This is a genomic window from Providencia sp. R33, assembly GCF_019343475.1.
Classification (GTDB): Bacteria; Pseudomonadota; Gammaproteobacteria; order Enterobacterales; family Enterobacteriaceae; genus Providencia.
This window is the reverse complement of record NZ_CP072453.1, coordinates 3,507,225-3,564,895: the sequence shown is the minus strand read 5'-3', so window position 1 is coordinate 3,564,895 and position 57,671 is coordinate 3,507,225. Positions and strand designations below refer to the sequence as shown.

Annotated in this window: 43 protein-coding genes, 2 tRNA genes and 1 rRNA gene (2 of these 46 cut by a window edge); 20 read left to right on the top strand and 26 right to left on the bottom strand. The window is 42.8% G+C overall.

Features of this window, described 5'->3' with window-relative positions; genetic code table 11:
- The 5 genes from J6836_RS16750 to J6836_RS16730 form a co-directional block, all read right to left on the bottom strand.
- Positions 1 to 208 carry the 5' end (the start) of an OmpG family monomeric porin gene (locus tag J6836_RS16750; protein ID WP_219245048.1) on the bottom strand. Its footprint begins 749 nt before the window's first position, so 208 of the gene's 957 nt are visible here — the first part of the coding sequence; the start codon lies at positions 206 to 208; the stop codon falls past the left edge of the window.
- Between the two features lie 114 nt (positions 209 to 322).
- A complete protein-coding gene (locus tag J6836_RS16745) occupies positions 323 to 2,203 on the bottom strand; it encodes a glycoside hydrolase family 3 protein (protein ID WP_219245047.1) in 1,881 nt (626 codons plus the stop codon).
- Between the two features lie 425 nt (positions 2,204 to 2,628).
- Positions 2,629 to 3,468, bottom strand: a complete 840-nt coding sequence (locus J6836_RS16740; RefSeq protein ID WP_255586246.1) for an autotransporter outer membrane beta-barrel domain-containing protein — start codon at positions 3,466 to 3,468, stop codon at positions 2,629 to 2,631.
- Positions 3,469 to 3,888: 420 nt separating this feature from the next.
- Positions 3,889 to 4,659 carry a triose-phosphate isomerase gene (gene tpiA / locus J6836_RS16735; protein ID WP_219245045.1) on the bottom strand — a complete coding sequence of 257 codons (771 nt, stop codon included), beginning with the start codon at positions 4,657 to 4,659 and terminating at the stop codon, positions 3,889 to 3,891.
- A gap of 178 nt (positions 4,660 to 4,837) precedes the next feature.
- Positions 4,838 to 5,452: a DUF1454 family protein gene (locus J6836_RS16730; protein ID WP_219245044.1), complete on the bottom strand. Its 615-nt coding sequence runs from the start codon at positions 5,450 to 5,452 to the stop codon at positions 4,838 to 4,840.
- Between the two features lie 51 nt (positions 5,453 to 5,503).
- Between J6836_RS16730 and J6836_RS16725 the strand changes: the two genes are divergently transcribed.
- Positions 5,504 to 5,923 carry a DUF805 domain-containing protein gene (locus J6836_RS16725; protein ID WP_219245043.1) on the top strand — a complete coding sequence of 140 codons (420 nt, stop codon included), beginning with the start codon at positions 5,504 to 5,506 and terminating at the stop codon, positions 5,921 to 5,923.
- Positions 5,924 to 5,968: 45 nt separating this feature from the next.
- Here the strand turns inward: J6836_RS16725 and fpr are convergent, their stop codons facing one another.
- Positions 5,969 to 6,715, bottom strand: coding sequence for a ferredoxin--NADP(+) reductase (fpr, locus tag J6836_RS16720; protein ID WP_219245042.1), 747 nt, complete (start codon positions 6,713 to 6,715; stop codon positions 5,969 to 5,971).
- Between the two features lie 438 nt (positions 6,716 to 7,153).
- Here fpr and emrD point away from each other — a divergent pair, with 438 nt between their 5' ends.
- On the top strand, positions 7,154 to 8,338 hold the full coding sequence (gene emrD / locus J6836_RS16715) for a multidrug efflux MFS transporter EmrD (RefSeq protein ID WP_219245041.1): 1,185 nt from the start codon (positions 7,154 to 7,156) through the stop codon (positions 8,336 to 8,338).
- A 36-nt stretch (positions 8,339 to 8,374) separates the two neighbouring features.
- On the opposite strand, the gene J6836_RS16710 is transcribed toward emrD, so the two are convergent.
- The 3 genes from J6836_RS16710 to J6836_RS16700 all read right to left on the bottom strand — a co-directional run bounded on the left by J6836_RS16710 (position 8,375) and on the right by J6836_RS16700 (position 14,676).
- The gene (locus tag J6836_RS16710) at positions 8,375 to 12,088 is read right to left on the bottom strand and encodes a hypothetical protein (protein WP_219245040.1); all 3,714 of its coding nucleotides are present in this window, start codon (positions 12,086 to 12,088) and stop codon (positions 8,375 to 8,377) included.
- A 197-nt stretch (positions 12,089 to 12,285) separates the two neighbouring features.
- Positions 12,286 to 13,812: a glycerol kinase GlpK gene (gene glpK / locus J6836_RS16705; protein ID WP_219245039.1), complete on the bottom strand. Its 1,527-nt coding sequence runs from the start codon at positions 13,810 to 13,812 to the stop codon at positions 12,286 to 12,288.
- A 3-nt stretch (positions 13,813 to 13,815) separates the two neighbouring features.
- Positions 13,816 to 14,676: an MIP/aquaporin family protein gene (locus tag J6836_RS16700; protein WP_206085966.1), complete on the bottom strand. Its 861-nt coding sequence runs from the start codon at positions 14,674 to 14,676 to the stop codon at positions 13,816 to 13,818.
- A 310-nt stretch (positions 14,677 to 14,986) separates the two neighbouring features.
- Here J6836_RS16700 and zapB point away from each other — a divergent pair, with 310 nt between their 5' ends.
- Positions 14,987 to 15,226, top strand: coding sequence for a cell division protein ZapB (gene zapB / locus J6836_RS16695; RefSeq protein ID WP_004265299.1), 240 nt, complete (start codon positions 14,987 to 14,989; stop codon positions 15,224 to 15,226).
- A gap of 432 nt (positions 15,227 to 15,658) precedes the next feature.
- Here the strand turns inward: zapB and rraA are convergent, their stop codons facing one another.
- The 7 genes from rraA to priA all read right to left on the bottom strand — a co-directional run bounded on the left by rraA (position 15,659) and on the right by priA (position 23,918).
- Positions 15,659 to 16,177, bottom strand: coding sequence for a ribonuclease E activity regulator RraA (gene rraA / locus J6836_RS16690; protein ID WP_219245038.1), 519 nt, complete (start codon positions 16,175 to 16,177; stop codon positions 15,659 to 15,661).
- Between the two features lie 120 nt (positions 16,178 to 16,297).
- Complete coding sequence (locus tag J6836_RS16685; RefSeq protein WP_219245037.1) at positions 16,298 to 17,221, bottom strand: 1,4-dihydroxy-2-naphthoate polyprenyltransferase; 924 nt, start codon at positions 17,219 to 17,221, stop codon at positions 16,298 to 16,300.
- Between the two features lie 186 nt (positions 17,222 to 17,407).
- Positions 17,408 to 18,742: an HslU--HslV peptidase ATPase subunit gene (gene hslU, locus J6836_RS16680; RefSeq protein ID WP_219245036.1), complete on the bottom strand. Its 1,335-nt coding sequence runs from the start codon at positions 18,740 to 18,742 to the stop codon at positions 17,408 to 17,410.
- Between the two features lie 11 nt (positions 18,743 to 18,753).
- The gene (gene hslV, locus J6836_RS16675) at positions 18,754 to 19,284 is read right to left on the bottom strand and encodes an ATP-dependent protease subunit HslV (protein ID WP_004265304.1); all 531 of its coding nucleotides are present in this window, start codon (positions 19,282 to 19,284) and stop codon (positions 18,754 to 18,756) included.
- Positions 19,285 to 19,450: 166 nt separating this feature from the next.
- Entirely contained in the window at positions 19,451 to 20,266 is an 816-nt protein-coding gene (ftsN, locus tag J6836_RS16670; RefSeq protein WP_219245035.1) for a cell division protein FtsN, read from the bottom strand.
- A gap of 73 nt (positions 20,267 to 20,339) precedes the next feature.
- Positions 20,340 to 21,368 (bottom strand): DNA-binding transcriptional regulator CytR, encoded by a 1,029-nt coding sequence (gene cytR, locus J6836_RS16665; protein ID WP_219245034.1) that lies wholly within the window; start codon positions 21,366 to 21,368, stop codon positions 20,340 to 20,342.
- 351 nt (positions 21,369 to 21,719) lie between these two features.
- Entirely contained in the window at positions 21,720 to 23,918 is a 2,199-nt protein-coding gene (priA, locus tag J6836_RS16660) for a primosomal protein N' (protein ID WP_219245033.1), read from the bottom strand.
- A 218-nt stretch (positions 23,919 to 24,136) separates the two neighbouring features.
- Between priA and rpmE the strand changes: the two genes are divergently transcribed.
- A complete protein-coding gene (gene rpmE, locus J6836_RS16655; RefSeq protein WP_004265313.1) occupies positions 24,137 to 24,352 on the top strand; it encodes a 50S ribosomal protein L31 in 216 nt (71 codons plus the stop codon).
- A gap of 88 nt (positions 24,353 to 24,440) precedes the next feature.
- On the opposite strand, the gene J6836_RS16650 is transcribed toward rpmE, so the two are convergent.
- The 3 genes from J6836_RS16650 to metJ all read right to left on the bottom strand — a co-directional run bounded on the left by J6836_RS16650 (position 24,441) and on the right by metJ (position 26,687).
- Positions 24,441 to 25,166 carry an outer membrane protein gene (locus J6836_RS16650; protein WP_219245032.1) on the bottom strand — a complete coding sequence of 242 codons (726 nt, stop codon included), beginning with the start codon at positions 25,164 to 25,166 and terminating at the stop codon, positions 24,441 to 24,443.
- Between the two features lie 249 nt (positions 25,167 to 25,415).
- On the bottom strand, positions 25,416 to 26,159 hold the full coding sequence (locus tag J6836_RS16645; protein WP_219245031.1) for a hypothetical protein: 744 nt from the start codon (positions 26,157 to 26,159) through the stop codon (positions 25,416 to 25,418).
- 210 nt (positions 26,160 to 26,369) lie between these two features.
- Positions 26,370 to 26,687 carry a met regulon transcriptional regulator MetJ gene (metJ, locus tag J6836_RS16640; protein ID WP_004265315.1) on the bottom strand — a complete coding sequence of 106 codons (318 nt, stop codon included), beginning with the start codon at positions 26,685 to 26,687 and terminating at the stop codon, positions 26,370 to 26,372.
- A 315-nt stretch (positions 26,688 to 27,002) separates the two neighbouring features.
- On the opposite strand from metJ, the gene metB reads away from it, so the two are divergent.
- The 3 genes from metB (at position 27,003) to ppc (ending at position 33,658) form a co-directional block, all read left to right on the top strand.
- A complete protein-coding gene (metB, locus tag J6836_RS16635; protein WP_219245030.1) occupies positions 27,003 to 28,163 on the top strand; it encodes a cystathionine gamma-synthase in 1,161 nt (386 codons plus the stop codon).
- An 11-nt stretch (positions 28,164 to 28,174) separates the two neighbouring features.
- Positions 28,175 to 30,616, top strand: coding sequence for a bifunctional aspartate kinase/homoserine dehydrogenase II (locus J6836_RS16630; RefSeq protein ID WP_219245029.1), 2,442 nt, complete (start codon positions 28,175 to 28,177; stop codon positions 30,614 to 30,616).
- Between the two features lie 402 nt (positions 30,617 to 31,018).
- Complete coding sequence (ppc, locus tag J6836_RS16625) at positions 31,019 to 33,658, top strand: phosphoenolpyruvate carboxylase (RefSeq protein ID WP_219245028.1); 2,640 nt, start codon at positions 31,019 to 31,021, stop codon at positions 33,656 to 33,658.
- A gap of 247 nt (positions 33,659 to 33,905) precedes the next feature.
- Here ppc and gadC read toward each other — a convergent pair whose 3' ends face one another.
- Together gadC and J6836_RS16615 are read right to left on the bottom strand one after the other, a co-directional pair.
- On the bottom strand, positions 33,906 to 35,453 hold the full coding sequence (gene gadC / locus J6836_RS16620; RefSeq protein WP_219245027.1) for a glutamate:gamma-aminobutyrate antiporter: 1,548 nt from the start codon (positions 35,451 to 35,453) through the stop codon (positions 33,906 to 33,908).
- A gap of 101 nt (positions 35,454 to 35,554) precedes the next feature.
- Positions 35,555 to 36,955: a glutamate decarboxylase gene (locus J6836_RS16615; RefSeq protein ID WP_219245026.1), complete on the bottom strand. Its 1,401-nt coding sequence runs from the start codon at positions 36,953 to 36,955 to the stop codon at positions 35,555 to 35,557.
- Positions 36,956 to 37,438: 483 nt separating this feature from the next.
- On the opposite strand from J6836_RS16615, the gene J6836_RS16610 reads away from it, so the two are divergent.
- A complete protein-coding gene (locus J6836_RS16610; RefSeq protein ID WP_219245025.1) occupies positions 37,439 to 38,503 on the top strand; it encodes a linear amide C-N hydrolase in 1,065 nt (354 codons plus the stop codon).
- A gap of 67 nt (positions 38,504 to 38,570) precedes the next feature.
- On the opposite strand, the gene metF is transcribed toward J6836_RS16610, so the two are convergent.
- Complete coding sequence (metF, locus tag J6836_RS16605) at positions 38,571 to 39,455, bottom strand: methylenetetrahydrofolate reductase (protein WP_219245024.1); 885 nt, start codon at positions 39,453 to 39,455, stop codon at positions 38,571 to 38,573.
- A gap of 232 nt (positions 39,456 to 39,687) precedes the next feature.
- Positions 39,688 to 40,842, bottom strand: coding sequence for an acetylornithine deacetylase (gene argE, locus J6836_RS16600; RefSeq protein ID WP_219245023.1), 1,155 nt, complete (start codon positions 40,840 to 40,842; stop codon positions 39,688 to 39,690).
- Positions 40,843 to 40,944: 102 nt separating this feature from the next.
- On the opposite strand from argE, the gene argC reads away from it, so the two are divergent.
- The 4 genes from argC to argH all read left to right on the top strand — a co-directional run bounded on the left by argC (position 40,945) and on the right by argH (position 45,457).
- Positions 40,945 to 41,949 (top strand): N-acetyl-gamma-glutamyl-phosphate reductase, encoded by a 1,005-nt coding sequence (gene argC / locus J6836_RS16595; protein WP_219245022.1) that lies wholly within the window; start codon positions 40,945 to 40,947, stop codon positions 41,947 to 41,949.
- Positions 41,950 to 41,961: 12 nt separating this feature from the next.
- Positions 41,962 to 42,738, top strand: a complete 777-nt coding sequence (argB, locus tag J6836_RS16590) for an acetylglutamate kinase (RefSeq protein WP_219245021.1) — start codon at positions 41,962 to 41,964, stop codon at positions 42,736 to 42,738.
- Between the two features lie 44 nt (positions 42,739 to 42,782).
- Positions 42,783 to 44,003, top strand: a complete 1,221-nt coding sequence (locus J6836_RS16585; RefSeq protein ID WP_219245020.1) for an argininosuccinate synthase — start codon at positions 42,783 to 42,785, stop codon at positions 44,001 to 44,003.
- A 77-nt stretch (positions 44,004 to 44,080) separates the two neighbouring features.
- The gene (gene argH / locus J6836_RS16580; RefSeq protein WP_219245019.1) at positions 44,081 to 45,457 is read left to right on the top strand and encodes an argininosuccinate lyase; all 1,377 of its coding nucleotides are present in this window, start codon (positions 44,081 to 44,083) and stop codon (positions 45,455 to 45,457) included.
- Positions 45,458 to 45,522: 65 nt separating this feature from the next.
- Here the strand turns inward: argH and J6836_RS16575 are convergent, their stop codons facing one another.
- Positions 45,523 to 45,870, bottom strand: coding sequence for a hypothetical protein (locus J6836_RS16575; RefSeq protein ID WP_219245018.1), 348 nt, complete (start codon positions 45,868 to 45,870; stop codon positions 45,523 to 45,525).
- A 1,265-nt stretch (positions 45,871 to 47,135) separates the two neighbouring features.
- Between J6836_RS16575 and oxyR the strand changes: the two genes are divergently transcribed.
- Positions 47,136 to 48,041 (top strand): DNA-binding transcriptional regulator OxyR, encoded by a 906-nt coding sequence (gene oxyR / locus J6836_RS16570; RefSeq protein WP_219245017.1) that lies wholly within the window; start codon positions 47,136 to 47,138, stop codon positions 48,039 to 48,041.
- Between the two features lie 77 nt (positions 48,042 to 48,118).
- Here the strand turns inward: oxyR and sthA are convergent, their stop codons facing one another.
- Positions 48,119 to 49,516, bottom strand: a complete 1,398-nt coding sequence (sthA, locus tag J6836_RS16565) for a Si-specific NAD(P)(+) transhydrogenase (protein ID WP_219245016.1) — start codon at positions 49,514 to 49,516, stop codon at positions 48,119 to 48,121.
- 421 nt (positions 49,517 to 49,937) lie between these two features.
- On the opposite strand from sthA, the gene fabR reads away from it, so the two are divergent.
- Both fabR and J6836_RS16555 read left to right on the top strand, forming a co-directional pair.
- Positions 49,938 to 50,594 (top strand): HTH-type transcriptional repressor FabR, encoded by a 657-nt coding sequence (gene fabR / locus J6836_RS16560; RefSeq protein ID WP_219245015.1) that lies wholly within the window; start codon positions 49,938 to 49,940, stop codon positions 50,592 to 50,594.
- A gap of 12 nt (positions 50,595 to 50,606) precedes the next feature.
- Positions 50,607 to 50,996, top strand: a complete 390-nt coding sequence (locus tag J6836_RS16555) for a YijD family membrane protein (RefSeq protein WP_219245014.1) — start codon at positions 50,607 to 50,609, stop codon at positions 50,994 to 50,996.
- A gap of 77 nt (positions 50,997 to 51,073) precedes the next feature.
- Here the strand turns inward: J6836_RS16555 and trmA are convergent, their stop codons facing one another.
- On the bottom strand, positions 51,074 to 52,171 hold the full coding sequence (trmA, locus tag J6836_RS16550; RefSeq protein ID WP_219245013.1) for a tRNA (uridine(54)-C5)-methyltransferase TrmA: 1,098 nt from the start codon (positions 52,169 to 52,171) through the stop codon (positions 51,074 to 51,076).
- Between the two features lie 468 nt (positions 52,172 to 52,639).
- Here trmA and btuB point away from each other — a divergent pair, with 468 nt between their 5' ends.
- From btuB to J6836_RS16525, 5 genes are all read left to right on the top strand, one after another.
- Positions 52,640 to 54,565, top strand: coding sequence for a TonB-dependent vitamin B12 receptor BtuB (btuB, locus tag J6836_RS16545; protein WP_219245012.1), 1,926 nt, complete (start codon positions 52,640 to 52,642; stop codon positions 54,563 to 54,565).
- Positions 54,510 to 55,373, top strand: coding sequence for a glutamate racemase (gene murI / locus J6836_RS16540; protein WP_219245011.1), 864 nt, complete (start codon positions 54,510 to 54,512; stop codon positions 55,371 to 55,373). The genes btuB and murI overlap by 56 nt, the downstream gene beginning before the upstream one ends.
- Positions 55,374 to 55,806: 433 nt before the next feature.
- Positions 55,807 to 57,347 (top strand): 16S ribosomal RNA (locus J6836_RS16535).
- Between the two features lie 66 nt (positions 57,348 to 57,413).
- A tRNA-Ile gene (locus J6836_RS16530) sits at positions 57,414 to 57,490 on the top strand.
- 133 nt (positions 57,491 to 57,623) lie between these two features.
- Positions 57,624 to 57,671 (top strand) — tRNA-Ala (locus J6836_RS16525); it runs 28 nt beyond the window's last position.

The window sequence follows — 57,671 nt, the reverse complement described above, 5'->3', positions numbered from 1 at the left end:
GATTAACTAAAAAGAGTTGCCCCACCATGGTTGTTTTGTCATAAACTTTGCGACCACTGGTGTTATGGTGCCCTTCAAATTTCTCTAATTCCATATAAACGTTAGATGATATGCGCCAGTAATCATTTGTGGCGGGTTCTGCGGCGAAAACGGTGACACTTAGTCCAGATAGCGTAACAAGAAGTAAACCATTCAGTGAAGTTTTCATTTTAACCCTTTAATTTTTATCTATTTTTGTTTTTTTAATGCCTTTATTAAGGCGTAAGTATCTCGCCTTTATTCCGTGGTGACATAAAGGCTAATTAATTGATTATTAAAGTCATTAATGTGCAGTGTGGTAAGTTTCACCGTAGCCATAAGGGAAGAGAATTTTGTTCCCTTGTGGATTTTTGATATTGACGGGTAACAAACCTTTAGGTGGATTTAGTGGCTGAGCGTGGCTATCGGCAAACAAGGTACGCAGTCCACTACGAATGTTGGTTTCCAATGAGTTACGGTTATTATTGGTAATATCAAACCCAGTGATCCCGTAAATCGCGATATTTGCTTTGACGCCGTTTAAATACGCGATGTCGTAAGGGTTACGAGAGGAAATCACGACCAACGGTGTCTTGGTTTTATTTGCAGCGTCAATGATGAGCTGGGCGTTTGTGGGGGTATCTTTTAGATTATAGGTTGTGAGTAAAATTAAATCTTGATTGGCAATGAGTTGCTCGGCATCACTTTTTGACAGTGTATTTTCATTCAGCTTCACAACGTGCTCATTACTTTTTATGCTAACGCCAGTTTCAACGGCGATATCATGTAAGTGTTTTTCGATAAGCGTATTACGCGGTTTTTCGTCAGAAATGACTAAAATACGGTTTTGGGGTTTCAATATGTAAGGCAGTACGTTGTCATTTTTGATCAATGTGATAGCTTGCTCTGAAACCATATTTTCAAGGTCTTTATGACTTTTAGACGCAACAATTTGCTCGGCTACACTGATATCAACTGGCTGTGCGGTAATTTGTTGCTGAAGTTTTTTTAAAATAACGCGCCTTGCTGACTCATCAATTCTTTTTTGCAGCTCTGGATTTTTCGCAGCTTGTACCTCTAAATAACGGTACATGTTATCAAGACGTGTGACTGCTTCTGTGTCCCACATTTTGATCGGCATTAGCACAATATCGGAGCCCGCAAGCAGCGAGGTTTCTACTGCCCAATTAATATCGAAATTATCCGCAATGGCACCCATGTCCATCGCATCCGTCACTATCAGCCCCTCAAATTTGAGTTCATCACGTAAGATGCCATGTAAAATGGGTTTTGATAATGTTGCTGGTATTCCGACTTTTTTGCCTGTTAGCGTGGTGATTTTATTATCATCGAGGGCAGGAACAATAATGTGCGCGGTCATCACCGCATCAGAACCATGGGCAAGAGCATATTTAAACGGCGCTAATTCGGTAGAACGCCAAGTTTTGGCATCAGAGTTTACAATAGGTAAATCAACATGAGAATCAGAGGAAACATTACCATGACCGGGGAAATGTTTCAGCGAAGTCAATAGGTTATATTTATGGATCCCTTTGATGTAGTTAGTGGATAAGGTTTCAACTAACTCTTTGTTGTCAGAGTATGAGCGAACACCGATCACTGGATTATTTTGGTTATTATTGACATCGACAACAGGGCCAAAGTTGATATTGAACCCAAGGCTGGCGAGCTCATATCCATGGATCATTCCCGTCAGTTCGGCGAGTGCTGGGTTGCGAGTTGCGCCCAGCGCCATGTTCCCCGGCATCTCAGTACCAACTCGTAGGCGAGTGACATATCCGCCTTCTTGGTCGGTACCGATGAAAAGAGGTAAGTTGCTACGTGATGACTGCAACTGATTGATTAATTTAATGGTTTGTGGTGTATCAATAAGGTTTTCACGAAATAGAATGACAGACCCGAGGTGATATTGGGAAATAACTTTAGCAACTTCATCATTCATGGCAAGAAATGCAGCCGGTTCTCCATTGCTGTCCTTGTTCCAATATCTAAAGTCCAGCATAAATAACTGACCAATTTTTTCTGCTTCTGACATCTTATTAACGATTTCATCAGCAGATTTTTGTTTGTCTTTCCATAGCTCATTGAGCTGAGCTTGAGTTATTGGGTCAGCCACGGATAACGCGCTAAAAAGGCAAGCGGTGAGTAGGGTAAGCTTTTTCATATTATTCTCTCTAAGTTATTTTTCGAGGGATAATAAGTACCCAGATTTATTTATGATGTGAGTAGAATCACAGTTAGTGGTATTCTTGATTTGTGAGTAATAAGAATACAAGATAAATACGGGTTTATAACTACCTGATTTATTTGCATGATATTAAAGGATAATTAAAACGGAATGATTTATTTTGAACTGGAATAATTTCACTTTGTTATTATTTGATTATGTGATCGATTGCTTAAATACAGTTAAACAATATTTTTTCTTAAAATTAATATTTTTTCTTTAATTTAATTTTATTTAATTTCATTATTGTCATATTTGATGTTGCTAAAATATAAAGCGATAGCACAAAACAAAAAAAGCCACACCTTTCTGAGCGTGGCTTATTTTTTTTGGAAAAATAACTAAGGCTAATCAATTAACGTTTACCAAAGATATTTTACACCAATTTTTCCAATATAAAGCGTCTGCTTATTACTATTGCCAGATGTCGCACCGTTCTCTTTTGGGTTTTTCCATGTTGAAGGTTCATAGGCGACACCCCCCCATAGTGTTAATGATGGAGTCGCTTGGTATTCGATATTTGTCCCAAGACGAAAACCGTTATTAATTTTTTGAACAAGATAGAAATGTTTATCATAGGTATCTTCTTGTATCGCGTAGCGAATATAAGGCGTGATATGCCAATTGGACTTTAAGGTAAAAGGTAAATAAGCACGAATTTGTGATTGTAGGAATCGAGTACTGAAATTTCTATCCCATGCTTTGTCGTAATAAAACGTCAGCTTTGCTTTTAAATTATCTGAATGTTGATAGGTGGCGCCAAATTCTGTTTCTGCTTCATGGCTATTATTATTAAAATAATTGCTGTAATAATAATAAGAAAGCCAAAAATTAAAGGACCATTGATCATTAAAATGATAGTTACCCGCTGGTGTTAGCGCATATAAGCTACTGGAAGAGCGAACTTTTGTTTCCGGTGGAGAGTCATTGGATTCTTTTCGATACCGCGCACCAATTTCGAGGTCAGTTTTCGGCGTTTTAATAAATTGTTTTGTGATATCCAGTTGGGTACGGCTACGAAGGTAAGAATCTCGGGAGGTACCGAAGTTACGCCCATGGTTTCTCAGTGATTCGCGGTGTTCTAAATTAAATCGCCATAGAGACTCTGGATTTGTTAGGGCTAATTTGCCCACGGTACTTAGCTTATCATAGACTTTATTTTTATATGCATCTCGCTGCCCTTGGTATTCTTCTATTTCCATATAGACATTGGTTGTAATACGCCAAAAATCATTATTTTTTTCAGAAAAGCAAATGGCCGGAAATATAATTATAATACTATATATTAAATTAATTATATATTTCATCTTCATCCTTTAGAGTGAGCTTTATTAATTTTTACTGATTTGTTAAGTAGGATGAATCTGTATTAAACCTTCCGCAGTGTCTATTGTTATTATTTGATAGGGATGCGCTAAAGATATAGAATTTGTTCGTATCTAGTTGAATTTAAATGTTTTTATTTCGCTTGGTTTTTTGTTCGGTTATAAGGTCTGTCAATCGTTTGATTTTATATTTAATATTAATTTTAATTACTTTAAATTCTAATTATAAAATTATCTCGCTAGGCGAAATAAAAAACCGCCAATAATTGGCGGCTAATCATTGAATGGCAAAATAAATTATTTTGCTTTTTTCGCTTCAGCTGCGGCTTTTACAATCACAGCAAATGCATCAGCTTTCAAAGATGCACCACCAACTAACGCGCCGTCGATGTCCGGCTGAGTAAACAGTTCAGCAGCATTGCTTGCATTCACTGAACCGCCGTATTGAATGATCACTTGTTCAGCAATCGCTGCATCTTTCTTCGCAATATGGGTACGAATGAATTTATGGATAGCTTGTGCTTGTGCTGGTGTTGCAGATTTACCTGTACCGATAGCCCAAATTGGTTCGTATGCGATGACTGCACCTTGGAATGCTTGCGCACCTTGGGAATTTAACACAGCATCAATTTGACGAGCACAAACTTCTTCGGTTTTACCCGCTTCGTTTTCAGCTTCAGTTTCACCAATACACAGAACTGGGATTAAACCTTGTTCTTTAAGTACAGCAAATTTTTGAGCAACAAATTCATCACTTTCTTTGTGATAAGTACGGCGCTCAGAGTGGCCAATAATGATGTATTTTGCGCCAACATCTTTCAGCATTTCAGCTGAGGTTTCGCCGGTGAATGCGCCAGACAGATTGACGTCAACGTTTTGTGCACCTAATGCAATACGGCTGCCCGCGAGAGCATGTTTTGCTTGAGTCAGATAGATTGCTGGTGGCGCGATAGCTACATCACAGCCATCAACGCTGCTCAGTTCGTTACGCAGACCAGCGATCAGGTCATTGACCATATGGGTGCTGCCGTTTAATTTCCAGTTACCCATTACCAATGGATGTCGCATGTTATTTCCTCCAACCAGAGAGTTTGAATGATTAATCAATAAGTTATTCATTGCGCATTAATGTTGCAGGCGCAACGTGACAGTTTTGTCGCCATTCACCTTAAGTATTATAAGAACATTAGGGCATAATAGCTTTGCTTTTCATCATGCTTGTTCTTAGAGCGTGATCACAGTCTGTTTAGGGTGTTTGTTGCTCTAGCTTAATCGGTTCAACAGCAAAAGTAAGCACATTATTGTCACTTTTTACTAAAATATATCGCAGGCCGCCTAATCGAGCTTCTTCCGCATGAGTTGGGTTTTGATCCGCCATAAATTTATTTAAGCCAGTGGTCAGCTCAGGGGCTTTATCTAAAGAAACATCTGGAGCGAATTGATGGATAATCGCAAGGGTATAGCGCTCCATTAATTGACGATTTTCTTGGGCTTCTTGTGCGTTATCTGTTGGGAGCAAGGTGATTTGTAAGCTTTTTATTTTTTCGCTACCGCGCTCAAGCACCGCAGAAGAATAGATTTGTTGGTTGATACGTGATGCCGCACGAATATAAGGTGCGGCAATATCTTGGCTCGCAATCACTTTATACTCATGAAGATATAAATCTTTATAGGCTTGGTTAAACTGATTGCGTAATTCAGGGATGGTGAGATCAAAAGATGCCGCGTCAGGGGCTAAGTAAGCCACTTCAAAGTCAGTATCAGGCAAGGTCGGCACTTTTTGCGCGATTGCCAAAGGTGGCGCACTGAGTACAAAAATGGTTATGATGGCGGATATCGAACGAATTAAGGTTTGAGTCATTTTTTTGCCACTCATTCTTTGGGTTTTCACATTGTATCAGGATTATAGGTAATGACATTACAACAATGGGCTTTTTCCTTCAAAGGTCGCATAGGTCGTCGGCCATTTTGGGCGGGTATTGCCGCCAGCTTTATTTTAGTGACCGTGATTGTCTTGCTACAGAATACATTTCTATTACCTGAAATGGTTACCCTCTTTCTTTTTATCCTCCTGCTTTATCCTTTAGCGGCTATCTTTTCAAAGCGCTTACACGATAGGGGGAAATCAGGCGGGTGGTTCGCATTAATTGTTTTGGCTTTTGCACTGTATTCTATGGATGTCAGTCAGTTTGATCCGGTTTGGCAGTGGGGGATTGGGCGGTTTTTACCCTTATTTATTTCGATGATTATGCTTCTGGATTGTGGCGTTTTTGTCGGAATGGATAGCGCAAATAAATACGGTGAAAAAACAGAGCCGGTGAATTATTTATAAGAGAGCAAACTACCCTGAAATAACTCAGGGTAGTTTTTATCACTATTACCAGTATTGTTCGCTGGAAATATGACCCGGTTTGCGGCGTAAATGCTTAATCATACCATGGCTATTTTTGAGCATATCCCGTGTGTCACGCACCATTTCAGGGTTACCACACAGCATCACATGGCAAGTTTCAGGTGAAAGGGATAAGCCAACGGCATTTTCGAGTGCATGGCTTTCGATGAGGGCGGGAACTCGGCCATGCAAAGATGTTTGCGTGTGTTCTCGGCTGACTACCGTGACTATTTTTACTTTCCCTTGGTATTGTTGCTCAAGTTTTTGCATTAATGGCAGGTAGCTCAAGTCTTTTTCATATCGAACAGCATGTAATAAAACGATTTTTTCAAAGCGTTCAAGGTCTTTGCCTTCTTGTAGGATAGATAAGAACGGGCCAATGGCGGTTCCTGTCGAAAGCATCCATAAATTTTTGCACTCTGGAATTTCATCTAAGACAAAGAATCCAGCGGCTTCATCGGTTATTTGCAATGTATCGTTAGGTTTCAGTTGTGCTAATTTAGGGCTAAGCTTGCCCTCTGGAACAATGACAAAATAAAACTCAAGTCGGTTATCGCTGGGGGCATTCACATAAGAATAGGCGCGTTGAACTCGTTCTCCCTCGATTTCAAGGCCAAGTTTTGCGTACTGTCCTGCGGTAAAAGGCTTAATGGGGGCGTCGATGACAAGGCTAAACAATGTATCCGTCCAAAACTTGGCTTCAATCACTTTCCCAGTTACCCAATTTGCCATAAATCCACCTCTTATTATTTCAAAATCAATCCTACTAAGTGGGTGATGTTTCACCTTAATTAGTTAGGGCATCGCTCATTAGGATTTAATACTAAAGCAGTTCACTATTTATGCTTATCGATAACGTGTTCCAGTGATTTATTCTTAATAATGGTTGTTTCTTAATTTTAATGTACAGTTATGTTGACAGGTGTGGCGAATATGGCTGCCATTGATATATAAACTAAAATGTCACGCTACTTAGAAAAAGCTGTAAATTTTGCTATCTTAATCACATTAGAGCAAAACGCATTATTTGCTGTTTATCTGAGTCAGCGCTAATACGTAAAACAACATTTAAATATTCGTCATTAAATTCCAATATTCGGTTTGTATTATTAATTTTTAATAATACAAAGTTGCTGTGTGTCTGGAGTTTTTGCTGTATCCGAGAGAAAAATGAGAAAGCTGGAACATTTCAATCTGTTAATAATGCTTATTGCATTGGCGGCTGTCGGCCAAATGACACAAACTATTTATGTCCCTGTGATTGCTGAAATTGCAGTCTACTTTAATGAGCCTTCTGGAGCGGTTCAGAAGGTGATGGCGGCATACTTATTTTCATATGGTTTTTCGCAATTATTATATGGCCCATTATCTGACCAAATTGGTCGTAGACCCGTTATTTTAGCAGGGCTAACCATTTTCTTATTTTCGACAATAGTGGCAATTTTTGCACCAACTTTAAATACGCTGACTATTGCTAGTGGTATGCAAGGTCTGGGTACTGGGGTTGCGGGTGTGATGGCGAGAACCATGCCCCGAGATTTATATAAAGGTACTGCATTACGTTATGCAAATAGTTTATTAAATATGGGAGTGTTAGTTAGCCCATTATTAGCGCCGATGTTCGGTGGGATATTGGCACACTTTTTTGGCTGGCATGCTTGTTATATTTTCCTGTTTATCCTAGGTGGGAGTGTGTTATTTAGCATGTATCGTTGGCTACCGGAAACTCGCCCAGTATCACCAGAAAAACGTAAGATGCTGGCGTCATACCGTGAATTGCTCTCTAATGGCGCTTTTTTATCTTACTTAGCCATGTTAATTGGCGCGCTGGCGGGGATTGCCGTTTTTGAAGCGAGTAGCGGTGTTTTAATGGGCGGCGTATTAGGTCTCAGTAGCATCACCGTCAGTATCTTATTTATATTACCAATTCCTGCGGCTTTTTTTGGGGCGTGGTATGCAGGGCGTGAAGGAAAAACGTTTTACAACTTGATGTGGCAATCCGTATTAATTTGTTTGCTGGCAGGTTTAATGATGTGGATGCCGAGTTGGTTTGGCATCATGAATACATGGACATTGTTAGTGCCTGCAGCGGTATTTTTCTTTGGCGCAGGGATGTTATTTCCCCTCGCGACCACTGGGGCAATGGAGCCATTCCCGTATTTAGCTGGCGCGGCAGGCGCGTTGGTAGGCGGCTTACAAAATGTCGGTTCTGGTGTGGCAACATGGATTTCTTCATTAATGCCACAGCACGGGCAATTTAGCCTTGGTTTGCTGATGTTTTTAATGTCGGCCTTAGTGCTTTTATGTTGGCTGCCGTTGGCTCGCCGTATGGGGCATTCAGAAAGAACGGTTTGATATTGAAAGGTTAGGCGGAACTCTCCGCCTAATGGGTTATCGAATAGGCATACTGATTAAGCGTGATTCGGGGGTGGGGCTGTAGGATGGTGAAACTACCATATGTGTTTCCTGTTCTGGAAACGCAGATATAAGCTCTGCTTGATTGGCGGGCAAGTTAAAAACAACAGGGCGATCATAGTTTAAAAACGTTTTATCTTCCGCTAGGTGAGCGCTTTTATCTTGTACAAGCCAAACTTCCCTTGCTTGAATACCATCTTGTAAATGCTGATCGATATGGATAACAATAGCAGTGCATTCTAATTCAGGTGTGCTATCAATGGTTCCTTTTACTGTTAATGTCATTCCTTCAAGTGAAAAATACCAATTCTCCAGCGGCATATTTTCTTGTTGCTCGCCATTCTGATCAACCATCCTCAGTGTGACCCAATAGCGGTATTTCTCATCTGGCAATGATAAGTTCGTAATATCAATCTTCTGGTGGATATTCATGTCGGATATTAATTGTTGTTCAGCACGGACAGCAATGGATTCAATTTCCTGTGATGTTTCTATTTGCTTATCGAGGTGATTTATCGGGATGAATGGTTGAGAGGTATAAACGCTATCTTGTTGGCCAAATGGGTCGGATAAAGAAAAATAGTGTTGATGAAGTTTGCCATCAGCTACCCAAGTCGCTTTTAGTGCGCTCAGGGGCGTGATTTCTTGCGTATTGATTTTCCCTGTTGAAATATCAACTACGTTTCCCTCTGTACTTGCCCAAAAGAGTGCATTGCCTTGCCAATAGTCATCAAGAAGGAGTGTATCTGGTAATTCATCAGTATGACTATTGGCAAATACTCTATTTGCTAATGATGAAGGGTTGGTATATCGGGCTATCTCTTGCCCCAGTTCTTTGCGTGGATTGAGTTGGTATAACGCGAATTTAACCAGCTCACCTTTATCGGCAATATTTAAGCTAATATCATTCTCGTGTACTTTTACTTGGAATTTTTCTGTGATTAAGCCACTCGGTGTTGCATAAGTCACCACAATCGCATGGCTATGATGGGGATAATAAGCACGACCTGTGTCGGTTTCTAAATTATAGTAATAGGCGGGTAGGTTGCCTATTGTGCGGTCAACCATCAGCGTATTATAAGGATGAGGAATACCTTCATTGGTTGCGAACTGCCCACGCAGCCAATATATAGGCACATCACGCTGGTGAGGCCATTCATCGATACTTTCTTGCGGATAATATTGGGCGAAATTACCTTGTGTTAAGGTTTCCCATTGTTTTTCCGATTCATTCCAACGTTGGTAAAAACCGTCTCCCGCAAAACCACCATCCTCAGCATCTTCCCCTTTAATTCGATTCGGTTGCCAGCGTGTTTTTTGGCTTAAAAATTGCTGAATACGCTGATTAAAATAATCGGAATGCGGCAAAAAGGCATCATATTGCTCGCTAGTAAAATAGGTATGGTTGGCGTACATCGTTGGGTAAAGATTAGCGACGGCACCATTTTCATACTGATGTTGATAAGTGACATAGTGCTGGCGGTGTTGGTTATAGGCGGGATTTGGGCCATGCGTTGCTGGGTTATAGGGGTATGCTGTATCTTTAATATTGGTATGGGGTAAGCCAAACCCATGACCAAAAATTTCATGCCACAGTGTCGTAGGCTCATGTATTCCACCGCCCGCATGCCGTACAGCCAAGCCGAGAGTATGGTAATCGAGCGAAGCGATAAATGGCTGAATTGCGGTATAGTGATAAATTGAATCAGTGCGATTGGCATTGTGAAATTGTGAACTGTTTAAATATGCCCAGTTTATTTGCGAGTCTAGGTGATGAGGGACTTTGTCTGGATCATCGTATTTTGGGTGAATTAAGCTTGCTGCATCATAATAGCTGTTTTGATAAGGGTGTAAGCTGGGATTTCGAGTCGTTGCGGGAAAGCTATACAGGGTGAATTCCTTAATTGGTAATATCGCCACCACTTCTGGCCCCCAACTCAGTGGTGAATAGGCATAAATGCCATGCCCCTGTTGATATAGACTGTGATTATCAATGTAAGCTGTTATATGGCTATCTAATGTGACATTGGGTGAGATAATACCATCTGAGCTAGTTTCTTGGGTCGTAATGAGCTGGTTGTTTGTGATTATCTGAATAGAAAAACCAGGTTGCACCCATTCCCCTCTTATTGGTGCAGTAAAGCTTTGAGTATGTTGATGGTAGGCTAAAGGATTCGAAGTATTAGGGAGTGGCGTTAGTTGAGTTGGTAGCTTATCAGGCCCCGTCAGAATGATTTTCTCTAATACTTCATTTTTTTTATTGCTGATAATGGCCACTAAATCAGGGGAACTCGCTGAATGGGGATGAGTGATATCCACTTTGAGCAGCGCCCAGCGGTTAGCCGTTAGGCTAAAATAGTGGTCATTTGGCGGCTGTAAGTGAGTTTGTGCCAGTTGAATACCATGGACCTGCATACCCTTCGGAGTAGGGTGATGTCGTCGTTTGGGTGCCTCGTAAATTGGGTCTAAAATGGTAAACGTTCGTTTTCCAGGTATGACGACTTGGGGAGCTTCACCCGTTTGTAGATGAATAGAAATCGGCTCAGATTGATGACTATCATGGCTAATCGCGACAATGTCAAACTGATCTGCATTTGATCTCAATAGGGCTTTATGGGGAGTGTAGATCCATTCTCCAGTTTGTGGATCGATGCTCACATTGCCAAATTTAGCCTGCTCAAGAATGTGATACCGATGATTATTATTATGTTGAGCCAATTTTCCTGTTACGGCGCCAAAAATCAGCTGATTGGGAAGCTGGTGGGGGTTTTCAGCCACTAAAATCGGCAGTATTTGCTCCCCTTTTTGCTGTTTCAACTGAAATTGAGAAAAAACAACCTGCTTTCCAGTCATCTTCAGCATGTTATTTTGATATCTCACCGTGATGGGGTTTTGTTGTAACGCAGCCATCTCTTGATTAACTCTTGATTCAATTGCTTGAGCTATAGCATCCCATGATAAATGGTGATCAAGGGCAATATCGTACTGAGAGATAAGCGGATTATCATCAACATCATGAATGATGATTGAAAAATATTGCGTATCTCCCAATAGCTCACCGGTTAATTTCAGTGAGTTGATTGAGTTAGGGGGAAGTGTGATTGTTTGTTGAAAACCGCGATGTTTCGTTGATGACAGTTGAATGTTATGGGGCTCAACAGGGGTTAATTCAGCGATTAATTTCTGTATCGATGGCGATGTTTCTTTTTGGCGGTCTTTAATAATTAATACGCTACCCCCTGTTAATTGCAGGTAGTGGCGAACCAGCTCAACCTGTTTGTCATTGGCGCTTTGCGATAAAACAACGGTGTCATAATGGCGATGCCATTGGCCGCTAGGGAGTAGTAAATCGGCAATTTGCTCTTGAGCGCGAGGTTCACCTTCACGCCATTCATGGGGAGAATTAAAACTCTCAACAAATAGGCCTTGTTGTGGGTGAAAATTAAAACCCGACAATGATTCTTCAGATAGGGTGCTCAGTATAAAGTGACGCTTAGTTTCTCCAACCATCCTTGGCTTATCAATTAGCCAGCTAAATAATTTATGTGATGCTTTTGCCTCCGGAGAGGACGCGGGATTTTTTTGTAATGAGGCCAACCATGGTGAATTCGTATTGAGTACCGCGACTCTGCCTTTATTCCGATACAGTCCTAACTGTAATACATCCTGTTGTTTTTTTGGGTTATCCATAACCTTTCCTATTGTTAAAACTTGTCACTTTATGAGTGTATAGCGCAACGATTTTAAACAAGGAAATAGAGCCTTTCTAATTTATTATTAGTCTGATTATTGTGATTCTATTTATTAGCGAATTGATTTTATGGAAATAAAAAAGGCGGTACCGAAGCACCACCTTTGTGACAACGAGATAAATTTTCAATCAATAATTACGCTTTATCTTCCCACTCTTGTGCTCGTGCGACCGCTTTTTTCCAGCCTTCGTATTTGAAATTACGCTCAGTGGTTTCAATACCTGGTTTAAAGACGCGTTCAATGGTCGCTTTGCTTTGCAGCTCATCGAGGTTATTCCAGAAACCCACAGCTAAACCAGCAAGGTAGGCTGCACCCAACGCGGTACTTTCACGTACTTCAGGGCGTTCAACTGGCGTGCCTAGAATGTCAGATTGGAACTGCATCAAGAAATTGTTTGCTACGGCGCCACCATCAACACGCAGTGCTTTTAAGCGTTCGCCAGAGTCAGCTTGCATCGCATCGAGCACATCGCGAGTTTGGTAAGCGATAGATTCCAACGTTGCGCGGATGATGTGGTTACGGTTAGCGCCACGTGTTAATCCGAAAATTGCACCGCGGGCGTACGGGTCCCAATATGGTGCCCCTAAACCAGTGAAAGCAGGCACAACATACACGCCGTTACTGTCTTTGACCTTGGTGGCGAAATATTCAGAGTCTGTGGATTCATCAATCAGTTTTAATTCATCACGCAACCACTGAATGGATGCCCCGCCAACGAACACAGCCCCTTCTAGGGCATAATTCACTTCCCCTTTTGGCCCGCAAGCGATAGTGGTCAACAGACCATGGTTAGAACGAACCGCGGTTTCCCCTGTATTTAACAGCAAGAAGCAGCCTGTTCCATAGGTATTTTTCGCCATGCCTGGTTTTACGCACAGCTGGCCATACAGTGCTGCTTGTTGGTCACCCGCCATACCTGAAATAGGAATACGTGTTCCACCTTTACCCCCAATGTTGGTTTGACCATACACTTCAGAAGATGGGCGAACTTCAGGTAACATTGCTCGTGGGATGTTTAACGCTTTGAGAATTTTATCATCCCACTCTAAGTTGCGAATATTAAACAACATAGTACGAGACGCGTTAGTGTAGTCGGTCACATGTACGCGGCCTTGGGTCATTTTCCAGACTAGCCATGTATCAACGGTACCAAACAGTAATTCACCTTTTTCAGCGCGTTCGCGAGCACCTTCGACGTGGTCTAAAATCCACTTAACTTTCGTTCCCGAAAAATAGGGGTCAACGACAAGGCCCGTATTTTGGCGAATATACTCTTCTAAATCTTTTTCATTTTGCTTGAGATGGGTACAGAAATCCGCGGTACGACGGCACTGCCACACAATGGCATTATAAATCGGTTTACCTGTCGCTTTTTCCCAAACAATGGTCGTTTCGCGTTGGTTAGTGATACCAATCCCTGCAACTTCGTCAGTACGAATATCCGCTTTGGCTAACACTTCAACCAGTGTCGAACTTTGTGATGCCCAGATTTCCATTGGGTCGTGTTCTACCCAGCCCGGTTTAGGATAAATTTGGGTGAATTCACGCTGTGAAATGCTCACAATATTCGCATCGTGGTCGAGTACGACAGCTCGAGAACTGGTTGTGCCTTGATCAAGTGCAACGATATATTTTTTTTCAATGGTGGTTTCAGTTGTCATAATTTAAGCCTGTTCCGAGGATTTTGGATTTTTGACGGATAATTTTTCTGCTTTGGTCTCTTCTTCACATACCATGCACGGTAAGTGGCGACCGATTAATTTGCGATAACCGAAGGCCCCTAGCAGACCACCGACAATCGGTGCTGTCAATGGGACAAGGAAATAAGGAATATCGCGGCCACCTGTAAAGGCGATGTCGCCCCATCCAGCGAGATAAGCGACAACTTTAGGGCCGAAATCACGCGCTGGGTTGAGGGCGAAGCCTGTTAATGGGCCGAATGAGCCGCCAATAACCGCGATTAAGATACCAATTAATAGTGGGGCGAGAGGGCCACGGGGTACACCATTGCCATCGTCAGTTAAGCCTAAGATTAAGCAAACGAGAATGGCAGCGATGACGACTTCAATAAAGAATGCGTGGAAGACACTAATTTGCGGAGCAGGGTAAGTCGAAAATACTCCTGCGGTGAATAAACTTTCTTGCGTGCCACGGATAATGTGGTGAACTTGTTCGTAATCGAAAAAAACAGGGGAGTACATGGCGTAAACCAGTGCAGCAGCACAAAAACCGCCCAGCATTTGCGCAATGATATACGGCACAACTTTGCGTTTATCAAAGCAAGCAAATAGCCACAAAGCAAGGGTTACAGCGGGGTTAAGGTGAGCGCCTGAGATACCTGCGGTGAGGTAAACGGCTAAAGCAACGCCAAACCCCCAGATAACACTAATTTCCCAGAGGCCAAGCTGTGCCCCTGCTATTCTTACGGCGGCAACACAACCTAAACCAAAAAATACCAGTAGTGCAGTCCCTAAAAACTCCGAGATGCACTGACCAGTGAGTGATGTTGAGGTCATTTGGCTCATATGTTCTATCCTACGAAAATGAAAATGAAAATTATTGTAATGTTTTTTTAAGTTAAGATTTTCTAATCGAAAACCCTTAGCTGTAAATTTATCGTTAAAGAACATAAACGAGAAATATCGAAATTGAAAAATGCGTGTTACATCACTAAAGCGAACAAAAACAAACAAAAATAGTGATGGAATCGACCTTTGTGATGTGATCCGACCAGTGTTTTTGCAACAACAATATGCGGAATCAGATGGATGGCGCTGGACACAGAGGATCATGCTACTTACAATCGTGTTAAAGCTGATAAGGGAGACCAGAAACATGTCATTTGAAGTATTTGAGAAACTCGAATCCAAAGTTCAACAAGCGATTGATACAATCACCCTGTTACAGATGGAAATCGACGAATTAAAAGATAAAAACGGCGCATTGAGCCAAGAATTAGAAACTGCAAAATCAGGGACCGATTCATTAGTGCGTGAAAATGAGCAACTGAAACAAGAGCAACAAGCTTGGCAGGAGAGGTTGCGGACTCTGCTAGGTAAGATGGAAGAAGTGTAATTTCTCGTCATGCTTCGCGTTGTAGGGGTGTTGGCTTCGTCTCTTCGCCCTAGTCACATACTTATGTATGCTCCTAGGGTCTTATTGACTTGCCGCCTACCAGTTTCCTCGTCATATTTCGGTTCGTAGGGGTGTTGGTTGCACTGTGCTACCCAAGTCACATACTTATGTATGCTCCTTGGGTTAGCGTCGTTTACCGCCTACCTACGAAGCGAACTATTTAGAGGAAATATTGGTTTTTCTCGAACGATAAACACCAAAAGAAAACCCAGTATGCAAATGAGGTCACTGTGAAGTGACCTTTTTTATATTTATAGCAACTTTCGAATTCAATCATCGTTGCATTTGCTGTAAAAATAAACGAGCGTTTGTTTTATAGGCAAAAAAATAAGGGCGATTGCCCTTATTTATCGAATTTTTTATTTGTGAAGACTATTCGTCGATAACGTCGTTAAATTCATCGTCATTACTGGTGCTGAGCGGTTCTTCAGATAAAATCATACCGGTATTATCCGCATATAGATAATCACCTGAGAAGAACGTAACGCCACCAAAGTTAACGCGAATATCACTTTCGCCGATACCTTCATCAGGGCAGCCCGCAGGCATCGCAGCGATGGCTTGAATGCCAAGGTCGAGTTCCATCAGGGCATCAACCTGACGCACGGCACCATAAACCACAATGCCTTCCCAGTGGTTATCAACAGCTAACCTTGCCACTTCGGCATCGATTAACGCTTTACGGACAGAACCGCCACCATCAACGAGCAGAATACGGCCAGCGCCTTCTTCTTCCAGCAAATCATACAGGAGGCCGTTATCTTCAAAGCACTTCACTGTAATGATTTGACCGCCAAATGAAGTACGTCCACCAAAGTTGGAGAAAAGAGGTTCTACCACGTTAACGCTTTCTTGGTATATATCGCAGAGTTCGGAAGTATCATATTTCATAGGATTTAGGTCTTTTTTTGCTGCAAGAGAATACCAGTATATCCCTTTTGATCTGCACTTGGCAAAATTCCCCGCCTAAAAATAGGCGGAAAAAGTCAAAAAATGGTCAAATAACGCAGGTTATTTACTCATTACCACGCCAATAGCGAATAAAACGTTCGTCACAAGAGCGGCTTTAACCATGTTTTCAAGAAGAGGGCGCATCCCTTCTGGGGTTGGGTCGGTTAGAACACGACGGAGGTGATTGAGCAGTACTGGCACGGCCAATAAGAATAACCAACCACTCCACCCTGATAGGTAGATAAGTTTAAATAACACTAAACACAAGATGGCAACGATAATAATAATTGCATGATAAATACGCGCACCTTGTGGCCCTAAACGCACCGCTAAGGTGTTTTTCCCTGCTTTGATATCGTTTTCAATATCACGCATATTGTTGATATTTAATACGGCGACAGAAAGCAGTCCACATGCTGTTGCAGGCAGTACGGTGATGATGTTGAATGTATTAGCTTGCAGATAATAGGTACCAATCACACTTAGCCAACCAAAGAAAATTAAGACAGAGATATCGCCTAACCCCAGATAGCCATAGGGTTTTTTGCCCACGGTATAGGTAATCGCAGCAACAATCGCCACGAGGCCTAGCGCAAGAAAGCCAAAGGCATCTTCGGGCTTTTCGCAGGCGACAATAATCAACAATAAGCCAGATAAGCAGGCAGCGGTGATATTGAGTTTCAGCGCTTTTTTCATATCTGCTTGGGTAATTACCCCTTTTTGCATTCCGCGTAGTGGCCCAATACGTTCAGCGGTATCTGACCCTTTCACTGCATCGCCGTAATCATTCGCGAGGTTAGATAAAATTTGCAGTAAGCCTGCTGTAATCAGTGCAAGCAGGGCGACAGGCCATTTAAAGTTACCTGTTAGATAGGTGAGTGCAGAGCCAGTGACAATGGCGATAACCCCAAGTGGGAGGGTTTTAGGGCGAAGACTTTCAATCCAAGCTTGTTTACGACTTATTGTTGTGGATGTCGGCTGCATGCAGTTACCTATAATTCAAACTCTTTGAGATGCGATCTTAACAATGTAATAACCCACCGCATGGAGAAATACCTGAGTATATTCAATGCAATGGGCTGAATATTTCATAGAAAAAAGTGCAGCGATAAAAGCTGCACTTTAGTCGATGTATATTAAGGATACATGAAAACCTGATAATTAATAAGATTATAAAATAAATCTGCTCAAGTCTTCGTCCGCAACCAGCTCATCTAAGTGCTGTTTCACGTATTGCGCATCAATTTGGATGGTTTGGCCATTACGGTCGCTCGCATCAAAAGAGATGTCTTCCATTAAACGCTCCAGCACAGTGTGCAGGCGGCGTGCACCGATATTTTCGGTAGACTCATTGACCTGCCATGCCGATTCCGCAATTTTACGGATACCGTCAGTTGTGAACTCAATATTCACGCCTTCAGTCGCCATCAGCGCTTTATATTGTTCCGTTAAAGAGGCATTTGGCTCCGTTAAGATACGTACAAAATCTTCAGTGGTCAGCGCTTGTAACTCAACACGAATTGGCAAACGGCCTTGCAATTCAGGAATTAAATCCGATGGGCTAGAAACTTGGAACGCACCAGAGGCAATAAACAGGATATGGTCAGTTTTTACCATGCCATGTTTAGTGGAAATGGTACAACCCTCGATAAGTGGCAGTAAGTCACGTTGTACCCCTTCACGAGAAACATCCGGACCTGAACTTTGCCCACCGCGTTTACAGATTTTGTCGAACTCATCGATAAACACGATACCGTTTTGCTCAACGGCTTCAATGGCTTGCTCTTTTAACTCTTCAGGGTTAACGAGCTTAGCGGCTTCTTCTTCCACCAGCAGTTTGAATGCCTCTTTGATTTTCATCTTACGAGGTTTCTGTTTTTGCCCTGCGAGGTTTTGGAACATCGATTGCAGCTGGTTGGTCATCTCTTCCATACCTGGAGGTGCCATAATTTCAACACCCATTGGTGACGCAGCAACTTCAATCTCAATTTCTTTATCGTCTAACTGGCCTTCACGTAATTTTTTACGGAAAGTTTGGCGGGCTGGTGAATGCTCATCGTTTGGCTCAGCTTGGCCCCAGTTGTTTTTCGCTGGTGGAATTAATACATCCAGAATACGTTCTTCTGCCATTTCTTCCGCACGATAGCGGTTTTTTTCAATGGATTGCAGACGTACCATTTTCACTGCGGAGTCGGTTAAATCACGGATAATGGAGTCGACTTCTTTACCCACATAACCGACTTCAGTAAATTTGGTCGCTTCAACTTTGATAAATGGCGCATTGGCTAATTTTGCAAGGCGGCGGGCAATTTCAGTTTTACCGACCCCAGTTGGGCCAATCATCAGAATATTTTTCGGTGTGACTTCATGGCGTAACACTTCGTTTAACTGCATACGGCGCCAGCGGTTACGCAGGGCAATCGCAACAGAACGTTTAGCTTTGTTTTGGCCAATAATATGATTGTCGAGTTCGCTGACAATTTCGCGTGGAGTCATTTCGGACATGCTAACAATCCTTATGATTTTGAAGAAATTTCTTCAAAGTTGACATTATGGTTGGTGTAAATACAGATATCACCCGCAATGGCGAGCGCTTTTTCCGCGATTTCTTTCGCGCTTAAATCTGTATTTTCTAACAGTGCACGTGCAGCAGATTGTGCATAGGGACCACCTGAGCCAATAGCGATTAAATCGTTTTCTGGCTGAACGACGTCACCATTACCGGTAATGATGAGGGAGGTGTGTTCATCCGCTACGGCAAGCAGCGCTTCTAGTTTGCGTAACATACGGTCTGTACGCCAATCTTTAGCGAGTTCTACGGCCGCTTTGGTTAAATGGCCTTGGTGCAGTTCGAGTTTGCGTTCGAACAGTTCAAAAAGCGTGAATGCGTCTGCGGTGCCACCGGCAAATCCGGCAATGACTTTGTCATTATAGAGACGGCGAACTTTGCGGACATTGCCTTTCATGACGGTATTACCCATCGTCGCCTGTCCATCACCACCAATTACGACCTGGCCATTACGGCGAACACTTACGATTGTTGTCATGAGTTAGCCCCTGGTTTTATTACAAAAAAATGCAGTTGAGTTTTATTTTCGAGAGACAAAACCCAAGTGATAGTTGTTGATTAGCTATCACTTGGACTAGGTTGAAGATAAAAACAACCGCTCATGAGTGCGTTAAAACAGTAGATGGGGTGGGGGATGGGGTTTTTCAACCCCCTGATGCACGAAGAATACAACCCGAAACGCCAACACCTGCTGCGCGGTCGCGCATTTTCTCTGCGGTTGACTTGGAATAAGGGCCAAGAACGATTCGATGCCAGCCACCACCTTCGGTCACTCTGCTTTCAATTCCTGCAAACGCTAATGTTGCGCGAACAGACTCTGCCTGATCGGCAGTACGGAATGAGCCACATTGCACCAACATGTTTTGCATGTTATTTGCGGGTTTTGGCTCGGCAGGTGTCGCTGGCTGTACCGGGGCAATTGGCGCGGCAGGGCGAGTTTCTGGTTTCGGTTCAGTATTTACAACGGGTTTGCGTTGAACAGGCTCAATAGGTTGAGCAGGTTCATTAATGATCACTTGCGAACGTGGAATAGGCTTGCCATTGGACGGAACCTCTTGCAGATTCGTCACGGGTTGACGCCTATCAGAATCCATTTGCTCTAATAGCTGGCGTTGTTCAGGGGTTAAATCTGAAGGACGCAGAATATTATTATCTGAGCTAGGTTGCTGGGTACTTGGCAAATCAACACCACGGCGTTCTAATTCTTTAATATAGCGCCAGCGCTCTTCAGGTTTGGGGGGAAGTGTACTACCCGGTGGTGCAGATGGCGTGGCAACTTGCGGCTGCGGCGCATCCTTTTTATTGTGGGTAATATAAAACAGGCCGCCAACAAATAGCGCGACGATCGCTACGGCAACAACCAACGTGGTCATTGGTAGCCCTTGCGCTTTTTTTGATTTCCCTTTGCCTTTTTTACGGGCGGCTGACCGCCCTCGAGCTACATAATCTTTTTGTGCCACGCTATTAATTCACTAGTTATCAATTGTTAGCCATCATTTGGATTAACATGTTACTTAACCTGAACAATTTTGACTAGCTTTTAGGCGCTTTTGTGCTCTCTCTGATGATTAAATCAGAATCTAGGAGACGCGAACCCGGTGTTACGTTGTTGCCATGGATCTGTTCGAGCAATAATTGCATTGCATGATGACCAATTTCTGCGCGAGGTTGGTTCACTGTGGTTAATGCAGGCAATGTATATTTTGCTTGTTCTAGATTATCAAAGCCGACAAACGATAAATCATCCGGTAGAGTTAAGCCCATTTTTTTGGCTTGCCACATTGCGCCAATCGCCATGATATCACTTTGGCAAAAAATCGCAGTGGGTGGCTCAGGGAGTGATAGCAGAGACTTCACCGCTTCTGCGCCGCCCTCATGGGTAAAATCACCACGAATAATATATTCTTCCCGCAGTTTTTCCCCTGTTCTTAGCATCGCTTTTTTGTAGCCTTCTAAACGGTATTGGCTCAGTGGCATATGTGATGGCCCAGCAATACAGGCTATCAGCTTGTGGCCTTGTTTTTGCAGGTAATGAGTCGCATTAAATGCCGCGGTTAAGTTGTCGATATGCACCGTAGGCAGTTTTAATTCAGGGGCAAATTCATTCGCCATCACAATCGGTGGTAGGTTTTTTTGTTCTTCCGTTGAAATATCGAATGGGATATTAGAACCGAGCAACACCATGCCATCGATTTGTTTGGTAATAATCAGGTTAATAAAGGCATTCTCTTGTTTCTCTTGGTGCTTACAATCACCAATCAACACAAAGTAACCTTCTTGCGCGGCAATTTCTTCAATGCCACAGACCACATCACTAAAAAATGGGTCACGAATATTTGGAACGAGCACAAGAATCGTTTTTGATTCATTACGTTTATAGCTTCTTGCTAGGTTGTGAGGATAGTAGCCAACATCCATAACCGCTTGTTCGACTTTTTGGCGGGTCTGTAGGGAGACCTTTTCAGGGTTCATTAATGTTCTGGAGACCGTCGCTGTCGAAACGCCCGCGGCACTAGCAACATCTTTCATTGTTGCCGTGTTATTGTGTTTTTTACTTTCCACAACGCCTTCCTTAGATTGATTTAATCGTTTGCTTTTTTTGAATGGCGCAAGTACGTCATTATTTATGATTAGAAGTTATTCTAATTAGATTCTCAATAATATCTGTTACCTAGTTTGCATAAAAAGTGTGACACGCATCATTTTTTAGAGCTGCTTCGCAAATTTCAAAAATAATTTAGACGATTAAAAGATAAGTGAAATTCAAGCTGTATAAAATTCACTCAAAATGTGACGTGTTATGCAAAAAAACAGATAGTTCACAATATCAACAAACTGGCAGCGAAAAGGCGAAAGATTACTTATCGGATAATAAGGGTAAAATAAAAATTACCCTTTAAATACGGTAATACTTTAGCCATCCGTTGGGTCGACATCCACATTCCATTTTACTTTGCGGCTTTCTGGCTGTTTGAGAATTTCAGGTAATAATTGCGCCATAAAGTGTTGTAAATAAGGACGTGATGGGTGCTGTAACAGGAGTTGCCAGCGGAAACGACCGCCCCGTTTTGCTTGAATTGACGGAGATGGCCCTAAAATCCACAGTTTTGCATCACTTTGTGGATGCTCAGTGATGTACTGACGGACATTTTGTAAGAATTGCCGCGAGTCTTGGTTGTTGTGATCTTCAGAGCGGATCAAAATATGGTTGGTGTAAGGCGGGAGCATTGCTACATGGCGCTCTTCCATTGCTTCTTGAGTAAACGCATCATAACCACTTTCCAATAACGTCAGCAGTAAAGGGTGCTCGGGGTGGTGCGTTTGTAAAAAGACTTCCCCTTGCTTGCCTGCTCGCCCTGCGCGCCCTGAAACCTGTACATACAGCTGAGCAAAGCGCTCCGCGGCGCGAAAATCACTGGAAAACAACGCACCATCAACATCCAGTAATGCCACTAAGGTGACATCGGGGAAATGGTGCCCTTTTGCTAACATTTGTGTGCCAATTAAAATACGCGCGCCGCCTTCATGTACTTGGTTTAAGTGCTGCTCAAGCTCCCCTTTGCGGCTGGTTGTGTCACGGTCAATACGTGTGACAGGGGTATCTGGGAACAGCTCGGATATGCCTTCTTCAAGCTGTTCCGTTCCCATCCCAACAGGGACTAAATGTGTTGAACCACATTGTGGGCATTGCCGAGGCACTGGGCGCTGGCTATCACAGTGGTGGCAGCGTAGCTGGTGGAAGTTTTGGTGTAACGTATAGTAGTGGTCGCAGCGTTGGCACTCGGCAATCCAGCCGCATTCATGGCAAATCAAAGCGGGGGAATAACCACGGCGATTTAAAAACAAAATCACCTGATTATTTTGTGCTAGATGCTCTTTGATGTGCTGGATAAGTATGTGTGAAAGGCCAAATTTCAGGGGTTGGCCTTTTAAATCAATTAAATGCTGTGTAGCGGGGCGTGCATTCCCCGCTCGAATGGTCAGGTTAAGTTGGCGGTATTTTTGCTGCTTCACATTGAGCAAGGTTTCGAGTGAAGGGGTTGCGGTACCCATCACTATGGGGATGTTATTTTTTTTCGCGCGAAAAACGGCTAAGTCCCGTGCGTGGTAACGCCAGCCATCTTGCTGTTTATACGAACTGTCGTGCTCTTCATCGATAATAATAATGCCAAGGTTGGCAAATGGCGTAAAAAGGGCGGAGCGCGTACCGATAATAATTGCAGTTTGACCGAGTTTTGCACGCAACCAGACCGCTAAACGCTCGCTGTCATTAAGTGCAGAATGCAACACATCCACAGGGGCGTTAAACCGTTCGCGGAAGCGGTTAATGGTTTGTGGCGTTAAACCAATTTCAGGTACCAAAACAAGCGCTTGTTTTCCTTGTGCCAGCACATTTTCGAGCACGCTCAAATAGACTTCCGTTTTCCCTGAGCCAGTGATCCCCGCCAGTAGCCAAGGTGAAAACTCATCGTCTTGAGCACGTATTGCCCCGACAGCCGTGGCTTGTTCGCTATTCAGACGTAACCGTTCACCACACACTTCAAAAGTTGGCTGCCATTTTTCGGCACTTGGTTGTACAGGGTGCAACTCGATATAATCTTTCTTTTTAAGGGATTGCAGGGCGCTTTCACTGATTTCAAGCTCACTGACTTGATGGCGATAAACTGCGCGGCGCTTGAGCAACGCTAACGCTTGTTGCTGTTTGGGCGATCGCTTAAATTCATTGAGATCGGCTGCGATCCCCGCTTCAGTCGCTTGCCATTGCCAGATTGGTGTAAACTCAGCCGCTTTTCCTTGGCGCAGTAAAGTCGGTAAGGCATGGAAGAGCACTTCGCCTATCGGGTAATGGTAATATTGAGAAGACCATAATAAGAGTTGCCACACATCATCAGGAAACAGCGTTTGCGTGTCGAGCACCAGCTCGATGGTTTTAAGCTGGTCTTCTGCAAATTCGCTTTTATCACTATGTTTGACCACGATCCCAAGGGCTTGGCGTTTACCAAACGGCACCATTACGCGGCTTCCCACAACAGGAAGCGGCATGTTATCTGGCAGTCGATAATCAAAAGTGCGGTTCAAAGGAACAGGTAAAGCCACCTGAACGACGATCATAACTGGATTTCCGTCTGTTTTTTGTTCGATGTTAAGCGCGATAGCCAACTAGAATATCACAAAATTTACGCGTTTTTCATTGCGTGGCAAATAGAATTTCTGTATGATCCGCCGCCTTTGGTACTTAATTTTACCAATACATTAAATTCAATCAACACGACGTGTGGTGTCCGGCGTTAGGGCTGGAATGGCGACACGGCCTTATTAGAGGTTCTCCCATGAAAAAAGGTATTCACCCTAAATACGAAGAAGTTACTGCAACTTGTTCTTGCGGTAATGTAATGAAAATTAATTCAACTGCTGGTCACTCGCTGAATCTGGACGTTTGTGGTAACTGCCACCCGTTCTATACTGGTAAACAGCGTGATGTTGCGACTGGTGGTCGTGTTGATCGCTTCAACCAACGTTTCAGCATCCCAGGTTCTAAGAAATAATCGAACTTGTGAAATGCGAAAAAAAGGGAAACTGAGTTTCCCTTTTTTAATGTCTAAAATAGGTGTTTCTTGTTTTTAACTGAAGAAATTAGAAACGGTAAAGTACGCCAAACATGACGTCATTACTACGGACTTTTACTTTAGACTTGAGCGTATCGCCATCATCGTTATAACTGACATCAGATTTGCCTGCATCTAAGAAGCGATAGCTTAAGTCCAATGAAAGGTTATCATTAATCGCATATTGCGAACCTAAACCTAAACTCCAAGCAAAATTGCTGTTGGTTTTTGATTTCGAGGATGCATTGTATTCACTGCCGCCACCTGAATTAACTTCAGAGGAACTAAATTGAGCTTTATGTTTAACACTTGCTAAACCTAAACCCACAGACACATACGGTGTGAAATTAGTTTGGTTTTTAAAATCGTAATATGTGTTAATCATAAAGGTATTTAATGTAATATCATTTTTGCCGTCTTCACGAGAAGTAAACGTACTGCCATTACCATTGTTACCATGTACTGTGCTCAAATTATGCTTAGATGAGGCTTTACCACGCAGTGTAATATCTAATTCGGTACGTAGAGGTAAAGAGGTTGCATCATACAGGTCATAACCAAGAGCAATACCACCACCAAATACGCCTTTTGTTTTACTGCCCCCGCCATCGGTGCCATCTTCACCAGACCATTTTTGGTCAGACAGTTTGATGATGGAGGTTCCCATCTTACCGGAAACGTAAAAACCGCTGCCCGATGCCATCGCCATACTTGAAATTAAACTCAGAAGAGACACGACAATTATTTTTTTCATTGTGAAATACCATCCTGTTAGTTCATTAATAACTGGTATTTATTATATGTCAAAATAATTTCATAGATTAAGGTAAATTATCGATATTTATTTAAACGGTAGAAATTCCCAAGTTGCATGAATAAATGTCATGAATTTAGAATTAAAATATAAGAAAAATTGATAATTTTGATTTTTGTTTGGCAAGTTTGTGTATCATAAAATGAAAAAGCGCAACTGAGAGGTATACGCTTTTGCGTCTTTGGTCATTTATCGCTTACGGCACGGTGCTGGTGCGTATTGCGTATCTGCTGGGAACGGATTGGCTTCGCAATCAGGTAGTTCTTCACGTACTTCAAAAAGTGCAAAGCCAATAACACCAATATTTCGTTCATCGCCTTGGGCATTTTGGTTCACATAGGATTCTTCAGGGGCGGCAAAGCGGAATGCAGCGACTTGGTTTTGGCTTTTACGGAAGCCTTCAATAGTCACTTCACTTCTTGGGCGAATTAAATATCCACTATTTTGATATGAACCCGCGCGGCCATTTAATACATCAATCCCATCGACACTTGTCACGACTTCATAAATGCGATTTCTATCGGTATTTTTGATGGTTAATTGGTAACGTTGGCCTTCTTGTGCTGGCAAAATATATTGCCCTTGATTGTTACGGTACATTGGCATCTTACGGCCACGTTCATCCGTCACCTGGATTTCGACAGGGGATAGCGCGATATAATTCATGGTTTGAATATTATTCGGAACTTGTTCGCCACGGTAATAAATAGCGGCAGTATCAAAAGGGGTGTTGGTTAAGCGTGTGGCATTGACGGTGGTGACCGCAGAATTGACATCTTCCCCCCATTTTGTCCCAAGCTTTTTCGCTGAAGCTTGGGGAGCTGTAATATCTTTATAGTCTTGGGACTCTACATATGGGCGATTTCCACACCCCGCAGTGACCATCAATATACCGCCTAGTAGTCCAATCAAAGCCAGATTGTGTTTATTCATTGCGCTATCCTTCGTGATTCTAATTATTAGCTGTAGCTATGGATTAATACTCGGAAGTGTAGAGCGTGCTCGTGAATAAAGCCTGAGGGGGATTCTGAATTAAACAGAATTCAGAGGAATCTATCGCGTTTTTTGTCTAGATAGAGGTACTACGCCACGGGGATTGTGGCGTAGTAAGGATTTTGGAATACGTAAATCTCGTCGTAAGAACTAATATTCCCACGTTTCTGGGTCGATACCCAATTCGCGCATAATTTCTTTTGCGGCTTCAGGGATCTCGTCATTGCGCTCTTTACGCAGATCTTCATCATTTGGCAGTGGTTGGCCGGTGAACGCATGTAAAAATGCTTCACACAGTAATTCACTGTTAGTGGCATGACGTAAGTTATTAATCTGACGGCGAGTACGTTCATCAGTTAAAATTTTGAGTACCTTTAACGGAATAGATACTGTAATTTTTTTTACTTGCTCACTCTTTTTGCCATGTTCAGCATACGGACTGACATATTCACCATTCCATTCAGCCATGAGATACCTTGGATATTTTCAATAATAATAAAAAATAATATGCATATTCTTTTTAATAGAAACTTATTCTAAGCTCTAAATTGAAAAAAACGGCATATATGTTAGGCGCGACTTAGCGTAGTTTATCACAAAATGTCATGTAAAATGAACGAGCTAAGTCCACTTATGCGATTGACTATCAATTTACACATAATTATTAGGGCTGATTATTCCATTACTTGATATAAACGTAAAGAGGTTTAGACGTCTAGATATGTTGACGTCTAAACATCTGGTGGGTATGATTTGGTCTATCACTGTTCAGGAGAAGCGTTTATGACTTACAAGCCGTCAACCATCGCAATTCATAATGGATTAAATGAAGACCAACAATTTGGTTGCGTAGTGCCTCCCATTTATTTATCCAGCACCTATAATTTTACGGACTTTAATGAGCCTCGCGCCCATGATTATTCACGTCGTGGTAATCCAGGTCGTGATATTGTGCAAAAAACATTAGCGCAACTGGAAGGCGGCAGCGGGGCGGTGATGACAAACAGTGGTATGTCGGCGCTTCACCTAATGTGTACCGTGTTTTTACGCCCAGGGGATTTATTAGTCGCCCCTCATGATTGTTATGGTGGTAGTTATCGTTTATTTAATAGTCAACATGAGCGAGGAGCATACCAAGTTCAGTTTGTTGATCAAAGTGATGAAACAGCGTTAAAAGCGGCATTGGCCAAAAAACCAAAATTAGTCCTTATTGAAACGCCAAGTAACCCGTTATTAAGAATTTTTGATATCCAGCAAATTGCTCAATTAGCCCATGAAGCGGGTGCATTAGTTGTGGTGGATAACACGTTTTTGAGCCCCATACTTCAACTACCTATTTCATTCGGTGCCGATTTTGTCGTGCATTCGTGCACAAAATACCTTAATGGCCACTCAGATATTGTGGCAGGCGTGGTGATTGCAAAAGAAGAGAAATGGGCAATAGAATTAGCCTGGTGGGCCAATAATATTGGTGTAACAGGCGGGGCGTTTGATAGCTATTTATTATTAAGGGGCATTCGAACCTTGTCCCCGCGTATTTTACAGCAGCAACAAAATGCGCATGAAATCGTAAAATATCTTAAAGCTCAGCCTTTGGTCAAAAAATTGTATTATCCTGCATTGGAAGATCATCCAGGCCACGAGATTGCACTCAAACAACAAAAAGGGTTTGGGGCGATGTTAAGTTTTGAATTTGCAGGTGATGAGACACATTTACGCCATTTCTTGTGTGCACTTAAGCTGTTTACATTAGCGGAATCATTGGGTGGGGTCGAAACATTGATTTCACATACAGCAACAATGACCCATGCGGGAATGTCAGCACAGGCGCGTTTCGAGGCTGGCATTACAGACAGTTTATTGCGTATTTCAGTCGGGATTGAAGATGCGCAGGATTTAATTGCAGATTTAGACCAAGCATTTAAGGTTGCGGCACAACGTTAGCGGAGTTTTTGATGAGTGTACTAACAGCGGTTGAGGTGGCTCCTTGTCACCGTCAGTTACATAAGTTTGGGGGAAGTAGTCTCGCGGATGCAAAGTGTTACCAGCGAGTCGCGGCTATTATGGCAAACTATAGCCAACCCGGTGATTTAATGGTGGTTTCCGCAGCTGGCAGTACAACTAATCAATTGATTAATTGGTTAAAGCTGAGCCAAAGTGATCGCATATCAGCCCATCAGGCACAGCAGTCTTTACGTCGTTATCAACTGGATTTAATTGATAGCCTTCTGCCTGAAAAAAAAGCGGAAGCATTGAGCCAGCTATTTATTGAAGATTTAGAACGTTTAAGCGCATTACTTGACCAACCTATTAATGATGCAACGTATGCCGAAGTTGTTGGCCATGGTGAAATTTGGTCGGCGCGTTTGATGTCAGAAGTATTAGCTCAAACCGAGATGCCAAGTGCATGGTTGGATGCGCGTTTATTTTTACGTGCAGAGCGTGCTGCACAGCCACAAGTTGATGAAATACAGTCACGTTATTTGTTACAGCAACAGTTAACGCAATTGCCTAATCGCCGTATTGTTGTGACTGGGTTTATCTCACGTAATCAACAAGGCGAAACTGTTCTATTGGGGCGTAATGGGAGTGACTACTCCGCGACCCAAGTGGGTGCACTGGCAGATGTGGCGAAAGTAACCATTTGGAGTGACGTTGCTGGGGTATACAGTGCAGACCCCCGCAAAGTGAAAGATGCGTGTTTGCTGCCTTTATTACGTCTTGATGAAGCAAGTGAACTCGCGCGACTTGCAGCACCTGTTCTGCATACGCGCACGTTACAGCCTGTATCGGTGAGTAATATCGACTTGCAACTCAGATGCAGTTACCAGCCAGAACAAGGTTCCACAAAAATTGAGCGTGTTTTGGCGTCTGGCGCAGGGGCAAAAATTGTCACCAGTCATGATGATGTTTGCTTAATTGAGCTACGTATTGCAACCGGTCGTGATTTCAAACAAATCTGCAAAGATGTAGATTTATTGCTCAAACGTGTTCAGTTACGCCCACTTGCACGGGGAATTCATGATGACCGTGCGCTAATTCAGCTTTGTTATACCTCTGAAATTGTTGAAAGTGCGCTAAATGTTCTTGAAGAAGCGGCTTTACCGGGGTCGTTATCCTTACGGGAAGGTTTTTCTTTAGTCGCTTTAGTTGGTGCGGGTGTGTGTAAAAAGCCGCTACATAGCCACCGTTTCTATGAAGAGCTTAAAGGCCAACCGGTCGAATTTATTTGGCACTCAGAAGATGCTATCAGTCTAGTTGCTGTGCTGCGAACTAATCAAACTGAACACCTGATACAAGGCATGCACCAAAGCTTGTTCCGCGCCGAAAAGCGTATTGGCTTAGTGTTGTTTGGTAAAGGGAATATTGGGGCTCGCTGGTTAGAACTTTTTGCCGCAGAACAACACAATATCTCCGCTCGCAGTGACTTTGATTTTGTGTTGGCAGGAGTGGTGGATAGCCGCCGTAGTTTATTGAATTATCAAGGTATCGACCCAAGTCGTGCATTAGCGTTCTTCGATGATGAAGCCGTCGAACATGAAGATGATAACTTGTTCCTGTGGATGCGTTCCCATCCTTATGATGACTTAGTGGTTCTCGATGTCACTGCTAGTGAAGCATTGGCGGAGAGCTATGTGGATTTCGCCAGTTACGGTTTCCATGTGATCAGCGCCAACAAAATCGCTGGGGCGGCACAAACAGAGCAATATCGCCAAATTCGCGATGCCTTTTCAAAAACAGGCCGTCACTGGTTGTATAACGCAACGGTGGGGGCAGGGTTACCCATCAACTACACCGTGCGTGATTTAAAAGAAAGCGGTGATGGAATATTAGCAATTAGCGGTATTTTTTCGGGCACATTGTCTTGGTTATTTTTGCAGTTTGATGGCTCTGTACCCTTTAGCGAACTTGTCGAGCAGGCATGGCAGCAGGGCTTAACGGAGCCCGACCCGCGCATTGACCTTTCAGGGCAAGATGTAATGCGTAAGCTGATTATTCTAGCGCGTGAGGCCGGTTATGATATCGAGCCAGATGAAGTGCGTGTTGAATCATTAGTGCCGAAACAAGCGCAGACAGGCTCTTTAGATGAGTTTTTCGAAAATAGTGCAATCATCAATGAGCAAATGCAGCAACGCTTAGAAGCGGCGCAAGAGCTCGGGTTAGTGCTGCGTTATGTTGCGCGGTTTGATGCGGTGAAAGGGAAAGCGAAAGTGGGCGTGGAGGCGGTAAAACCCGACCACCCATTGGCCTCATTATTACCGGGGGATAACGTCTTTGCTATCGAAAGTCGCTGGTACCGTGATAACCCATTAGTGATCCGTGGCCCAGGGGCTGGACGCGATGTCACCGCTGGGGCAATTCAGTCGGATTTAAACCGACTTTCCCAATTGTTGTAGTTATTTTTGCGTGTATTGGTGCTCTTATTTTAATAAAGGGCGCCAATACATCATGAAATTTTTTAATTCTCGCCCTTTTTTCCCTCTTTTTATTCTGATGATTTAATTCTTCAACATTATTCATGTCTTAAAAGTGCTGAATCGACGATATATTGCGCTGAAACAATACTTAAATAAGAAAAATTAATAAAAATAAGGCTGTAATTAAATTTCAGAAAAATCCCCCAAAGCCATTTTTTTCTGATATGAATATACACTCAAGGGTAAATTTAGCGGGCTGCATCACAAAACGACAACTCTAACGCAGCCGACTGAAATTTTGTTACAGGAAATAGGTCGCAGTCTGTTAACCGTGCTTAGTGCGGGGATGCATTCTGCCAGAAGCACAAGGTCAGGAGTCTCATGAATCAGCAATATTCCGCAATGCGCAGTAATGTCAGTATGCTGGGTAAGCTACTCGGCGATACCATCAAGGAAGCACTAGGCGAGGACATACTTGATAAAGTTGAATCCATTCGTAAGCTTTCCAAATCTTCCCGTGCAGGTAATGAAGTTCAGCGCCAAAAGTTGCTGATGACATTGCAAAACCTCTCGAATGATGAATTGCTTCCCGTTGCAAGGGCATTTAACCAATTTTTAAACCTGACTAACGTGGCTGAGCAATATCACAGTATTTCTCCACATGGTGAAGCCGCTAGCAACCCTGTGGCATTGAAAAAATTATTTAGTCGCTTAAAAGACAAAAGTTTTACCGATAACGATATTCAAAAAGCGGTGGAGCAGCTATCCATTGAGCTAGTGTTAACCGCGCACCCGACTGAAATTGCGCGTCGTACACTGATCCACAAATTGGTTGAGGTGAATAATTGCTTATCGCAACTCGACCACGACGATATTGCTGACTATGAACGCAATAACATCATGCGCCGTTTGCGTCAATTAGTGGCTCAATCATGGCATACAGATGAAATCCGTAAAATTCGTCCAACGCCAATTGATGAAGCAAAATGGGGCTTTGCTGTTGTTGAAAATTCGCTGTGGGAAGGTGTACCGGCGTTTTTGCGTGAGTTTAATGAGCAACTGGAAGAGTCTATCGGGGCTGTTCTCCCTGTCGAAGCCAACCCAATCCGCTTTACATCATGGATGGGCGGCGACCGCGACGGTAACCCAAATGTGACAGCAGAGGTTACTCGTCACGTGTTGCTATTAAGCCGTTGGAAAGCCGCCGATTTATTCCTGAAAGATATTCAGGTGCTGGTGTCTGAGCTGTCCATGACGGAAGCCACGCCTGAACTGCGTGCTTTAGCGGGTGGGGATGATGTCGACGAGCCATATCGCCAAATCGCGAAAAACCTGCGTAGCCAATTATTCTCTACTTTAGAGTATTTAGAGCGCCGGGTGAAAGGCGAACAAGTTCTGCCACCAGCAGACCTGTTAACGGATAATGCCCAGTTATGGGACCCACTATACGCTTGTTATCAATCATTAATTGCCTGCAATATGAAAATTATTGCCAATGGCCAGTTGCTGGATACCTTACGCCGCATTCGTAGCTTTGGTTTGCAACTGGTACGCATTGATGTGCGCCAAGAGAGTACGCGTCATACGGATGCAATTGCAGAACTCACTCAATATTTAGGGTTGGGTGACTATGCACAGTGGTCTGAAGAGGAAAAACAACAATTCCTGTTAACGGAATTGCAGTCCCGTCGTCCATTGATCCCACAAGATTGGCAGCCAAGCGCAGAAACTCAGGAAGTGTTTGAAACGTGCCGCGTGATCGCGAAAGCGAAAAATGACTCTATCGCAGCGTACGTCATTTCAATGGCAAAAGTGCCTTCGGATGTTTTAGCGGTAAAATTATTGCTAAAAGAAGCGGGCGCGTCTATTCGCCTGCCTGTCGCACCGTTATTTGAAACCCTTGAGGACTTAAATAACGCCGAAAGCGTTATGACAAAACTGTTAAGCATTGAATGGTATCGTGAGCTTATCGACGACCGCCAAATGGTAATGATTGGCTACTCAGACTCCGCGAAAGATGCGGGTGTGATGGCGGCATCCTGGGCGCAATACCGTGCGCAAGATGCGTTAATCAAACTGTGTGAAAAAGAAGGCGTGACGCTAACGTTATTCCACGGCCGTGGCGGCACCATTGGTCGCGGCGGTGCGCCGGCACATTCTGCGTTACTGTCCCAACCACCGGGAAGCTTAAAAGGTGGTTTACGTGTGACTGAGCAAGGGGAAATGATCCGCTTTAAGTTCGGTCTACCACAAGTCACGATAAGCAGCCTTGCGCTGTATGCAAGTGCGATTTTAGAAGCGAATTTATTACCACCACCAGAGCCAAAAAATGAGTGGAAATCTGTTATGGATTCGCTGTCTGATGTGTCTTGCGCGATGTACCGTGATTATGTGCGTGAGCAACCGGATTTTGTCCCGTATTTCCGTGCGGCAACACCAGAGCAAGAGCTTGCTAAATTACCATTAGGCTCACGCCCTGCTAAACGTCGCCCAACGGGTGGTGTAGAAACCTTGCGTGCCATTCCATGGATTTTTGCATGGACACAAAACCGCTTAATGCTGCCAGCATGGTTAGGCGCTGGAGCTGCACTGAAACATGTTATTGAGCAAGAAGGTAAACAATCGGTGCTTGATGAAATGTGGCAGCAATGGCCGTTCTTTAATACACGCATTGCGATGTTAGAGATGGTGTATGCCAAAGCTGACTTATGGCTGGCGGAGTATTATGACCACCGTTTAGTGGAAGAACGCTTATGGCCATTGGGTCAAAAACTGCGTGATCAGTTATCCGATGATATTAAAAGTGTGCTGGCGGTATCGAAAGATGAAGCGTTAATGGCGGATTTACCGTGGATTGCCGAATCTATCGCTCTGCGTAACGTATATACCGACCCACTTAACGTGTTGCAGGCTGAATTACTGCACCGTTCTCGCCAACAAGAGCACCCAGACCCACGTGTTGAACAAGCACTGATGGTGACCATTGCGGGTGTGGCGGCAGGGATGCGTAATACGGGTTAGTCTCTTATTGAATTATAAGCAGTGACATGGTTTTATCAGGCCTAAGTAAACCACCCGCAAGCGGGTGGATCAGACTGCGGACAAACCGATTAGGTTTGGCTGCAGGTTAGATAGGTTTTGAAAATAGATGAGGAAAATCAATTCCTTGTTTTTCAGCTGATAACACAAAGCAGGAAAAACCACGCTTTTATCCTGCTTTGTCAACAACCTCACCACCCGCAAGCGGGTGGTTTTTTATATCAGCCTATTATTTCGGATTGTTCTCTTGGCTATCATGATGAATTAAATGATAGGTAGAACGAGCTCTAGGGTGGATAAAAAAGTGATTTTTTGGGGCGTTATGCGCCTTAATATGCACTAGTGAGACAGGGATGGTTTTACCTTGTTTACTGTGGAATGCGTAAATCACAAACGGCAACAAGAAAATAATCACAAAGCTCACTGCAAGTAGTGTGACATACGTATTATCACTTGTTCCACTCGGTAGCGAACTAGGCGGGAAGAATGAAACGACGAATGCCAAGATGGAAATAATTAAGCCAACGACAGCCACGAGGACTTTAAAGCTTTTCCCACCCGGAATATTGAATGCACGTTTTTTCTCAGGTTGTTTACACACTAAATGGATATAACCTAAGAACAGCATAAAATAGCTACATAAGTAGATAACAACGGTCAAGGCCAAGGCAATTAAGAAGGACATATTACCGCCGCCGCCTGTGTTAGTGAGTACAACGATGGCAATCGTGGTAATAAGTAATTGAGAAATCACTAAGGTGACAGGTACCCCATTTTTATTCACTTTGGCAAAACTTTGCGGCAGGATGCCTTTTTGAGCAGCCACATACATCCCTCTTGAAGGCCCAACAATCCATGACGCGATTTCAGCTAATACTCCAAGCAACAGCAATGCTGCGATGATCCGTACTGCCCACTCAAGTGTTGAGTTAAAGTGAGTCACCAGAACGTTAAAGGTTTGTACAACACCTGCGGAGAGGTTGATTTCACTATTTGGGATCACCGCTGCGACAGATAAGCCCCCTATCGAACTTAAACAAATGGCGGCAATCATCAGCAGAAACATCGCTGCGGGATAGTCTCTACCCGGGTTTTTCATTTCATTAACGTGGGTTGCTGACGCCTCTACACCCATATAACTTAAGATAAAGGCGACAAAAACAACCAATGTCCCTATTTTAGTAAAATCAGGGAAAAAAGTGGAGGTACTGATTTCAATCGCAAGCGGTGCTCCACTGGCTAAATAGCTAACAGCTAAAAACACTAAAATGAGCGCAGGGAGTAAAATACCGGCGAAAAAACCGACTTTTGCAATAGAGGCAGTATATTTTGTCCCACCGAATTGTGTGAAGGCCAAAACCCATAGAATAACCAGTGCACCTATTGTTTTAGTCACAGGATCGGTGTTGAGTTCAGGCCAATTAAGAATGTATGACAGTGCCCCTAACACAAAATACAGCATGGGAATAAAGCCGATTGCAATTTGCAGGTAGCCAAAGGAAATAGCTGCAAATCCCCAGCGTTCCCCGAGGGTGTTTGAGACCCAAGCAAAAACGCCACCTTCCTCCCAACCTTCAACTGTCGCCATCTCAGCCGCACAAAGTGCGACAGGAATAAACCACAGCAATCCACCTAATAATAAGAAAAATACCAAACTAAAACCCGAGGTTGCGAATGTCGGGTATTCGTAGACTGCCATTACCATAGAAGCAGTAATTGCAAAGAAGCCTAACAATGTCAGCTGTTTTGCGGCTGGAGCTGTCGTTGTTGTTGCCATACGAGTTCTCCTTAAATCCAGACATAATCTGCCTGTTTAGCGCAGATCCGAATAGAAGCCAAAGAACCTGAAGTTCTTTGGCTTAATAGACAAAAAATACATTAACTGTGGTTGAAGCCGCCGCCTTCTTCTTCGGTTAGTGGTTTATTGACAGGGTGTTTATCGAAATAATCGAGGGTTCGTTTAAAGTCATCGATAAGCAGTGCGGCTAAGTCTAGGCTCACACCATGACGTACTAAAATACGTTGAACGACTAAGTCTTCACGATTTGCAGGCATTGAATAGGCGGGAACTTGCCAACCACGGCTACGTAGTTTATCTGCAATATCGTATAAGGAATAGTTGCTGGTGGCTGCACCTTTTTTGAGTTTCCAAGCAAGTGCAGGGATCCCTTGTTGGCTGTCACCATCAAAAATCATTTCAAATGGCCCTAATTTCTCTATTTCACGTGCGAGGAATTGTGCGGTTGCATAACAGGCATTATGAATTTTTGCGTAACCTTCGCGACCCAGCCTGAGGAAATTATAGTATTGCGCAATAATTTGCCCGCCAGGGCGAGAGAAGTTAAGTGCGAAGGTTGGCATGTTGCCACCTAAGTAGTTCACGTTAAAAATCAATTCTTCAGGTAAGTCTTTTGCTTCACGCCAGATTACCCAGCCAGCACCAAGTGGTGCTAAGCCAAATTTATGGCCCGAAGAGTTAATGGATTTTACGCGAGGTAAACGAAAATCCCATTCTAAATCCGGCGCACAAAATGGCGCTAAGAAACCACCACTTGCACCGTCAACGTGAATAGGAATATCAAGCCCTGTTTCTTTTTGCAGTTTATCGAGTGCATCATGAACGGCTTTTACTGGCTCATATTGGCAGGTAAATGTGACTCCTAGAGTTGGCACAACCCCAATGGTATTTTCATCAACCCGTTTTAAGACCTCTTCAGGGCTCATAATGAGACGATCGCCTTCCAGTGGTATCTCTCGGAGCTCCACATCGAAGTAGCGAGCAAATTTATGCCAACATACTTGAACGGGTCCACAAATCATATTGGGTTTATCGGTTGGTTTACCTTGCGCAGCACGCTTCTTACGCCATTGCCATTTTAGTGCCAAGCCACCCAACATTGCGGCCTCTGAAGAACCAATCGTTGAGCACCCAAGGGTATTTTCTGCATCAGGTGAATGCCAAAGGTCGGCCAACATGCGTACACAACGGTTTTCTATTTCGGCTGTTTGAGGGTATTCGTCTTTATCTATCATGTTTTTATCAATAGATAAGTCCATGAGATCTCGAATCTCATCATCCACCCATGTTTGACAAAACGTGGCGAGGTTTTGACGCGAATTACCGTCTAACATTAATTCATCACGCACTGCGCTAAATACATTACGCGGGTCTTGTTCTTTTAATGGAAATTTATTCTTCGGTAAAGATTTGGATAATTCGAGTGATGCATAAATATCATCTATCCCACTATGTTTTGAATTTGAAACGTTATTACTCATATCTAAAACCCCTCAATAACTATGTGGTGATTATTTCATGTTGATTTTTGAGCTCAATATTAAATATACGCCAATTTTTGGTTATACCCAAAGATATAAATTTAAAAAAATAAAATAAATTTGAATTCTCACTTGAAGGGTAATTGGGTGGCGATTGTTTAATATAAGTTTTTAATTAATGTGAAGATTATTAAATATCATTTTCTTTACTTCGTTAATAGGCATTTTGTGAAATTTAATGCTGTTATGTTTAATGAATTAAGCTTTGTTATCCATTTATTTACCTATTTTGTGATTTTTGTTTTATTTTTGTTGGTGCTGTGGATCTGGGAAATTATCCGCTATAGTTTATGTGTATATAAAATTTCATTCATGTTAAATGTTGTGATGATATTTATAGGCTGTGTCTAATCTGATAATGATTGTTTATAACACAATGTTATTATAACTATCAAAAATAGATTGTTTATTAAGGAGGGGTGAGTGTTAACAAGTGATGCCCATTATCATGCTTTTGCTTGTACTTCATTGGCAATCACTGATCAAAACAAAAATGTTTATCATGGAAGGACATTAGAATTTTCATCAGATGAGCCTGAATCAATTTTGACTTATTACCCCAAATCACATGTCTTTCAGAGAAAAGCACCGGATGGTTCGTTGGGTTTAAAATACCGAGTTAAGTATCCTTTTTTGGCGATCACTGCACCGGTGAGTATTATTGGTGCAAGGGATGCGCTTGAAGGCGTAAACTCAGCGGGACTCGCATTTAGCTTAAATATGATAACCGATTCAGAGCTTGCGCCTTTAAGCCCTAAAAAATACGCTAAAGCGGTACCAATAGCATCGATTGGGGAGTGGGCTTTGTCACAATATGCAACGGTGGCAGAGTTAAAAAAAGCAATCCCTAAAACTGCATTTTGGTCGCAAAAGCTCTTATTACTACGCAATATGCCAAGCCCTTTTCATTATGCTTTTTATGATAAAACAGGGGCATGTATTGTGGTTGAGGTCTCGGGTGGTGTTTTACATGTCTATGATAACCCAACGCGTTGCATGACTAACGGTCCTGAGTTTCCTTGGCATTTAACGAATCTCAATAATTATACTCAATTGTCGAATGTTGATGTGTCATCCAGCACATTGGGTAATATGAAGGTATCGCAGCCTGATAGCGGTATTGCACTTGCCGCGGTACCCAATGCGGACACCTCAGTAGGTCGGTTTGTACGGGCGGTCTATTATTCGACGTATTATCATAAAGTCTCCGACCCTAATGTACAGATGGTTGAGTTAGGGCATGTTATGAACAAGTTTGATCGCCCTAAAAATGCATCAGTGGATCCGTTATTGGGGGAGGATGACATCTTCAAACTGTATTTAACGGAGTTCTCTGTCTGGACGGTACTGACCGATCTTCAAAGGGGAATATTGTTATTTCGGGGTTATAACAACCTTAACTATCAAAAGTTCACATTAGAGCAGTTTGTCAATGAAAAAGAGCCTGTATTCATTCAGGTAAATATCCCAGACTCAGCTCTGGTTTAACGCTTTCATTATTTAAAGGTAATTCGGTGATAAAACAGCAGTTATATGTTTTATCACCGTTAATTGATTAAGGCCTAACCCCTAAAGTATGGCAGATGGCATAGGTGAGTTCAGAACGGTTCAGTGTGTAAAAATGGAAATCTTTCACACCTTCGCGGCTAAGGATCTTCACCATGTCCATGGCGATGGATGCCCCAACAAGGTTACGGCTTTCTGGGTCATCATCTAACCCTTCATACATTTTACTCATCCACGCAGGGATGCGCACATTGGTCATTTTGGCGAAGCGCTCTAATTGGCGAAAGTTGGAAACAGGCAAGATCCCTGGCACAATTTCCACATCGATACCCGTGGCCACACAACGGTCACGAAAGCGCAAATAGCTTTCGACATCAAAGAAAAATTGGGTAATCGCACGGTTAGCACCTGCTTCAATTTTCTTTCTCAGGTTAATTAAGTCAGCCTGCGCGCTTTTGGCTTCAGGGTGAACTTCAGGGTAAGCCGCCACGGAAATATCAAAATCGGCTTCACCTTTTAATAACTCAACCAAATCTGTCGCATACATATCGGGCTTATGGCTGCTATCGGGGAAATCACCCCGTAAGGCAACAATATGGCGAATACCATTATTCCAATAATCACGAGCGATAGATTTTAATTCATCTTTGCTGGCATCAATACAGGTTAAGTGTGGTGCAGCCACTAAGCCCGTTTTGTCTTTGATATCTTTAATAATGCTATGGGTTCTGTCCCGTTCGCCTGAGTTTGCACCATAGGTGACAGAGACAAATTTCGGTTTCAGGTTTTTGAGTCGATCGATGGATTTCCAAAGCGTCTGCTCCATCTCTTCACTGCGAGGTGGGAAAAATTCAAATGAAACATTAATTTGGCCATCTAATTCAGCTAAATTTTGATTTAGCGCTTCGCGCTGATTTGCGTGAAAAAAACTCATACCCTGTAACCTCGCAATTTTGCAGACTAACTATTATCTTTGTAAATTATTATATCCATGTATGCATCTATACGTTTAGACGTCTAAATAGAAATTACCAGATCGGTATCAATAGTCAATACTTAAATTAAATTATCGCGCTGATGTTTTTTCAGTCAGAACAAGAAAAAAATTCATGATAAAAAAACGCGACCCTTTTCAGCGTCGCGTTTATATGAGTGGTTAGTTAGATTTATTCCGTGAAACAGAAGTGCTCAATCATTTGGCTAATTAGCTGGCGAGTAGGCTCAATAAAACGCATATCAATATATTCATCGGGTTGATGAGCTTGTTCAATAGAACCGGGCCCGAGTACTAAGGTTGGGCAGAGCTCTTGAATAAACGGCGCTTCGGTACAGTAGTTCACAGTATCGGCTTTTTGCCCCAGCAACTGTTCAATTACTGCCACCATTTTGTGGTCTGTCGGGCATTCATAACCTGGGATCGGTGGGTGCATTGACTCAATTGCCAAGCGACCCGGCCATTTTGCGCGAACAGGTTCGAGAGCATCATTCAATAGCTCATCCAAATCTTGCAACGTCAGCCCCGGTAATGGGCGAATATCCATATGTAATTCACAGCAACCACAAATACGGTTTGCTGCATCACCGCCATGAATATGACCAAAGTTCATTGTGGGATAAGGGATCACGAAAGCCGGGTTATTAAAACGTTCCTTCAATGTGTTACGCAATGTCATCAAATGAGAGATTGACTCATGCATCAGCTCAATAGCATTCACACCACGTTCAGGGTCACTTGAATGCCCTGATTGCCCTGTAATACGAATTGCATTGGAAAGATGGCCTTTGTGCGCACGTATCGGTTGTAATGAAGTTGGTTCACCGATAATGGCAAAATCAGGGCGCAGGGCGGTATTTGCCGCAAAGTAGCGTGCGCCTGCCATCGAGGTTTCTTCATCAGCGGTAGCAAGGATATGCAGTGGGTGCTTGAGCTTAGTAAGGTCCATATCGCGCAGTGCATCGACAATGAAAGCAAAGAAGCCTTTCATGTCAGCAGTGCCGAGGCCATAAAGCTTACCATCGTGTTCTGTCAGCTCGAAAGGGTTCTTGCTCCAGCGGCCATCATCAAAAGGCACAGTATCGGTATGGCCACACAACATCAGGCCGCCATTACCCTCGCCAATGGAAGCCAGCAGGTTATATTTATCACGTGTTTCCGGTACCGGTTGAATATTGACCGAAAACCCCAGCGTCTCTAACCACCCACCAAGGAGTTCCACAAGGGCTTTATTGCTCTGATCCAAATGGGAATCAGTCGCACTAATCGATGGAGTGGCAATTAATTGACGATAAATCTCAATAAATGCAGGTAATTTAATATTCACTGTTGACAGCCTTAATCCATAATAGTATCAATATTCATGCACTTTATTTGAATAAAAATACACATTAAACTGTTTGGGTCACGAGTACAAGGTAGAAAGCATATGTTGAACACACTCATTATCGGGGCCAGTGGCTATACTGGAGCAGAATTAGCCGCTTATTTGCAACGTCACCCTGAAATTAATCTTCAAGGGTTGATGGTATCGAAGCAAAGTGCCGATGCAAATAAACGTTTTTCTGATTTATATCCCCAGTATAAAGGCATCATTGACCTTCCTGTCCAGCCATTAATCGATGTGGCAGAGGCAGCAAAAGGCATTGATGTTGTTTTCCTCGCCACTGCACATGAAGTGAGCCACGACATCGCCCCGCAATTCCTTGCGGCGGGTTGTGTGGTGTTCGATTTATCCGGCGCTTACCGCGTTCAAGATCCTGCGTTCTACACGCAATACTATGGCTTTGAACATACAAATACCGAATGGTTAATGCAAGCAGTTTACGGTTTAGCGGAGTGGCAAGCGGATAAAATTCGTCAAGCTCAGTTAATCGCGGTACCAGGCTGTTACCCAACAGTTTCACAACTCGCGTTAAAACCGTTAATTGAAGCCAAGTTATTGGATAACAGCATGTGGCCTGTTATCAATGCAACCAGTGGCGTGTCAGGTGCTGGGCGCAAGGCTTCAATGACAAACAGCTTCTGTGAAGTGAGCTTACAGCCGTATGGTATTTTCACCCATCGCCATCAGCCTGAAATCTCAACACATTTGGGGCAAGAAGTGATTTTCACGCCGCATCTGGGCAACTTTTCAAGAGGGATCCTAGCGACTATCACATGCAAGGTGAAAGCGGGTGTCACAGCAGAGAAAATTGGCGAAACGTTTAAAGAGGCGTATCAAAACAAACCGTTGGTACGCTTATATGATAAAGGCGTTCCTGCACTGAAATCCGTCGTCGGCACGCCATTTTGTGATATCGGTTATGTATTGAAAGGGGAGCACCTGATTTTAGTCGGTACAGAAGATAACCTACTAAAAGGTGCCGCGGCACAAGCGGTACAGTGCATGAATATTCGTTTTGGTTTCAATGAAACCCAGTCATTACTTTAATAAGGACAAACCATGCAACCCTTAGTGATTAAATTGGGCGGTGTGTTACTGGATAGCACTGAAGCATTAGAAAAACTGTTTACCGCTATTCAAACCTATCGCCAAGTGCATCAACGTGAGTTAGTGATTGTCCATGGTGGTGGCTGCCTAGTTGATGAATTAATGCAGAAATTGCAGCTTCCTGTTGTGAAGAAGCAGGGGCTTCGAGTTACACCGGCGGATCAAATCGACATTATTACGGGGGCTTTAGCGGGTACGGCAAACAAAACCTTACTGGCTTGGAGCATCAAACACCAATTACCCGCAGTGGGGTTATCACTCGGTGATGGGCAAAGTGCGGTTGTCACACAATTAAATGACGAGCTGGGTCATGTCGGGAATGCAAAACCAGGTGATGCCAAACTCTTGAAATTGCTGCTCGGCGCGGGGTATTTGCCAATCATCAGTTCTATTGGTATCACCGTACAAGGTGAGCTGATGAATGTGAACGCAGACCAAGCCGCTACGGCTGTGGCTCAAGCACTCAATGCCGATCTGGTTTTATTGTCGGATGTGAGTGGCATCTTAGATGGTAAAGGTCAAAAAATTGATGAGATGACCACGCAAAAAGCGCAAAAACTCATCGACCAAGGAATTATTACAGATGGAATGATTGTGAAGGTGAATGCTGCGTTAGACGCTGCCAACGCACTGCAACGCTCCGTCGATATTGCAAGTTGGCGTCACGCTGAACAACTTCCTGAGCTGTTTAATGGAACAGCAATCGGAACTCGGATCTTGGCATCGTAATTGAGCCATACACATAATAAATTAATTGAGCGGATAGGTACGTTATGAAAAAGGGTATTAAAAAGATTGTATTAGCATACTCAGGCGGTTTGGATACATCGGCAATTATTCCATGGTTGAAAGAAAACTATGACGGTTGTGAAGTGGTCGCATTCGTTGCCGATGTGGGACAAGACAGAGAAGATTTAGTCGGTGTTGAGAAAAAAGCACTGCAATCTGGCGCATCAGAGTGCTATATCGTTGATTTACGTGAAGAGTTTATCAAAGAATACATCTATCCAGTATTAAAAACGGGTGCATTATATGAAGGTAGCTATTTATTAGGTACATCAATGGCTCGCCCAATTATTGCTAAAGCACAAGTTGAAATCGCATTAAAAGTGGGTGCGGATGCCGTTGCTCACGGCGCAACAGGTAAAGGAAACGACCAAGTGCGTTTCGAAAGCACCTATACGGCGTTGGCGCCACACCTAGAAGTGGTTGCACCGTGGCGTGAGTGGGATTTACGTTCCCGTGAAGCGCTGCTCGATTATTTGAAAGAGCGTAATATCCCGACAACCGCTAGCCTTGAAAAAATTTACAGCCGTGATGAAAATGCATGGCACATCTCCACTGAAGGTGGTGTGTTAGAAAGCACATGGAATGCAGCCAACCAAGACTGCTGGGTATGGACCGTTGATCCGCAAGATGCTCCTGATGAAGCAGAGTTTGTGACTGTCGGTGTGAAACAAGGCGAAGTGGTCTCTGTTAACGGTAAAACATTGTCTCCATTGGGTTGCTTAGAAACACTGAACACATTAGGTGCGAAACACGGGGTAGGCCGTATCGATATCGTTGAAAACCGTTTAGTGGGCATGAAATCTCGTGGTTGCTATGAAACCCCAGGAGGCACCATCATGATGGCTGCGCTGCGTGGGATTGAGCAATTAGTGTTAGACCGTGACAGCTACAAATGGCGTGAGCAGCTAGGCTTAGAAATGTCCTATGTGGTCTATGACGGGCGTTGGTTCGCACCATTACGTCACTCATTACAAGCAGCAGCGGAATCCTTAGCACAAGATGTTACAGGTGAAGTTGTGCTGAAACTGTATAAAGGGCAAGTGACAGCGATTCAGAAAAAAGCAGACAAGAGCCTGTATTCTGAAGAGTTCGCGACATTTGGTGAAGATGAAGTTTACGACCACAGCCATGCTGGTGGGTTTATCCGTCTTTATTCCCTGTCTTCACGTATCCGTGCGTTGAAAGAACAAAACAAAGCAAAATAGAGTTAACCGCAGTAACCCGACAGCCATGTCGCTGTCGGGTGTTAAAACTTATTTTATCAATCAGGTAGGGATCCGTTATGGCACTTTGGGGTGGACGTTTTAGTCAGCAGGCAGATCAGCGGTTTAAACAGTTTAATGATTCATTGCGTTTCGATTATCGCTTGGCGCAACAAGATATTATCGGTTCAGTCGCATGGTCAAAATCATTGGTCACGGTAGGTGTGTTGACAGATAGCGAACAACAATCTTTAGAACAGGCACTAAATGTACTGTTAAAAGAAGTGCAAGATAACCCTGAAATTATTTTGCAAAGCGATGCGGAAGATATTCACAGTTGGGTTGAAGGCAAACTGATTGATAAAGTTGGTGATTTGGGTAAAAAACTGCACACAGGCCGTAGCCGTAATGACCAAGTGGCAACAGACTTAAAATTGTGGTGTAAAGACCAAGTTGCGTTATTGCTGGAAGCGGTCACTGAGCTACAAAAAGCGTTAGTGGTTACCGCAGAAAATAACCAAGATGCAGTGATGCCAGGCTATACCCATTTACAACGTGCTCAACCAGTAACGTTTGCTCATTGGTGTTTGGCATACAGTGAAATGCTAGCGCGTGATGAAAGCCGTTTAAAAGATACGCTAAAACGTTTGGATGTCAGCCCGTTGGGTTGTGGGGCATTAGCCGGTACGGCATATGATATTGACCGTGAACAGCTCGCTTCTTGGCTTGGTTTTGCCTCTGCAACTCGCAACAGTTTAGATACCGTTTCTGATAGAGACCATGTTCTTGAGCTCTTATCGGATGCCAGCATTGGTATGGTACATTTATCGCGCTTTGCGGAAGATTTAATTTTCTTCAATAGCGGTGAAGCAGGTTTCGTTGAGTTATCTGACAAAGTAACGTCAGGTTCTTCCTTAATGCCTCAAAAGAAAAACCCCGATGCATTAGAACTGATCCGCGGTAAATGCGGGCGAGTTCAAGGCGCATTAACGGGTATGATGATGACCTTAAAAGGGTTACCGCTTGCTTATAATAAAGATATGCAAGAGGACAAAGAAGGCCTATTTGATGCGTTGGATACATGGTTAGATTGCATGCATATGGCCGTGTTAGTTCTTGATGGTATTCAAATTCGTCGACCACGTTGTGAAGAAGCCGCAAAACAAGGCTATGCAAATGCAACCGAGCTGGCGGATTATTTAGTGGCCAAAGGTGTTCCATTCCGTGAAGCGCATCATATTGTGGGTGAAGCGGTTGTTGCCGCAATAGCGCAAGGTAAAGCACTAGAAGAGATGGCGTTAAGCGATCTGCAAAAATTCAGTGATACTATTCAGTTGGATGTGTATGAAATTCTCTCGCTGCAATCATGTTTAGATAAGCGATTAGCAAAAGGAGGAGTGTCTCAGATGCAGGTGGCGAGTGCCATTGAGGAAGCAAAAATACGGTTAGGTTTCTAAGCGGTAATCTGTGGACGAAAAATGGGGGGTAGCATGGCTACCCCAATTCCCACAGGCATTTCTGGTTAGATATATTTAATCGTTAGCATACCTAATTGCTCTTCTTTGTTAACCCAGTTGTATGACAATTCATTTCTTCCATCATTAATCACATTCCACCCTTTAACACTATGGATATTCTTTAAGTCTATATTTGAAGTAGTTACATTGGTTTTATCATCAAAACAGGATAATTCTACGTTTGCTTCTGTGACGTTATTGGTACATGTAGGATGAACAATGGCGCCAGAAAAATGAACTGCGCCAGATGCTTGATCCTGTGCTGCATAAACATTAAACGCACTTGATGCTGAAATTAATAATAATGCAGTTAATGAATGATTAAATACTTTCTTAGTTAGTAACTTTTTCATAATAATCTCCCGCCACTGAATTCTTTTGAAATCAGTTGGTTATATTTGTTTGTTTAAAAGGTTATCTTATTTATTAATTATATACTTTGTGTGTAATTAATAATGATTTAACGTTCTCTTTTTGAGCTTATTTAAATTTTCAAATGCTATGGTGACCCTCTGATTTATTTATTAAATTGATATTAATTCTTAATATAAAGTTATTCTGTTCGATAAATTAATAAATTCTCATTCCTTGCTATGGGAGTAATTATAAAATAAAAAACTCTCAAAAGGTGTAAATATAAAAAATCAAATGTGTGAAAATATAATAAAGATAAGTGCTATATTACGCTCTGTTATGATAACTTAACGTTATCGTCTTTCTTTATATTGTCTGTAAATTTACCTATATGCATCCAAATAATCTTGTATTTAGCCTTGTTAGGTAATTAATTGGATGAATATTCTGTTTGTTTATGTGTGACTAAATTTACTCAGTAGAGGTGATATATAAACTGATAAAGCTGTATTGAGATTTTAAATTAACTTTTAAATACAAACTTACAAAGTCTAATAATAAATGAAAAAGAATATAACAAGATGTTTCAGTAATTAGGCTTCTAAACGATATTTCTAATCTTTTAACGAGAAATGCTGTTTAGTTTTCAGTGTAACTGGGGGAAAATCACTGGGTGATTAGTACAAGTATTTCAATATGGCGTTAAGTTATGTTGTAAGCGTCTCATATCGTTATTTTTTTCTTGCACAAAAAGAAAACGTATAACACCACCGTTTAGTGCCACTTTCTATTGCGCATTTTTGTTACTATTCATTTTTAGCCACAATGCGTTGTAGATTGCGTCGGAGCGCCATGGGTTAAATGCTTCCTATTACATTAACCTGATGCATGTGTAATGTTTTTCAGAGGGCGTTTTCTTCACTTGTGTTGGCGTACTAACTCTCTTTTGTTTTAAATTAAAATAATAGATTTTTTTCGTATTATTAAGATAACAAATAGTACTCAATTTTAAGTTAAGTTTGATAAGTGATATTTAACATCGATTTGAACTTGTGGTGATATTGTAATAAAGAATTAGCCGCTTGGATGATATTATTTGTTTCTGAATGTTACAAATAATTTCAAAAATGAGGTTAATTTATGCATAAATAGGATTATAAGTCCAATTTTAGAATATATTAATAGATATAACAGAACAATATCGCTATAGTGATTGGTATTATCTATCTTTGGTTTGACAAAGAATTCACGAAAGGAAAAGAATATGAATATTCGAGATTTAGAGTACCTTGTTGCACTCGCCGAACATAAACACTTTAGACGCGCCGCGGATTCTTGTCATGTCAGCCAACCAACACTGAGTGGTCAAATTCGTAAATTAGAAGAAGAACTCGGTGTTATGTTATTAGAAAGAACGAGTCGTAAAGTTCTTTTTACCCAGCAAGGACTATTGCTTGTTGAGCAGGCTCGAACTATTTTGCGGGAAATAAAAGTACTGCAAGAAATGGCTGCTCTGCAAGGGGAAAGTATGTCTGGCCCATTACATATAGGCTTAATACCGACCGTCGCCCCTTATTTATTACCTCATATCATTCCACAATTGCACCAAGCTCATCCAAAGTTAGAAATCTATTTACATGAAGCGCAAACGCAGCAGCTATTAGCACAATTGGATAGCGGCAAATTAGATTGTGCAATTTTGGCAGATGTAAAAGAAACTGCACCGTTTATTGTTGTGCCTTTGTTTGAAGAACCAATGAAACTGGCTATTTACGAAAGCCACCCATGGCATGATCGAGACACCATTGAAATGGGCGAGCTATCAGGTGAAAAATTACTCATGCTAGAAGATGGCCATTGCTTACGTGACCAAGCGATGGGGTTCTGTTTCCAAGCGGGCGCAAAAGAAGACACACATTTTAGAGCGACAAGTTTAGAGACATTAAGAAATATGGTTGCAGCAGGAAGTGGAATTACACTGTTGCCTGATTTAGCTGTGCCAAATGAAGCGTGTCGTGATGGTGTGTGCTATTTAAACTGCATAGAGCCTGAACCGAAGCGAACAATTGTTCTTGTTTATCGTCCTGGCTCACCTTTACGTGGTCGCTATGAGCAATTAGCTGAAACTATTTATAACTCGATGAACCAATATTATAAGAATAAGGTTTAGGAAAAAATCGTAAAAATAGTTTTTCAGTAAAATGAAATGATGGTTGCCAGTAAATAGGCAACCATCAACACGCATCATTAAAACAGTCTATTTAAACCATTTAATGCTGCGACACGAAAAGCTTCTGCCATCGTTGGGTAATTGAACGTCGTGTTGACAAAATATTCAATGGTATTGCCTTCACCTTTTTGTTCCATGATAGCTTGGCCGATATGAATAATTTCTGCCGCCCTTTCACCGAAACAGTGAATACCTAATATTTGTAACGTATCTCGATGGAATAAGATTTTCAAACTGCCCACATTCATTCCTGCAATTTGTGCGCGTGCTAAATGCTTGAACTGAGCACGGCCCACTTCATACGGCACTTTCATTGCGGTAAGCTCTTGTTCTGTTTTACCTACAGAACTGATCTCTGGAATGGTGTAAATACCCGTTGGAATATCTTCCACTAAATGCGCATCGCCAAGACTACCACCGATTGCACGTGCAGCAATTCGGCCTTGGTCATAAGCCGCAGAAGCGAGGCTTGGGTAACCAATCACATCCCCAACAGCGTAGATATGTTCATTCGTTGTGCGGTATGCTTTATTCACCTTAACAAGGCCACGACCGTCTGCGTCAATACCAACATTTGCAAGGCCTAAGCCGTCAGTGTTACCTGTTCTTCCGTTGGCATACAATAAGCAGTCTGCTTTCACTTTCTTGCCTGATTTCAGGTGAACAATAACACCATCATCAACGCCTTCGATTTTTTCATACTCTTCATTATGGCGAATGACAACGCCACTATTCCAGAAATGGTAAGACAATGCGTCAGACATTTCTTGGTCAAGGAAGGCTAATAAGTGATCACGTGTGTTGATTAAGTCAACTTTTACCCCTAATCCGCGAAAGATTGAGGCATATTCACAGCCAATTACGCCCGCACCATAAATAATGACATGGCGAGGTTCATGGCTAAGGTTGAGGATGGTATCGCTGTTATAAATGCGCGAATGGTTGAAATCAACATCTGAAGGGCAATAAGGCCGTGAACCTGTAGCGATGACAATTTTATCTGCGCTTAAAACATCGCAGCTTCCATCGGCGTAACGCACGCTAACATGCTGATCATCAATGAAAGTGGCTTCACCCGAAAACATTTGGCAACCATTTCGCTCATAAAACCCTTGGCGCATGCGTGTTTGTTGACTAATGACCGTTTCTGCATGTTGTAGAATTTCTGAGAAAGAGGATCTTAAGCTACGGGAGTTATCACTATAAAGCGGGTTTTGATTGAATTCGATAATACGGCTAACAGCATGACGGAGGGCTTTTGAGGGAATGGTTCCCCAGTGGGTACAGCCTCCGCCGACATTATTATAACGTTCTATAACAGCAACGTTTTTTCCTTGTTTCACCAGTCCCATTGCGGCGCCTTCGCCACCAGGACCAGAACCAATAACTATTGCATCAAAATGGGTAAGTTGCATGAGGTAAGACCTGCTCTAAAACAAAATGACAACAAGATGTTATCATTAGTTGGTTATTTCGCCTAATTTCCCTTTTCCTATTTGTTTTTCTCATTAAGACATTGTGAGTTTCTTTTACTGCCTAGTTTCAGCCTGAAATTCTAGAAAAATTCGCTTTTGAAAAAAGACAAAAGTGGAGTGCATTTTTGGTGAATCTATTTTTTAAGGTTCAGGTAGGGTAGGAGGGAAAGTGAGAAAGTGTCTATATAAGAAAGCAGTGTTGGTAATATGTGAAATTCTGAAAATGACTAATTTGCAGTAAGAGTCGACTTTTCTCTAAACCAGATTAAGAAATTTCAGGTATGCTAGAAGGTGAGCTCGTGCTTATTATTAACCTTCAATGCGTTCATTAATGTTTAATGACATAGAAATTAGGATCACTGTGAGTAACACTATTGGCGTTAGAGCAAAACAAAAAGAAAAAACTCGACGTTCACTCGTCGAGGCCGCATTTAGCCAATTGAGCGCTGAACGGAGTTTCACAAGCTTAAGCTTGCGCGAAGTTGCTCGAGAAGCTGGCATTGCACCAACGTCATTTTATCGTCATTTCAAAGACGTTGATGAACTCGGCCTCACCATGGTCGACGAAAGTGGTTTGATGTTACGTCAACTTATGCGACAAGCGAGGCAACGCATCGCAAAGGGCGGGAGTGTGATCCGTACATCAGTCTCAACTTTTATGGAGTTTATTGGTAATAACCCCAATGCCTTTAGGTTATTATTGCGTGAGCGTTCAGGCACATCAGCTGAGTTTCGTGCTGCCGTTGCAAGGGAAATTCAACATTTTATTGCAGAGCTGGCTGATTATCTTGAACTTGAAAGTCGGATGCCTCGCCATTTTACTGAGATGCAAGCAGAAGCGATGGTAACGATAGTTTTTAGTGCAGGCGCTGAAGCGCTTGATATTGACGAAGAAAAACGCAGACATCTTGAAGAGCGGCTGGTATTACAGTTAAGAATGATTGCTAAAGGCGCCTACTATTGGTACCGCCGTGAACAGGAAAAACAAAATCAATCTGACCCAGACCTTACTAAATAATAAGGAGAATCAATGACGGATCAAAAAAGCTATGAAAGAAGCACATTATTGCTAGCCTTTGTGATTGGCCTTGCAACCCATGGAACCTTTTCAACACTGTTTAACTCGTTAGTCGACTTTTCATTTTTCCCAATTTTGACCTTAGTATTGGCTGCGTATTGTTTACACCAACGCTATTTGCACCAAGCGATGCCGATGGGGCTACCTAAATTTGTTGCGGGTAACTTCTTTATTGGGATTTTTGGTTATGCCGCGATTTTGCGCGTTCAAAACCCTGAAATTGGTTCTAACTTTATTCCAGCGACATTTATCGTGATTTTAGCGTTATGGATGTACGCAAGCTGGAAAGCACGTAAAAAAGAAAAAGCGGAACTAGCCCTTGAGCAAGAAGCTGAAAACTAAGTTCAAATAGTGCATTTAGACTAAAACGCCGCATGATATTGCGGCGTTATTGTATTGATAAGAAATACATTGAAAAATTAGCGGCGCGTTAATAAAACACCACTTTCCATATGATGGGTATAGGGGAATTGGTCGAACAAGGCTAACTTCTCAATTTTATGGGTTTTTGTCAGCTCAACTAAGTTATCGCAAAGGGTTTCTGGGTTACAAGAAATATACAAAATATGGTCATACCCTTGGACGAGCTCGACAGTTTTATCATCTAAACCACTGCGTGGTGGGTCAACAAAAATGGTATTGCATTGGTAATCCGTTAGTGTAATGCCTTCCAAACGTCTAAATTCGCGAGCCCCTTGCATTGCTTGGGTAAAATCTTCAGCGGACATTCGGATAATCTGCACATTATTAATGTTGTTTGTTTCTATATTATATTGTGCCGCGGCAACGGAAGGTTTGGCGATTTCAGTGGCTAATACACGTTCAAAGTTTTGCGCTAATGCCAATGAAAAGTTCCCATTTCCACAATATAGCTCTAATAAATCGCCCGTTGAATTTTGTGTCGCCGCAATCGCCCATTCCAACATTTTAATATTGACCTGCGCATTAGGCTGCGTGAAGCTATTTTCGACTTGGCGATAAACCATATTCTTGCCATTTACAGGCAGCACTTCATCCACATAATCATTATCAAGCATGATTTTGGTTTTTGACGCGCGGCCGATTAACTGCAAATCAAAGCCTTTTTCCACCAATGCCGCTTTTAACGTTTTTGCCTCGGTAGTCCATTCTTCACCGAGTTTTTTATGGTAAAGCAGTGAAACAATCAGCTTATTGCTCAGTGTCGATAAATAGTCGATTTGAAATAACTTATGGCGCAGCAATTCACTTTGCTTAATGAGAGGCAGCAATGCCGCCATCATGTCATTAATTAATTGGCTCGCAACAGGGAATTGGTCAACACGAATGCGTTCTTTGGTCTCTTTATCAAACATGATATGAAACAAATCATCATTATCATGCCAAACTCGAAATTCTGCGCGCATCCGGTAATGTGACGCTGGAGATGAAAAAATTTCAGGTTCAGGTGCGTTAAACGGGGCCATCATAGCCTTTAAACGGTCAGTTTTCTCTGCGAGTTGCAGTTCGTAGTCTTTGGTGTGCAACGTGTTTGGCATACTTGGCCCCATAAAACAGTAAAAAATTCGTATCAGGGGCGAAATTGTAGGGAATGCGGCGAAGATGTCCAGTTTTCATTATGCATCCATAGACACTAAATGCCATTCCACTTAGGATAATAGGCTGTGGTTATGGGAACTTGGTTGAAATCCAAGACTGACGCGCAACGGTAATTAAGGGGTTATCCGTCATTCTTCAAGCTATATGGGTGTTGGCTGCGCTTAGCTACCCTAGTCACATACTTCAGTATGCTCCTAGGGATATCTTCGCTTGCCGCCTACATGTAACTTGAATTATTTAGGATATATACAAGCTTCTTTTCTGTTTCTTTTATTATAGAAATAACGCTTTAGAACTTATAAGTCCGATACCTGCCACACGTCTTATCGCTTTGTTGAATATCAGCGCGAACCTTTTATTCAACTTCGCGGAATTTTAATTTTATTGATTTTCCGAGTGTAATCATAATGAATAATAACAAGTTGCTGCCATTATCGGCCGCTGCTGTGGCAGTGTTATGCAGTATTTCTTCTCTGGCAAGTGCAAATAATAAGGCTGACGAAGTTGTCGTATCCGCCAATCGTTTCGAACAACCGATTTCTTCTATATTAGCGCCTGTGACGGTGGTCACCCGTGAAGATATTGATCATTGGCAGTCAAATACCGTGATTGATGTGCTACAGCGTTTACCGGGTGTGGATGTCTCTCAAAGTGGTGGAATGGGGCAATTGAGTTCTCTCTATATTAGAGGAACGGAGTCTCGTCATGTGCTGGTATTAATTGATGGTGTCCGTTTAAATCAAGCAGGTATTTCGGGTTCATCAGATATGAGCCAAATTCCAATCTCATTAGTTCAACGTATCGAATACATCCGTGGCGCGCGTTCAGCTGTTTATGGTTCTGATGCCATTGGTGGTGTAGTGAATATTATTACTCGTCGTGATAACGATGGCACAACATTAAATGCAGGTATTGGTTCGCATGGCTATCAAAACTATAACGGCTCAACTCAACAAAAAATTGGTGAAAATACTACGGTAACCGCCGCGGGAGCTTATACCTATACCAAAGGGTTTGATGTGGAAGCGAGGGGTAATACGGGAAATTACCCGAATGGATATCCTCAGCCAGACAAAGATGGTTTTCAAAATAAAACTTTGTGGCTAGGTGTTGAGCATCAGTTCACCACAGATATTTCTGCGTATGCAAGAGCCTATGGTTATGATAATAGAACTAATTATGATGGCATTTATAGTGAAAATAAGGCGACTAAGGTTAGTAATTTAGTTGATACAAGAAAGCTATCTAGCCGTACGTATGAAACAGGCGTTAATTATCACTATGATGCATATTCTGCATCTTTGTTAGGAAGTTATAGCCACGCGAAAGATTATAACTATGACCCTAGACATGGTCAGTATGGCCTATTTTCTAACTTAGATGAATCCAAACAATATAATCTTCAATGGGGTAATAGCTATAAATTAGATAAAGGCACTGTCAGTGCTGGAGTTGATTATCAACGCCAAAGTGTAGAACCAAGTAGTTATACAATGATAAGTGAAAAGCAAACATTGAATAATACAGGGCTTTATTTTACAGGACAGTACGCACTTTTAAATTCGGTTACAGCTGAGGCGGCTATTCGTTCTGATCATAATTCAGAGTTTAACTGGCACACAACGTGGCAATCAGGGCTAAGTTGGGAGTTTTATGATGGATATAAGCTAATTGGCTCCTATGCAACAGCCTATAAAGCACCTAATTTGAGTCAATTGTATGCATACTCATCATCTAGCTGGGGAACAACAAAAGGAAATCCAAACTTAAAGCCAGAAGAAAGTAAGCAGTGGGAAGTTGGTGTTGAAGGAACGACAGGGCCATTATTTTGGCAGTTGAATGCATACCATAATGATATCGATAACTTAATTGACTATAAACAAGGCTTTCCAGTTAGCACATACGAAAATATAGGTAAGGCTGAAATAAAAGGTCTTGAATGGGTTGGTGAATTGGACACAGGGATATTTCAGCATCAGCTAACATATCAATATGTAGATCCAAGAAATAAAGACACTGATAAAGTTCTTGCTCGTAGGGCTAAACAGCAAGTGAAATATCAACTAGATTGGCCAATCTATTCAGTAGATATGGGGTTAACATACCAGTATATAGGTTCTCGCTATGATACCGCCTTCTATGATAATGCACCCTCACAGCGTATTAAAGTAGGCGGCGTTAGCCTTTGGGATCTCACCGCTGCATATCCAATCACTTCACATCTCACAATTCGTGGTAAAATAGCTAATATGTTCGATAAAGACTATGAGACCGCGTATGGTTATCGCACCGCTGGAAGAGAATATTTCCTTACCGGAAGCTACAACTTCTGATAACAACCTATCTGTTCGCCCGACCATTCTTGTATTTGACTCAGGAGTGGGCGGGTTATCTGTCTATCGCGAAGTCAAAAAACTGATCCCAAATGCGCACTATATATATGCATTCGATAACGAGGCTTTTCCTTATGGTGAAAAAAGCGAAGAGTTCATTATTGATAGGGTCTATCAAATCGTTAATGCGATAGCTGCAAAGCATCCTTTAACCATTGCGATCATTGCTTGCAATACTGCAAGTACCGTCAGTTTGCCTAATCTCAGGGCGCACTTTACTTTCCCTGTTGTCGGCGTAGTTCCGGCAATTAAGCCAGCAACTAAACTCACGCGTAATGGTGTGGTCGGGTTATTAGCGACGAAAGGCACTGTGAATCGTGAATACACCAAAGAGTTAATTGACCGTTTTGCTACGGACTGCAAAGTGATTTCGCTGGGCTCTGCTGAATTAGTCCAATTAGCAGAAAGGAAGTTACATGGGGAAACTTTACCGTTAGATGAAGTCGCTCAAACGGTGAGGCCGTGGATCCGAATGCCAGAACCACCGGATACCGTTATTTTAGGTTGCACCCATTTCCCTCTATTAATAGAAGAGCTGGAAAAAGTCCTGCCAGATGGTACAAGGTTTATAGATTCAGGTTCTGCCATAGCCAGAAGAGCTGTTTGGTTAATAAATAATCAGGCTGAAATCCACAGTTCTAGTGAAGAAGACTTTGCTTACTGCCTCGTCATTAACGAAGCCGTGCAAAGTTTAAGGCCAGTTCTCGAGGCAGAAGGGTTCATTTCGCTGGAAAAACTAGCACTTTAACTTAAATTCGTTGAAAAGCTGAGCGAACGAAAAAAAAATGCAAAAAAGGGGTTGCCAGATTTTTCTGACTCCCTATAATGCGCATCCACTGACCGGGAACAAGACAACGCAAAGCGCGATGAACACTGAAACGGCAGCGAGAGATTCTGAAAAGAAAAAGCAAAAAATCGCTTGACTCTCCATGAGGAAAACGTATTATACGTCACCTCGCGACAACGACCTTGAAGTCGAAAATCGAAAGATTAAGTCGCAACGCTCTTTAACAATTTATCAGACAATCTGTGTGGGCACTCACAGGACACTATCAAAAAAAATATTTGATTTTAAGTCTTGAAGAGTGACTAACACGTTAATTCATATATATGAACTAATAGGTAATATGTTTTCGCAAGAAGACATACGACAGTAAACATTCTTTGAGCATCAAGCTTTTTAATTGAAGAGTTTGATCATGGCTCAGATTGAACGCTGGCGGCAGGCCTAACACATGCAAGTCGAGCGGTAACAGGGGAAGCTTGCTTCTCGCTGACGAGCGGCGGACGGGTGAGTAATGTATGGGGATCTGCCCGATAGAGGGGGATAACTACTGGAAACGGTGGCTAATACCGCATAATCTCTCAGGAGCAAAGCAGGGGAACTTCGGTCCTTGCGCTATCGGATGAACCCATATGGGATTAGCTAGTAGGTGAGGTAATGGCTCACCTAGGCGACGATCCCTAGCTGGTCTGAGAGGATGATCAGCCACACTGGGACTGAGACACGGCCCAGACTCCTACGGGAGGCAGCAGTGGGGAATATTGCACAATGGGCGCAAGCCTGATGCAGCCATGCCGCGTGTATGAAGAAGGCCCTAGGGTTGTAAAGTACTTTCAGTCGGGAGGAAGGCGTTGATGCTAATATCATCAACGATTGACGTTACCGACAGAAGAAGCACCGGCTAACTCCGTGCCAGCAGCCGCGGTAATACGGAGGGTGCAAGCGTTAATCGGAATTACTGGGCGTAAAGCGCACGCAGGCGGTTAATTAAGTTAGATGTGAAATCCCCGGGCTTAACCTGGGAATGGCATCTAAAACTGGTTAGCTAGAGTCTTGTAGAGGGGGGTAGAATTCCATGTGTAGCGGTGAAATGCGTAGAGATGTGGAGGAATACCGGTGGCGAAGGCGGCCCCCTGGACAAAGACTGACGCTCAGGTGCGAAAGCGTGGGGAGCAAACAGGATTAGATACCCTGGTAGTCCACGCTGTAAACGATGTCGATTTGAAGGTTGTTCCCTTGAGGAGTGGCTTTCGGAGCTAACGCGTTAAATCGACCGCCTGGGGAGTACGGCCGCAAGGTTAAAACTCAAATGAATTGACGGGGGCCCGCACAAGCGGTGGAGCATGTGGTTTAATTCGATGCAACGCGAAGAACCTTACCTACTCTTGACATCCAGAGAATTTAGCAGAGATGCTTTAGTGCCTTCGGGAACTCTGAGACAGGTGCTGCATGGCTGTCGTCAGCTCGTGTTGTGAAATGTTGGGTTAAGTCCCGCAACGAGCGCAACCCTTATCCTTTGTTGCCAGCACGTGATGGTGGGAACTCAAAGGAGACTGCCGGTGATAAACCGGAGGAAGGTGGGGATGACGTCAAGTCATCATGGCCCTTACGAGTAGGGCTACACACGTGCTACAATGGCGTATACAAAGAGAAGCGACCTCGCGAGAGCAAGCGGAACTCATAAAGTACGTCGTAGTCCGGATTGGAGTCTGCAACTCGACTCCATGAAGTCGGAATCGCTAGTAATCGTAGATCAGAATGCTACGGTGAATACGTTCCCGGGCCTTGTACACACCGCCCGTCACACCATGGGAGTGGGTTGCAAAAGAAGTAGGTAGCTTAACCTTCGGGAGGGCGCTTACCACTTTGTGATTCATGACTGGGGTGAAGTCGTAACAAGGTAACCGTAGGGGAACCTGCGGTTGGATCACCTCCTTACCATTGAAGTGTTTTTGTGAAGTGCTCACACAGATTGTCTGATGAAATTAAAGTAGCGGTATCGATAGGCTTGTAGCTCAGGTGGTTAGAGCGCACCCCTGATAAGGGTGAGGTCGGTGGTTCAAGTCCACTCAGGCCTACCAAAATCGCATTAACTCTGCGTTGCAGATTAGCTCGTTTACCTTTGTAAACGTCGCCAATCTACGCCTTGATTAAATGCGATTTGCTTTGTATTAACGATATAAAGAAACACTAAGATACCGAAAAAACCTTTATGGGGCTATAGCTCAGCTGGGAGAGCGCCTGCCTTGCACGCAGGAGGTC

Coding starts and splice junctions, on each gene's coding strand:
- J6836_RS16745 (WP_219245047.1), bottom strand. CDS start 2,203: ATGAAAAAGCTTACCCTACTCACCGCTTGCCTTTTTAGCGCGTTATCC.
- J6836_RS16740 (WP_255586246.1), bottom strand. CDS start 3,468: ATGGAAATAGAAGAATACCAAGGGCAGCGAGATGCATATAAAAATAAA.
- tpiA (WP_219245045.1), bottom strand. CDS start 4,659: ATGCGACATCCATTGGTAATGGGTAACTGGAAATTAAACGGCAGCACC.
- J6836_RS16730 (WP_219245044.1), bottom strand. CDS start 5,452: ATGACTCAAACCTTAATTCGTTCGATATCCGCCATCATAACCATTTTT.
- J6836_RS16725 (WP_219245043.1), top strand. CDS start 5,504: ATGACATTACAACAATGGGCTTTTTCCTTCAAAGGTCGCATAGGTCGT.
- fpr (WP_219245042.1), bottom strand. CDS start 6,715: ATGGCAAATTGGGTAACTGGGAAAGTGATTGAAGCCAAGTTTTGGACG.
- emrD (WP_219245041.1), top strand. CDS start 7,154: ATGAGAAAGCTGGAACATTTCAATCTGTTAATAATGCTTATTGCATTG.
- J6836_RS16710 (WP_219245040.1), bottom strand. CDS start 12,088: ATGGATAACCCAAAAAAACAACAGGATGTATTACAGTTAGGACTGTAT.
- glpK (WP_219245039.1), bottom strand. CDS start 13,812: ATGACAACTGAAACCACCATTGAAAAAAAATATATCGTTGCACTTGAT.
- J6836_RS16700 (WP_206085966.1), bottom strand. CDS start 14,676: ATGAGCCAAATGACCTCAACATCACTCACTGGTCAGTGCATCTCGGAG.
- zapB (WP_004265299.1), top strand. CDS start 14,987: ATGTCATTTGAAGTATTTGAGAAACTCGAATCCAAAGTTCAACAAGCG.
- rraA (WP_219245038.1), bottom strand. CDS start 16,177: ATGAAATATGATACTTCCGAACTCTGCGATATATACCAAGAAAGCGTT.
- J6836_RS16685 (WP_219245037.1), bottom strand. CDS start 17,221: ATGCAGCCGACATCCACAACAATAAGTCGTAAACAAGCTTGGATTGAA.
- hslU (WP_219245036.1), bottom strand. CDS start 18,742: ATGTCCGAAATGACTCCACGCGAAATTGTCAGCGAACTCGACAATCAT.
- hslV (WP_004265304.1), bottom strand. CDS start 19,284: ATGACAACAATCGTAAGTGTTCGCCGTAATGGCCAGGTCGTAATTGGT.
- priA (WP_219245033.1), bottom strand. CDS start 23,918: ATGATCGTCGTTCAGGTGGCTTTACCTGTTCCTTTGAACCGCACTTTT.
- rpmE (WP_004265313.1), top strand. CDS start 24,137: ATGAAAAAAGGTATTCACCCTAAATACGAAGAAGTTACTGCAACTTGT.
- J6836_RS16650 (WP_219245032.1), bottom strand. CDS start 25,166: ATGAAAAAAATAATTGTCGTGTCTCTTCTGAGTTTAATTTCAAGTATG.
- J6836_RS16645 (WP_219245031.1), bottom strand. CDS start 26,159: ATGAATAAACACAATCTGGCTTTGATTGGACTACTAGGCGGTATATTG.
- metJ (WP_004265315.1), bottom strand. CDS start 26,687: ATGGCTGAATGGAATGGTGAATATGTCAGTCCGTATGCTGAACATGGC.
- metB (WP_219245030.1), top strand. CDS start 27,003: ATGACTTACAAGCCGTCAACCATCGCAATTCATAATGGATTAAATGAA.
- J6836_RS16630 (WP_219245029.1), top strand. CDS start 28,175: ATGAGTGTACTAACAGCGGTTGAGGTGGCTCCTTGTCACCGTCAGTTA.
- ppc (WP_219245028.1), top strand. CDS start 31,019: ATGAATCAGCAATATTCCGCAATGCGCAGTAATGTCAGTATGCTGGGT.
- gadC (WP_219245027.1), bottom strand. CDS start 35,453: ATGGCAACAACAACGACAGCTCCAGCCGCAAAACAGCTGACATTGTTA.
- J6836_RS16615 (WP_219245026.1), bottom strand. CDS start 36,955: ATGAGTAATAACGTTTCAAATTCAAAACATAGTGGGATAGATGATATT.
- metF (WP_219245024.1), bottom strand. CDS start 39,455: ATGAGTTTTTTTCACGCAAATCAGCGCGAAGCGCTAAATCAAAATTTA.
- argC (WP_219245022.1), top strand. CDS start 40,945: ATGTTGAACACACTCATTATCGGGGCCAGTGGCTATACTGGAGCAGAA.
- argB (WP_219245021.1), top strand. CDS start 41,962: ATGCAACCCTTAGTGATTAAATTGGGCGGTGTGTTACTGGATAGCACT.
- J6836_RS16585 (WP_219245020.1), top strand. CDS start 42,783: ATGAAAAAGGGTATTAAAAAGATTGTATTAGCATACTCAGGCGGTTTG.
- argH (WP_219245019.1), top strand. CDS start 44,081: ATGGCACTTTGGGGTGGACGTTTTAGTCAGCAGGCAGATCAGCGGTTT.
- J6836_RS16575 (WP_219245018.1), bottom strand. CDS start 45,870: ATGAAAAAGTTACTAACTAAGAAAGTATTTAATCATTCATTAACTGCA.
- oxyR (WP_219245017.1), top strand. CDS start 47,136: ATGAATATTCGAGATTTAGAGTACCTTGTTGCACTCGCCGAACATAAA.
- sthA (WP_219245016.1), bottom strand. CDS start 49,516: ATGCAACTTACCCATTTTGATGCAATAGTTATTGGTTCTGGTCCTGGT.
- J6836_RS16555 (WP_219245014.1), top strand. CDS start 50,607: ATGACGGATCAAAAAAGCTATGAAAGAAGCACATTATTGCTAGCCTTT.
- trmA (WP_219245013.1), bottom strand. CDS start 52,171: ATGCCAAACACGTTGCACACCAAAGACTACGAACTGCAACTCGCAGAG.
- btuB (WP_219245012.1), top strand. CDS start 52,640: ATGAATAATAACAAGTTGCTGCCATTATCGGCCGCTGCTGTGGCAGTG.
- murI (WP_219245011.1), top strand. CDS start 54,510: ATGGTTATCGCACCGCTGGAAGAGAATATTTCCTTACCGGAAGCTACA.